The organism is uncultured Granulicatella sp. (assembly GCF_963515615.1).
In the GTDB taxonomy this organism is placed as follows: domain Bacteria; phylum Bacillota; class Bacilli; order Lactobacillales; family Aerococcaceae; genus Granulicatella.
This window is the reverse complement of the sequence record NZ_CAUPZT010000004.1, coordinates 1-57,671: the sequence shown is the minus strand read 5'-3', so window position 1 is coordinate 57,671 and position 57,671 is coordinate 1. Positions and strand designations below refer to the sequence as shown.

At 32.6% G+C, this 57,671-nt stretch carries 55 protein-coding genes and 1 tRNA gene (1 of these 56 running past the window's edge); 53 read left to right on the top strand and 3 right to left on the bottom strand.

The genetic code is table 11. The annotated features are described in order from the left end of the window. The 31 genes from alaS to RYL55_RS01570 all read left to right on the top strand — a co-directional run. On the top strand, window positions 1-1,584 hold the 3' portion of the coding sequence (gene alaS, locus RYL55_RS01720; RefSeq protein ID WP_315006735.1) for an alanine--tRNA ligase. Its footprint begins 1,062 nt before the window's first position; only the last 1,584 of its 2,646 coding nucleotides appear in the window; its start codon lies beyond the left edge, outside the window; it ends in the stop codon at window positions 1,582-1,584. Between the two features lie 134 nt (window positions 1,585-1,718). Then, complete coding sequence (locus tag RYL55_RS01715) at window positions 1,719-1,985, top strand: IreB family regulatory phosphoprotein (RefSeq protein ID WP_006702831.1); 267 nt, start codon at window positions 1,719-1,721, stop codon at window positions 1,983-1,985. Next, window positions 1,985-2,407: a Holliday junction resolvase RuvX gene (ruvX, locus tag RYL55_RS01710; RefSeq protein WP_227931530.1), complete on the top strand. Its 423-nt coding sequence runs from the start codon at window positions 1,985-1,987 to the stop codon at window positions 2,405-2,407. The genes RYL55_RS01715 and ruvX overlap by 1 nt, the downstream gene beginning before the upstream one ends. Before the next feature lie 15 nt (window positions 2,408-2,422). Further along, a complete protein-coding gene (locus RYL55_RS01705) occupies window positions 2,423-2,719 on the top strand; it encodes a DUF1292 domain-containing protein (protein WP_314076926.1) in 297 nt (98 codons plus the stop codon). 438 nt (window positions 2,720-3,157) lie between these two features. Beyond that, a complete protein-coding gene (mltG, locus tag RYL55_RS01700) occupies window positions 3,158-4,300 on the top strand; it encodes an endolytic transglycosylase MltG (RefSeq protein WP_315006732.1) in 1,143 nt (380 codons plus the stop codon). Window positions 4,301-4,303: 3 nt separating this feature from the next. Continuing rightward, the gene (udk, locus tag RYL55_RS01695; protein ID WP_314076924.1) at window positions 4,304-4,933 is read left to right on the top strand and encodes a uridine kinase; all 630 of its coding nucleotides are present in this window, start codon (window positions 4,304-4,306) and stop codon (window positions 4,931-4,933) included. A gap of 98 nt (window positions 4,934-5,031) precedes the next feature. Further along, window positions 5,032-5,511, top strand: a complete 480-nt coding sequence (gene greA / locus RYL55_RS01690) for a transcription elongation factor GreA (RefSeq protein ID WP_315006730.1) — start codon at window positions 5,032-5,034, stop codon at window positions 5,509-5,511. A 175-nt stretch (window positions 5,512-5,686) separates the two neighbouring features. Then, complete coding sequence (locus tag RYL55_RS01685; RefSeq protein WP_315006728.1) at window positions 5,687-6,982, top strand: serine hydrolase; 1,296 nt, start codon at window positions 5,687-5,689, stop codon at window positions 6,980-6,982. 66 nt (window positions 6,983-7,048) lie between these two features. Continuing rightward, window positions 7,049-7,122, top strand: a tRNA-Arg gene (locus RYL55_RS01680). A gap of 226 nt (window positions 7,123-7,348) precedes the next feature. Next, window positions 7,349-7,603: a hypothetical protein gene (locus tag RYL55_RS01675; protein WP_315006726.1), complete on the top strand. Its 255-nt coding sequence runs from the start codon at window positions 7,349-7,351 to the stop codon at window positions 7,601-7,603. Between the two features lie 175 nt (window positions 7,604-7,778). Then, complete coding sequence (locus RYL55_RS01670) at window positions 7,779-9,524, top strand: phosphotransferase (RefSeq protein ID WP_315006724.1); 1,746 nt, start codon at window positions 7,779-7,781, stop codon at window positions 9,522-9,524. Between the two features lie 13 nt (window positions 9,525-9,537). Beyond that, entirely contained in the window at window positions 9,538-10,272 is a 735-nt protein-coding gene (locus RYL55_RS01665; protein ID WP_315006722.1) for a phosphocholine cytidylyltransferase family protein, read from the top strand. A gap of 1 nt (window position 10,273) precedes the next feature. Continuing rightward, window positions 10,274-11,791 (top strand): BCCT family transporter, encoded by a 1,518-nt coding sequence (locus tag RYL55_RS01660; RefSeq protein WP_315006719.1) that lies wholly within the window; start codon window positions 10,274-10,276, stop codon window positions 11,789-11,791. A gap of 295 nt (window positions 11,792-12,086) precedes the next feature. Next, entirely contained in the window at window positions 12,087-12,950 is an 864-nt protein-coding gene (locus RYL55_RS01655) for a S1-like domain-containing RNA-binding protein (protein WP_315006717.1), read from the top strand. Between the two features lie 33 nt (window positions 12,951-12,983). Beyond that, window positions 12,984-13,427 (top strand): Fur family transcriptional regulator, encoded by a 444-nt coding sequence (locus RYL55_RS01650; RefSeq protein WP_315006749.1) that lies wholly within the window; start codon window positions 12,984-12,986, stop codon window positions 13,425-13,427. Beyond that, entirely contained in the window at window positions 13,417-14,310 is an 894-nt protein-coding gene (gene xerD, locus RYL55_RS01645) for a site-specific tyrosine recombinase XerD (RefSeq protein ID WP_315006715.1), read from the top strand. Before RYL55_RS01650 ends, xerD begins: the two co-directional genes overlap by 11 nt. Window positions 14,311-14,337: 27 nt before the next feature. After that, window positions 14,338-15,507 (top strand): phosphopentomutase, encoded by a 1,170-nt coding sequence (deoB, locus tag RYL55_RS01640; protein ID WP_315006713.1) that lies wholly within the window; start codon window positions 14,338-14,340, stop codon window positions 15,505-15,507. 84 nt (window positions 15,508-15,591) lie between these two features. Continuing rightward, on the top strand, window positions 15,592-16,407 hold the full coding sequence (locus RYL55_RS01635; protein WP_315006711.1) for a purine-nucleoside phosphorylase: 816 nt from the start codon (window positions 15,592-15,594) through the stop codon (window positions 16,405-16,407). Window positions 16,408-16,427: 20 nt separating this feature from the next. Beyond that, on the top strand, window positions 16,428-17,180 hold the full coding sequence (locus tag RYL55_RS01630; protein WP_315006709.1) for a segregation/condensation protein A: 753 nt from the start codon (window positions 16,428-16,430) through the stop codon (window positions 17,178-17,180). Further along, window positions 17,173-17,781, top strand: coding sequence for an SMC-Scp complex subunit ScpB (gene scpB / locus RYL55_RS01625; RefSeq protein ID WP_315006707.1), 609 nt, complete (start codon window positions 17,173-17,175; stop codon window positions 17,779-17,781). The genes RYL55_RS01630 and scpB overlap by 8 nt, the downstream gene beginning before the upstream one ends. 18 nt (window positions 17,782-17,799) lie before the next feature. Continuing rightward, a complete protein-coding gene (locus RYL55_RS01620) occupies window positions 17,800-18,525 on the top strand; it encodes a pseudouridine synthase (RefSeq protein WP_315006705.1) in 726 nt (241 codons plus the stop codon). Window positions 18,526-18,776: 251 nt separating this feature from the next. Continuing rightward, window positions 18,777-19,244, top strand: a complete 468-nt coding sequence (gene cptIN, locus RYL55_RS01615; RefSeq protein WP_315006703.1) for a type III toxin-antitoxin system CptIN family toxin — start codon at window positions 18,777-18,779, stop codon at window positions 19,242-19,244. 96 nt (window positions 19,245-19,340) lie between these two features. Continuing rightward, complete coding sequence (gene tsaE / locus RYL55_RS01610) at window positions 19,341-19,826, top strand: tRNA (adenosine(37)-N6)-threonylcarbamoyltransferase complex ATPase subunit type 1 TsaE (RefSeq protein ID WP_315006701.1); 486 nt, start codon at window positions 19,341-19,343, stop codon at window positions 19,824-19,826. After that, window positions 19,810-20,337 carry a GNAT family protein gene (locus tag RYL55_RS01605; RefSeq protein WP_315006698.1) on the top strand — a complete coding sequence of 176 codons (528 nt, stop codon included), beginning with the start codon at window positions 19,810-19,812 and terminating at the stop codon, window positions 20,335-20,337. Before tsaE ends, RYL55_RS01605 begins: the two co-directional genes overlap by 17 nt. 3 nt (window positions 20,338-20,340) lie before the next feature. Next, on the top strand, window positions 20,341-21,042 hold the full coding sequence (locus RYL55_RS01600) for a 5'-methylthioadenosine/adenosylhomocysteine nucleosidase (RefSeq protein WP_315006696.1): 702 nt from the start codon (window positions 20,341-20,343) through the stop codon (window positions 21,040-21,042). A gap of 18 nt (window positions 21,043-21,060) precedes the next feature. After that, entirely contained in the window at window positions 21,061-22,002 is a 942-nt protein-coding gene (locus tag RYL55_RS01595; RefSeq protein WP_315006694.1) for a Gfo/Idh/MocA family oxidoreductase, read from the top strand. A 38-nt stretch (window positions 22,003-22,040) separates the two neighbouring features. Further along, window positions 22,041-22,943, top strand: coding sequence for a UDP-N-acetylmuramate dehydrogenase (murB, locus tag RYL55_RS01590; protein ID WP_315006692.1), 903 nt, complete (start codon window positions 22,041-22,043; stop codon window positions 22,941-22,943). A 12-nt stretch (window positions 22,944-22,955) separates the two neighbouring features. After that, the gene (locus RYL55_RS01585) at window positions 22,956-23,498 is read left to right on the top strand and encodes an ECF transporter S component (protein WP_315006691.1); all 543 of its coding nucleotides are present in this window, start codon (window positions 22,956-22,958) and stop codon (window positions 23,496-23,498) included. Window positions 23,499-24,053: 555 nt separating this feature from the next. Further along, complete coding sequence (locus RYL55_RS01580; RefSeq protein WP_315006689.1) at window positions 24,054-24,230, top strand: hypothetical protein; 177 nt, start codon at window positions 24,054-24,056, stop codon at window positions 24,228-24,230. A gap of 347 nt (window positions 24,231-24,577) precedes the next feature. Next, window positions 24,578-27,502 carry an insulinase family protein gene (locus RYL55_RS01575; protein ID WP_315006687.1) on the top strand — a complete coding sequence of 975 codons (2,925 nt, stop codon included), beginning with the start codon at window positions 24,578-24,580 and terminating at the stop codon, window positions 27,500-27,502. A 179-nt stretch (window positions 27,503-27,681) separates the two neighbouring features. Continuing rightward, complete coding sequence (locus tag RYL55_RS01570; RefSeq protein WP_315006685.1) at window positions 27,682-29,193, top strand: GH25 family lysozyme; 1,512 nt, start codon at window positions 27,682-27,684, stop codon at window positions 29,191-29,193. A 39-nt stretch (window positions 29,194-29,232) separates the two neighbouring features. Here RYL55_RS01570 and RYL55_RS01565 read toward each other — a convergent pair whose 3' ends face one another. Continuing rightward, window positions 29,233-29,664, bottom strand: coding sequence for a BlaI/MecI/CopY family transcriptional regulator (locus RYL55_RS01565; RefSeq protein ID WP_315006683.1), 432 nt, complete (start codon window positions 29,662-29,664; stop codon window positions 29,233-29,235). 191 nt (window positions 29,665-29,855) lie between these two features. Here RYL55_RS01565 and nrdI point away from each other — a divergent pair, with 191 nt between their 5' ends. The 3 genes from nrdI to nrdF are packed head-to-tail and all read left to right on the top strand — an operon-like array spanning window position 29,856 to window position 33,422. Then, window positions 29,856-30,221, top strand: a complete 366-nt coding sequence (nrdI, locus tag RYL55_RS01560) for a class Ib ribonucleoside-diphosphate reductase assembly flavoprotein NrdI (RefSeq protein ID WP_314110887.1) — start codon at window positions 29,856-29,858, stop codon at window positions 30,219-30,221. Next, window positions 30,214-32,391, top strand: coding sequence for a class 1b ribonucleoside-diphosphate reductase subunit alpha (nrdE, locus tag RYL55_RS01555; RefSeq protein ID WP_315006681.1), 2,178 nt, complete (start codon window positions 30,214-30,216; stop codon window positions 32,389-32,391). The genes nrdI and nrdE overlap by 8 nt, the downstream gene beginning before the upstream one ends. Window positions 32,392-32,411: 20 nt before the next feature. Continuing rightward, window positions 32,412-33,422 (top strand): class 1b ribonucleoside-diphosphate reductase subunit beta, encoded by a 1,011-nt coding sequence (gene nrdF, locus RYL55_RS01550; protein WP_315006679.1) that lies wholly within the window; start codon window positions 32,412-32,414, stop codon window positions 33,420-33,422. Window positions 33,423-33,458: 36 nt separating this feature from the next. On the opposite strand, the gene RYL55_RS01545 is transcribed toward nrdF, so the two are convergent. Then, window positions 33,459-34,010 (bottom strand): DNA-3-methyladenine glycosylase I, encoded by a 552-nt coding sequence (locus RYL55_RS01545; protein ID WP_315006677.1) that lies wholly within the window; start codon window positions 34,008-34,010, stop codon window positions 33,459-33,461. A 401-nt stretch (window positions 34,011-34,411) separates the two neighbouring features. Here RYL55_RS01545 and glyQ point away from each other — a divergent pair, with 401 nt between their 5' ends. From glyQ to RYL55_RS01505, 8 genes are read left to right on the top strand one after another with little or no spacing between them, the layout of a single operon-like run. Further along, window positions 34,412-35,293, top strand: a complete 882-nt coding sequence (gene glyQ, locus RYL55_RS01540; protein WP_040507500.1) for a glycine--tRNA ligase subunit alpha — start codon at window positions 34,412-34,414, stop codon at window positions 35,291-35,293. 32 nt (window positions 35,294-35,325) lie between these two features. Continuing rightward, window positions 35,326-37,401 (top strand): glycine--tRNA ligase subunit beta, encoded by a 2,076-nt coding sequence (glyS, locus tag RYL55_RS01535; RefSeq protein WP_315006674.1) that lies wholly within the window; start codon window positions 35,326-35,328, stop codon window positions 37,399-37,401. Window positions 37,402-37,430: 29 nt separating this feature from the next. Further along, a complete protein-coding gene (obgE, locus tag RYL55_RS01530) occupies window positions 37,431-38,741 on the top strand; it encodes a GTPase ObgE (protein WP_006702797.1) in 1,311 nt (436 codons plus the stop codon). Window positions 38,742-38,749: 8 nt separating this feature from the next. Continuing rightward, window positions 38,750-40,570 (top strand): acyltransferase family protein, encoded by a 1,821-nt coding sequence (locus RYL55_RS01525; protein WP_315006672.1) that lies wholly within the window; start codon window positions 38,750-38,752, stop codon window positions 40,568-40,570. An 8-nt stretch (window positions 40,571-40,578) separates the two neighbouring features. After that, the gene (gene rnz / locus RYL55_RS01520; RefSeq protein ID WP_315006670.1) at window positions 40,579-41,505 is read left to right on the top strand and encodes a ribonuclease Z; all 927 of its coding nucleotides are present in this window, start codon (window positions 40,579-40,581) and stop codon (window positions 41,503-41,505) included. Window position 41,506: 1 nt separating this feature from the next. After that, window positions 41,507-42,307, top strand: a complete 801-nt coding sequence (locus tag RYL55_RS01515) for an SDR family oxidoreductase (RefSeq protein ID WP_315006668.1) — start codon at window positions 41,507-41,509, stop codon at window positions 42,305-42,307. Between the two features lie 17 nt (window positions 42,308-42,324). Continuing rightward, complete coding sequence (gene recJ / locus RYL55_RS01510) at window positions 42,325-44,646, top strand: single-stranded-DNA-specific exonuclease RecJ (protein WP_315006666.1); 2,322 nt, start codon at window positions 42,325-42,327, stop codon at window positions 44,644-44,646. Beyond that, window positions 44,643-45,170 carry an adenine phosphoribosyltransferase gene (locus RYL55_RS01505; RefSeq protein ID WP_006702792.1) on the top strand — a complete coding sequence of 176 codons (528 nt, stop codon included), beginning with the start codon at window positions 44,643-44,645 and terminating at the stop codon, window positions 45,168-45,170. The genes recJ and RYL55_RS01505 overlap by 4 nt, the downstream gene beginning before the upstream one ends. Before the next feature lie 254 nt (window positions 45,171-45,424). Here the strand turns inward: RYL55_RS01505 and RYL55_RS01500 are convergent, their stop codons facing one another. Continuing rightward, on the bottom strand, window positions 45,425-46,702 hold the full coding sequence (locus RYL55_RS01500; protein WP_315006664.1) for a hydroxymethylglutaryl-CoA reductase, degradative: 1,278 nt from the start codon (window positions 46,700-46,702) through the stop codon (window positions 45,425-45,427). A 107-nt stretch (window positions 46,703-46,809) separates the two neighbouring features. Here RYL55_RS01500 and RYL55_RS01495 point away from each other — a divergent pair, with 107 nt between their 5' ends. From RYL55_RS01495 to RYL55_RS01445, 11 genes are all read left to right on the top strand, one after another. Beyond that, window positions 46,810-47,403, top strand: coding sequence for a hypothetical protein (locus tag RYL55_RS01495; protein ID WP_315006662.1), 594 nt, complete (start codon window positions 46,810-46,812; stop codon window positions 47,401-47,403). A 9-nt stretch (window positions 47,404-47,412) separates the two neighbouring features. Further along, window positions 47,413-48,174, top strand: a complete 762-nt coding sequence (locus RYL55_RS01490; protein WP_315006660.1) for an acyl-ACP thioesterase domain-containing protein — start codon at window positions 47,413-47,415, stop codon at window positions 48,172-48,174. 208 nt (window positions 48,175-48,382) lie between these two features. Continuing rightward, window positions 48,383-48,994 (top strand): 30S ribosomal protein S4, encoded by a 612-nt coding sequence (gene rpsD, locus RYL55_RS01485; RefSeq protein WP_315006658.1) that lies wholly within the window; start codon window positions 48,383-48,385, stop codon window positions 48,992-48,994. A 258-nt stretch (window positions 48,995-49,252) separates the two neighbouring features. Then, window positions 49,253-51,082, top strand: a complete 1,830-nt coding sequence (gene dnaG / locus RYL55_RS01480; protein ID WP_315006656.1) for a DNA primase — start codon at window positions 49,253-49,255, stop codon at window positions 51,080-51,082. A 15-nt stretch (window positions 51,083-51,097) separates the two neighbouring features. After that, window positions 51,098-52,222 carry an RNA polymerase sigma factor RpoD gene (gene rpoD / locus RYL55_RS01475; RefSeq protein ID WP_314110910.1) on the top strand — a complete coding sequence of 375 codons (1,125 nt, stop codon included), beginning with the start codon at window positions 51,098-51,100 and terminating at the stop codon, window positions 52,220-52,222. A gap of 59 nt (window positions 52,223-52,281) precedes the next feature. Beyond that, on the top strand, window positions 52,282-53,154 hold the full coding sequence (locus tag RYL55_RS01470; RefSeq protein ID WP_315006655.1) for a DUF368 domain-containing protein: 873 nt from the start codon (window positions 52,282-52,284) through the stop codon (window positions 53,152-53,154). Beyond that, window positions 53,155-53,676: a phosphatase PAP2 family protein gene (locus RYL55_RS01465; RefSeq protein ID WP_315006654.1), complete on the top strand. Its 522-nt coding sequence runs from the start codon at window positions 53,155-53,157 to the stop codon at window positions 53,674-53,676. It abuts the gene before it with no gap. A 478-nt stretch (window positions 53,677-54,154) separates the two neighbouring features. Then, a complete protein-coding gene (locus tag RYL55_RS01460; protein WP_315006651.1) occupies window positions 54,155-54,916 on the top strand; it encodes an iron chelate uptake ABC transporter family permease subunit in 762 nt (253 codons plus the stop codon). After that, window positions 54,913-55,902 (top strand): iron chelate uptake ABC transporter family permease subunit, encoded by a 990-nt coding sequence (locus RYL55_RS01455; protein WP_315006650.1) that lies wholly within the window; start codon window positions 54,913-54,915, stop codon window positions 55,900-55,902. Before RYL55_RS01460 ends, RYL55_RS01455 begins: the two co-directional genes overlap by 4 nt. Beyond that, a complete protein-coding gene (locus RYL55_RS01450; protein WP_315006648.1) occupies window positions 55,880-56,629 on the top strand; it encodes an ATP-binding cassette domain-containing protein in 750 nt (249 codons plus the stop codon). The genes RYL55_RS01455 and RYL55_RS01450 overlap by 23 nt, the downstream gene beginning before the upstream one ends. A gap of 9 nt (window positions 56,630-56,638) precedes the next feature. Further along, complete coding sequence (locus RYL55_RS01445) at window positions 56,639-57,592, top strand: ABC transporter substrate-binding protein (RefSeq protein ID WP_315006646.1); 954 nt, start codon at window positions 56,639-56,641, stop codon at window positions 57,590-57,592. The last annotated feature ends 79 nt before the right edge of the window (window positions 57,593-57,671 follow it).

Below are 57,671 nucleotides of genomic sequence, written 5' to 3'. Positions count from 1 at the left end.
GTTATTGCAAATGAAGAAAATCGTTTCCAAGAAACAATTCATGATGGACTTGCAATTTTAGAAACAGTATTTGCTGAAATGAAAGAGCAAAATCAAACAGTTTTATCAGGTGAAAATGCATTTAAACTATATGATACTTATGGATTCCCTTATGAATTAACATTAGAATATGCTAGTGATAATGGTTATGAAGTGGATGAAGAAGGATTCCAAGCTGAAATGAAAGCACAAAAAGAACGTGCTCGTGCAGCTCGTAATACAGAAACATCTATGAATGTTCAATCAGCTGTTTTACGTGATATTACAGTGGAAAGTACATTTGTGGGATATGACCGTACAACTGAAAAAGGTTTATTAAGTGCGATTGTATTTGAAGATGAATTAGTAGAATCTGCTTTAGAAGATACAAGAGTACAAGTTGTCTTCAATCAAACTCCATTCTATGCTGAAATGGGTGGACAATTATCTGACCATGGTGTGATTAAAGATGAATCAGGTCAAGTAGTTGCAACTGTTGTTCAAGTGAAGAAAGCTCCAAATGGTCAACCATTACATACAATTGATGTCGTTGCTCCAATGCAATTAAACTCAACTTATGTATTAGAAGTGGATCAACAAGAGCGTGCTAAATTAATTAAAAACCACACTGCAACTCACTTATTACACCAAGCATTAAAAGAAGTATTAGGAACACATGCTAACCAAGCAGGTTCATTAGTAGCTCCAGGATACTTACGTTTTGACTTTAGCCACTTTGGACAAGTAACAGCTGAAGAATTAGCTGAAATGGAACGTATTGTAAATGAAAAGATTTGGGCAGCTTTAGATGTAGTGACGGTTGAAACTACATTAGAAGAAGCGAAAAAATTAGGCGCAATGGCTTTATTTGGTGAAAAATATGGTAATAAAGTTCGTATGGTAAACATTGCAAACTGGTCTATCGAATTATGTGGTGGGGTTCACGTTTCAAATACTCAAGAAATTGGTCTATTTAAGATTATTTCTGAATCTGGTATTGGTGCAGGAGTTCGCCGTATTGAAGCTGTAACTAGTCAAGAAGCATTTGAATTATTAGCAAAACATGAATTGTTATTAAAACAAATTGCAAGTGATGTTAAAGCTGTTCAATTAGATACTACTCCAGAACGAGTTTCTCACTTACAACAAGAGTTAAAAGAAGCTCAACATGAAATTTCAGCGTTGAAAGCTAAATTAATGAAATCTGAAGTAGCAGACTTATTCGAATCTGTTTCTACAGCAGGAAACTACTCATTCATTACTGTTCACTTACCAAACAAAGATATGAATGAATTACGTCAATTAGCAGATACTTGGAGACAAAAAGCAGCAAGTGATGTATTCGTCGTAGCAACTAATGAAGGCGAAAAAGCGAATTTATTAGCTGCAGTTTCTAAAGATGCAAATGAAAAAGGAATTAAAGCAGGAGATATTATCAAAGCAATTGCTTCACATATCCAAGGTGGCGGTGGTGGCCGTCCAGATATGGCTCAAGCAGGTGGTAAAAATCCAGCAGGTATTCCAGCTGCGTTAAAAGCGGTAGAAGAATTCTTAGCTCAAGCATAATGATTCAATTGAAATGGAGTAGAATGTGATCTATTCTACTTCATTTTTTTAAGGAAAGTTTAATCTCTATCGAATTGATTGTAGTTTTTACTAAAATTTAGTAGAATGAAGATACAAAGAAATGAGGTGTTAATATGAGTTCAATGGATGAAACAGTTCTATTTAACTTTCATGATAAAGATGAAAAAACAGTACAAGAGACACTAACAATTGTTTATGATGCATTAAACGAAAAAGGTTATAGTGCAGTCAATCAAATTGTTGGGTACTTATTATCTGGCGATCCAGCTTATATTCCTCGACATCGTGATGCTAGAAATTTAGTAAGACGTCACGAGCGTGATGAAATTATCGAAGAATTAATCCGCCATTATATTCGTTCGACAGGTAGAGATTGTTAATGAGAGTAATGGGATTAGATGTTGGCAGTAAAACAGTTGGAGTTGCGATTAGTGACCCATTAGGTTGGACTGCTCAAGGTGTTGAAACGATTGCGATTAATGAAGCTGCAAGTGAATTTGGCTTTAATCGTGTGGTGGAATTGGTTAAAGAATACGAAGTTGAGAAGATTGTTATCGGGATGCCGAAAAACATGAATAATACAGCTGGACCAAGAGCAGAAGCTTCACAAAAATATGGTAGAAGTTTAGAAAAGCGATTAGAAATTCCAATCGTTTTTCACGATGAACGGTTAACAACAATGCAAGCAGAAAGAATGCTTGTTGAGGAGGCGAATGTTTCTCGTAAAAAGAGAAAAGAAGTCATTGATAAGTTAGCAGCCGTCATCATTTTACAAAATTATTTAGATTTAAATATTAAATAGAAAAGAGGAAACGTAATGACAGAACATACACATGAACATGATGGACATGAACATATTACAATTATTGATGAAGAGGGAAATGAAGTCTTACATGAGGTTTTATTTACTTTCGATTCAGAAGATTTTGGTAAATCATATGTTTTAGTTTACCCAGCAGGAATTCCTGAGGGAGAAGAAGTTGAACTTCAAGCATTTTCTTATGTTGAAGCTGAAGATGGTACTGAAGGAGACTTACTTCCTATCGAAACTGAAGAAGAATGGGATATGATTGAGGAAGTTTTAAATACTTTCTTAGATGAAGAAGAAGAATAATGATGTGAGAAGACGCCTGATAGATGCTATTTGGTGTCTTCTTTCCTTTTAGGAGGCGAAATTGGACTTGACTGAAGTAACGAAGGACGCAAGCAGCCAGCTTTGCTGTCTCATTGCTAAATTTTGAGCCTAGGTCTCAAAATTTCCTGTACTAGAAGCCGATATGGCTTCTAGTACTAACGCTACAGCGTCAAGTCCATTTCATTGGACGTGTGTATATGAGAGGACGTTTAAATGATGGACTTAACTGAAGTAGTGAAGGACGGCAGCAGCTCTTCGGTCTTATGCCTAAATTTTAGCCTAGATCTCAAAATTTCCTGTCCATTTCACTTGTAGGAGTCTCATTGTTAGAATTTGTAACATAATTGTATAACTCCTAGACTTCAAATGTTATAGGAATTCATGTATAATGACAACGAAGTTAAAAGGAGGCGGATTATGTCAAAAAGAGATCGTTTTAGTAGGGGATTTCTTCATGAAAATGATGAATTAAGAGCAATTCGGAAAAAAGAATCGAAAGTTGTCCGAAATATTGTTAGATTTTTTGCAATTTTATTAACTATCATCGTTCTTGGTGGTGGAGCTTATGGATATTATTATGTGTCTAGCTCATTAAAACCTGTCGATACGAAACAAACTCAATCCATTGAAGTGGAAATTCCAACAGGCTCTTCTGTGAAGCAAATTGCTAAAATATTAGAAGAAAATAAACTCATTCGTAATGCAAAAATTTTTAATTTTTATATTAAATTTAAAAATGTAGCAGGTTTTAAAGCAGGATTTTACCAATTATCTCCATCAATGACATTGGATCAAATTCTAGGGCAATTAGCAGATGGGGGGAAAGATAAATCTTCAAATGTTGCAAAAGTTGTTGTACGTGAAGGTGAAACTTTAACTGGAATTGCTGAAGAAATTGAAAAATCAACGAAATATTCTAAAGATGATTTTATGAATAAAGTGCAAGAGCAAGCTTTTATTGATCAGTTAATACAAAAATTCCCTCGATTATTTAAAGATGCTCAAAAAGCGAAAAATGTTCGTTATTTCTTAGAAGGTTATTTATATCCTGCTACTTATGATGCAGATGAAACAAAGACTTTACAAATGATTATTGAAGAAATGGTTGCTAAAACAGATAGTATTTTATCTAAATATTATGCGAAAATCTCTCAAGGTGATTATAACGTTCATGAAATTTTAACAATGGCTTCTTTACTTGAAAAAGAAGGGTATAAATTAGAAGATCGCCAAAAAATTGCCAGTGTTTTCTATAATCGCCTGCAAAAAAATATGATGTTACAAACAGATATTTCAGTTCTTTATGCACTAGGGGAACATAAAGAAGTTGTCACATTAAAAGATTTAGAAGTAAATTCTCCATATAATTTATATAGAAATAGAGGGATGGGTCCTGGACCGTTTAATAGTCCAAGTGAAGAAGCAATTTTAGCAGCTATTGATCCAGCTCAAACAGATTATGAATATTTCGTAGCGGATATTCAAACAAAAGAAGTTTATTTTGCAAAAACATATGATGAACACTTAGTATTAAAAGCCAAATACGTTGATAAGGAGTAATTTATGAAAAAGAAGCCGATTGTTATTGGAGTGACTGGTGGTTCAGGTAGTGGTAAAACTACTGTTAGTAGAAAGATTTTGGATCATTTTCCAGAATTAAGCATTGTAAAAATTGACCAAGATTTCTATTATAAAGACCAAAGTGATATGCCCTTTGAAGAACGATTAAAAACGAATTATGACCATCCGTTTGCATTTGATACAGATTTATTAATTGAACATATGAATAAATTAATTAATTTTGAATCGATTGATGAACCCGTGTACGATTATGAAAATCATACGAGAAGTGATCGAACGATTCATCAAGAACCAAAAGATGTCATTCTAATTGAAGGAATTTTAATTTTAGAAGATGAACGTTTACGGAATTTAATGGATATTAAAGTGTATGTCGATACAGATGATGATATTCGTATTATTCGACGTATTAAACGAGATATGGTTGAACGTGGTAGAACATTGGATTCGATTATTCATCAATATATTACAGTCGTAAAACCAATGTATCATCAATTTATTGAACCGACCAAGAAATTTGCGGATATTATTATACCTGAAGGTGGATCAAATGCAGTTGCCATTGATTTAATGACAACAAAAATTGCCTCTATTTTAAGTGATTTAGCATAAAAAAAAGAAATTTAGAAATAATACTTGCAATCTTCTTCATAAAATGGTATGGTTTTACCACTGTCAAAACAGTAAAATGGAAAAGAGGGAGAAGCCAAATGACTGAGAAATTATATCCAATGACGCTTGAAGGAAAAGCAAAATTAGAAGCTGAATTGGAAGAATTAAAAGTAGTTAAACGTAAAGAAATCGTTGAGCGTATTAAAATTGCTCGTAGTTATGGCGACTTATCTGAAAATTCAGAGTACGAATCAGCTAAAGATGAACAAGCCTTTGTTGAAGGAAGAATTACAACTCTTGAAAAAATGATTCGTTTTGCTGAAATTATCGATGATAATAATATCGAAAAAGATGTCGTTTCATTAGGACGTAAAATTACTTTTATTGAATTACCAGATGGTGAAGAAGAGTCTTATACAATCGTTGGTAGTGCAGAAGCAAATCCAATCGAAGGAAAAATTTCAAATGATTCTCCAATTGCTAAAGGAATCATTGGTAAGAAATTAAATGACGAAGTTGTTATCCAAACTCCTGGTGGAGATATGAAGGTAAAAATTACTAAAATTGAATCTGTATAAGAAATCTTTTGTGGACTGTAAGAGAATAAACTCTTACAGTTTTTTGTTTGAGTAAAATGTGAACTGTTTATTGAAATGTGTTATAATTGTCTTAGAATATTAGAGAAAAGGTGAGAGATACTTGAGAAATTTTTCAAAATTTTTGGGAATTATATTTTTATTGTTTTTCATGGGAATGATGAAACCAATTGCTGCAGAAACTGTAGATATCGTTGAATTAACAAAAAACGCTGGTTATGAAGTGAACCCAGATGATAAACCAAAAGCATCTATTGTAGTAGATGCGTCTACCGGTAGAATTTTATGGCAAGATCATATTGATGAACAACGTGATCCTGCTAGTATCAGTAAAGTTATGACAGTGTATTTAGTGATGGAAGCAATTGCTAAAGGAGACTTATCTCTTACTCAGAAAGTAACCGCAACAAAAGAGGATCAAGCTATTTCAAATATTTATGCGATTAGTAATAATAAAATTGTAGAAGGGGTAGAATACCCAATTGAAGAATTAATCAAAATGACACTTGTACCTTCTTCAAATGCTGCAACACTCATGTTAGCGAATGCGATTACGAATGATTCTGCAAAATTTATTGAAATAATGAATGCAAAAGCCAAAGAATTAGGTATGAACCGCACAAAGTTTAATAATGCTTCAGGTGCTGTAGCGGAGTTATTCCAAGGTTATTATCAACCAGAAGGCTATGACGCTTCAAAGCCAAACCAAACAACTGCTCGAGATTTAGCGATATTAGCGATGGAATTAATGAATCGATATCCACAGGTTTTACAATATACCAATTCAGCTGTTGTTAAAACGATGGAAGGGACTCCATATGAAGAAAAATTTGATACATATAATTATTCACTTCCAGGTGCTAAATATGGAATGGAAGGAGTCAATGGACTAAAGACAGGATCAAGTGGTTATGGAGCATTTAACTATATTGCTACTTATGAAAAAGATAAGATGAAACTGGTGGAAGTAGTTCTTGGAGTCGGGAATTGGTCAAACCAAGATGGAGAATTTATTCGCCATACATTTGGAAATGCGATTTTGAACTATGTATTAGAACATTTTTCATATCAAACAATTTTACCAGCAGGAGAACATGATTTTGATGGTCATAAAATTACAACGAATCAATCTCTTGAGATGATTATTGAAAAAGGTAAAACGCCAGAATGGAAAGTAGAAAATAAAAAAATAAATCTCACTTTAAAAGGGGATTTCCTAAAAGAAAATCAAACATTGCCGAGTGTAGAGGTTGTCGCAGAAAGTGGTTTTGCTGATTTACCAAAAGAACCTGAGAAAAGACAGCAAACTCTTCAAGTGTATATAATTCAAAACGCTTTTGCTTTTGCGGTAATTATTGGTGGATCACTGTTATTATTATTAGTTTTAATCGGAGAACATCGAGCTAAAAAGAGAAGAAAAGAAAAAAGAATAAAACGGAAAAAATCTGATTAAAATATGATAAAAATATATCTGTACTACTAGACTTTGAATCTGTTTTATGACAGAATACATTCGAGGGGTGCTATAGCTCAGTAGGATAGAGCAAACGTTTCCTAAACGTTAGGTCGGGGGTTCAAATCCCTCTAGCATCGTTTTTATATGTTTTTATATATTTGTTTGTCTTTAAAAACATTGATTTAACAAAGTTTTTGTTTGTTCGAAAACAAGCGTGTTCCTAATTCACGGAACAATTGCAAAAGATATAGTGGAGGGATAATTTTAAAAAGGATTATTTGAATGGAATGATAAAACAGTCTGAATATGGAATGATGAAGTGACACTTTATGATTCACAAATCTAATGGTATAGGTGATAGCAATGTATGCAATGAATCGTCAATTAAAATCATTGAATTTGTTTATAGATATGTTAGAAAAAGGGCATCGAATTGAATTTGAAATTGGAGAACAAAAATATTTAAGTTATCGAAATGAAAATGCATTTCTGTTGAATAATATTAAGAAGAAAAAAGAATTTATTTTTGATTCCATTATTGAATTAATTGAATCAGAAGTAATCGGTATACCAATTTGCAAATGCTGGAAAAGAATTAAAGTGATTTCCATGTATTAAGTGCTATATATATTAAAAGTAAGTTTATAGATGACTTTTCAAAATAGCGAGGATTAGTAAGCTATTTTGAAAAGTTTTTTTGAATATTTAATAATTCTTAAAAAATTACTATTGATATTTAGAAATAGTAGGTGTAAACTGATTTTAGTTCATAAAAACATAAAGAGGTGATTACATGAACGTTCAAGAATTAGATATTCTGAACGCAATTCGAATGAATCCGATGATGAATCAACGAGAAATCGCACATCAATCAGGATATTCGTTAGGATTAGTCAATCGTGTAGTAAAAGAATTACAAGATAACAAATGGATAACAGCAAATGGAGAACTAAGTGAAATGGCTGTTAACTTTATTAAGGAGAATCAACCAAAGAGAGCAGTTATTTTGGCAGCAGGATTTGGAATGCGAATGGTTCCAATTAATACGGAAATTCCAAAAGGATTATTAGAAGTTAGAGGAGAAGTATTAATTGAGAGAATGATTCGTCATCTTCATGAAGTTGGGATTAGAGATATTCAAGTAGTAGTTGGCTTTATGAAGGAAAGATATGAATATTTAATTGATGAATTTAATGTTCAATTAGTTGTTAATTCTGAATATCAAGTGAAAAATAACTTACATTCATTAAGTAAGGTAAAAACTCCATTAGATAAAACGTATATTATTCCATGCGATATTTGGTCAGAAGAAAATCCATTTAGTGATTTTGAACCGTATTCGTGGTATATGGTTACTGACGAAATGTCTGTTGAAAGTACAGTTCGTGTGAATCGTAAACGAGAATTAGTCGTGGTAGATGAAGATGATGAAGGAAATCAAATGATTGGTCTTTGTTATTTAGCTGGAAATGAAGCGAAAATTGTTCAAGAAAAATTACAAGAAGTTTCTAAGAAGCCTTCCTATGACCATGAATTTTGGGAATGTATTTTACAAGAGAAAAATAAATGGATTATTCCTTCTAAAGTAGTAAATTCAAAACAACTGATTGAGATTAATACGTATGAACAATTGAGAGAAATTGATGGGAATTCTGCGAACTTACAAACAGATGCGATTTCAATTATTCAAGAATGTTTTACTGTTGATGTAGATGAAATTAAAAATATTACTGTTTTGAAAAAAGGAATGACGAATCGTTCATTCTTATTCGAGTGTCGAAATCAAAAATATATTATGCGAATTCCTGGTGAGGGAACAGATCATTTAATTAATCGAAAAGAAGAAGCCGCTGTTTATCAAGCTTTAGAGAATCGACAAATTTGTGATAATGTTTTATATATGAATCCGGATAATGGATATAAAATTACAGCTTATTTAGAAGATGCAACAAATTGTGATGCTGAAAATTGGAATGAAGTAGAAGCTTGTATAACAAAACTAAGAGAATTCCATGAATTAAACTTAACAGTAGGTCATCGTTTTGATATTTTTGGGCAAATTGATTTTTATGAAAGTTTATGGAATGGAGAAAAATCTTATTTTAAAGATTATGAAAAAACAAAAACAGCTATTTTTGAATTAAAGAAATGGATTGATACATTAGAGAAGAAAGAGACTCTTGTTCATATTGATGCCGTTCCAGATAACTTCTTGTTTACAAAAGATGGTATTCGAATTATTGACTGGGAATACGCGGGAATGCAAGATCCCCATGTTGATATTGCGATGTTTAGTATTTACTCTCTGTATTCAAAAGAACAAGTAGATCATTTAATTGATTTATACTTCAAAGGAGAAGTTTCTTCAATTATTCGTACGAAAATTTATGCGTATATTGCAAGTGCTGGATTATTATGGAGTAATTGGTGCGAATATAAACGAAGTTTAGGAATTGATTTTGGAGAATATTCATTATGTCAGTATCGTTATGCAAAAGAATATTCTAAATTAGTACTATCTTTATTAAAGGAACTGTGAAAAGAGGGAAAAGATGACAAATACAATTAAAAGGGCTATTTTAATGGCTGCCGGTCAAGGAACTAGAATGAGGCCTATTACAACTCATACGCCAAAACCTCTTGTAAAGGTCAATGGGATACGTATGATTGACACTGTGATTCAAGCGTTACATAAAAATGGGATTCATGAAATTTATGTAGTAGTTGGATATTTAAAAGAACAGTTTTATCCATTAGAACAAGAATATCCAGGATTAAAAATTATCGAGAATCCATATTATGACACGTGTAATAATATTTCGTCTCTGTATGTAGCAAGAGAATATTTAGAAGATGTCGTTATTTTAGATAGCGATCAATTAATTTATAATCCGGAAATTCTTCAGGCTGACTTTACTCACTCAGGTTATAACTGTGTGTGGACTGAAGGACATACCGATGAATGGTTAATGACAGTCAATGAACAGGGAAAAGTCATTCATTGTTCACGTACTGGTGGAGAAAAAGGATGGCAATTATATAGTATTTCTCGTTGGAATAAAGAAGATGGGCAACGTTTAGCACGTCATTTAGAACAAGAATTTGATGAGAAACAAAATCGTCAAATATATTGGGATGATGTAGCAATGTTTTGTTATCCAGAAGAATATGAATTAGGAATTTATCCAATGGAAAAAACAGATATTATTGAAATTGACAATTTAGAAGAATTATTAGAGCTAGATTCAAGTTATCAAGATAACTTGAAAGAAAGAGGGGAATTTTAAAATGCAAAAAAGATTACATCAAGAAATAGACTGGATATCGACCATTGTTCCATTATTAGGAGTATTATTATTAGGAGTATTATTTTTAGTAATTCCAGAACAATCTTCACTTATTTTAGGGGGGATTCGTACTTGGCTAGGAGATCAATTTAGTATTTATTATGCGCTTTTAGGAGTTGGTGTTTTTAGTTGTAGTATGTATGTCGCTTTTTCAAAATATGGTTCTATTGTTTTAGGTAAAGAAGAAAAACCTGAATATACATCTTTCCAATGGGGAGTGATGATTTTTACTTCTACAATGGCGGCAGATATTTTGTTCTATTCTCTATGTGAGTGGGCGTTATATGCCAATGAAGATTATGTCGCTCAATTAGGAGGCATTCAAAGATGGGCTCCTACATTCCCATTATTCCACTGGGGACCAATTGCTTGGGGATTTTATATTATGTTAGCTGCGGCATTTGGTTTTATGTTACATGTACGTAAAGTTGAAAAACAAAAATTCTCTGAAGCTTGTCGTCCTATTTTAAAAGATAAAGTAGACGGATGGATGGGGAAAGTTATTGACTTAATTGCCATTTTTGCCTTAATTGCGGGAACTGCAACAACATTCTCATTAGCAACTCCTTTATTATCAGCAGCAATGGGTCATGTTTTTGGATTTGAAAATTCAACTGGTGCAACGATTGTTATTTTATTAGTTATTGCTTTAGTTTACACTTCAACAGTATTATTAGGGATGGAAGCTGTCTCTAAATTAGCAACTTATTGTTCATATTTATTCTTTGCTTTACTAGCATATTTCTTATTTGCTGGTGGAGAAACGGTTTATATTTTAGAAACTGGTTTTAGCTCAATTGGGAACTTAGCTCAAAACTTTATTGGATTATCTACTTGGTTAGATCCATTACGTGAAACTTCATTCCCACAAAAATGGACAATTTATTATTGGGCTTATTGGATGGTTTGGTGTGTGGCAACTCCTTTCTTCATTGGAAGTATTAGTAAAGGACGTACGATTAAACAAACTATTTTAGGGGCTTATTCTTGGGGAATCGCTGGAACATTTACTTCATTTATCATTTTAGGAAACTATGGTTTAGCACAACAATTGAAACATGGTTTAGATGTTTCAAGTGGATTATTAGTGGATAATCCTGATTATGCTGGTATCATTTTGAAAATTTTTGATACGATGCCTTTAAGTCAATTAGGGTTGATTTTATTAGCTGTTACAATGGTTGCTTTTTATGCGACAACATTTGATGCATTGACTTTAGTCATTTCTGCTTATTCTTATAAGACATTAGAAGATACACATGATTCTGATAAACGTGTTCGTATGTTCTGGGCAGTAGTGTTTATTATTTTACCGATTGCATTAATTTTCTCAGAAAATTCAATGTATAATTTACAATCTGTTGCGATTATTGCAGCATTCCCAATTGGACTAATTATTGTTCTAATTGTGGCAAGTTTCTTGAAAGACTTGAAAGCTTATGAAAAAGAAGAGAAGTAATGATTTAGACTTTCTAGGGGAATAGTAGTATTAGGACGCCAGCAGCTTCGCTAAAGCGAATCTCATGGCTAAAATTCGAGCCTTTGGTCTCGAATTTGCCTGTAATATAAGCCGAAACCTCGGCTTATATTACCCATACTACTATTGGAAAGTCTATTCTTTTTTTTGCATTCTAAATTTGAAATCTTTAAGAAATTTTCTTTCCTATATTACTATGGGAATCTCTTTTTTTATTTTGGCTTTTATGAATTCTGTGTTAGAATAGGAATGCTAAATAAGTAAAGGAGGGAAAGCGATGACAAATGATTTATCCACTATTATTCAAGCTATTGTGACGGATGAAAATGATAAAGCGTATTTTGTTCAAAAACAAGGTGAAACGTATCGTGTTTCAAAAAATCCCGATGTAACATTATCCATTGGAGATGTCGTAACAGGCTTTGTATATGAAAATAGTGATCGTAAGAAAATCATGACCCTTGATATTCCAGAAGTAACCAATGAAACTTATGGATGGGCGACAGTTACACAAGTGAGAAAAGATTTAGGTGTATTTGTATCTATTGGATTACCGGATAAAGATATGGTCGTTTCATTAGATGAGTTACCAAATTTAAAAGAATTATGGCCGAAGAAAAATAATCGATTATATGTAACTTTAATTAAGGATAAGAAAAATCGTACATGGGCAACTATGGGCGATGGAACAGAATTAAAAGCAAAATCAATTCGAGCAAATCATACATCGAAAAATAAAGATGTATCTGCAACTGTAACGAATGTAAAATTAGTAGGGACATTCTTAATGACAGAAGAAGGATATCGATGCTTCTTACATCCAAGTGAACGATTATATGAACCAACCCTTGGTGAATTAGTTACTGTTCGTGTGATTGGAGTTCGTCCAGATGGTGTATTAAATGTATCTATGAGACCTAGAGCATATGAAGCAATTGGAGATGATGCAGAAATGATTTTAACAATGTTAAGAAATCGTCCAACACATACATTGCCATATTGGGATAAAACAGATCCAACGATTATTAAAGAAATTTTTGGAATTAGTAAGGGACAATTCAAACGTGCAATTGGTTCTTTATTAAAAGCGAAAAAAATTACACAATCAGAAGGATTTATTCAATTAATAGAAGAAAAATAAGCGTTAGAATGGGAGGATAGGACTGTGTTAACAATGGAAGGCATTAAAAAGAAATTGCAGGAAGAAGGGTTTAAATTAACGCCCCAAAGGCAAGCAACAGTTGCAATTTTATTAGAAAAAGAAGATGATCACCTTAGTGCTGAAGCTATTTACATGCTTGTTAAACGGAAATATCCTGATATTGGATTAGCAACGGTTTATCGTACTTTAGAAATTTTAACCGATTTAAATATTACTTATCGAGTTGTTTTCGATGATGGATTAGCTCGTTTTGACTTAAAACGAGATGGATCCAATCGTTTCCATCATCATCTACTATGTAATAAATGTGGGAATATCGAAGAAATTCATGAAAATTTATTAGGTGAAGTAGAGAAAGTAGTTGAAGAACGATTTCATTTCAAAGTAGAAGATCATCGTTTAACGTTCCATGGTATTTGTCAAAAATGTAGAGAAGGTGAAACTCATGCAACGTAATTTGGATTATTTTGTGGATTCATTGGCAATTCAAGGATTATCTCAAAATACGGTGATGAGTTATCAAAGAGATTTAATGAAATTTTACCAATTTTTGAAAGAACAGCAGATTCGAGATTGGAAAGAAGTAGATTATTCTCTAATTGTTTTATTTTTACAAGACTTAAAACAGGAAGGTTATGCGACAAGTTCTACCAGTAGGATGATTAGTTGTCTAAAAAAATTCTTTAAATTTTTACAACAGGAACAATTAGTGGAAACAAATCCAGTACAACCACTGAAAGTTCCTAAAAAGAGTAAGACGTTACCAAAAGCATTAACGGTTGATGAAGTGACACAAGTATTAAATTCCTGTGATACTTCCACAGTATTAGGATTAAGAGATAAGGCTATGTTAGAACTTCTTTATGCAACGGGAATGCGTGTCAGCGAGTTAATTACTTTAAAACTAAGTGACTTACATTTAGAATTGGGATTTCTTCAAACGATTGGTAAAGGAAATAAACAAAGAATTATTCCTATTGGACAAGCAGCCACTAATTGGGTTCAGCATTATTTAACTTATGCAAGAGTGGTGTTAGAGCAGGAATCAAATCCAGTAGAATATTTGTTTTTAAATCACCGTGGAAATGGATTTACTAGACAAGGATTTTGGAAAAATTTAAAGAAAATTGTTCAAGAAGCAGGCGTTCATAAAGAAGTAAGTCCCCATACATTGCGTCATTCCTTTGCAACGCATATTTTAGAAGCAGGAGCTGATTTGAGAATTGTACAAGAATTATTAGGACATAGCGATATTAGTACGACTCAAATTTATACGCACTTAACAAATGAACGTATGAAGGAAATTTATCAACAAGCGCACCCACGTGCGAAAAAATAAAATTTATACTAGAAAGAAGAATGTCAGATGAAATTTAAAAGAATTCACGTAATTGTAATGGACTCAGTAGGGATTGGAGAAGCACCGGATGCTGCTGCATTTAATGATGCAGGTTCTCATACATTAGGACATATTTCAGAACGAGTTGGTTTAAATGTTCCAAATATGCAAGCTTATGGATTAGGAAATATTGCTCCGTTAAAAACTGTACCTCCAGTTGAAAATCCAAAAGGAAGCTACACTAAATTAGAAGAAGTTTCTGTAGGGAAAGATACAATGACAGGACACTGGGAATTAATGGGATTAAATATTAAAACACCATTTAGAGTATTCCCTGATGGATTCCCTCAAGATTTATTAGACAAAATTACAGAGTTTTCAGGAAGAAACATCGTTTGTAATAAACCGTATAGTGGAACAGCTGTTATTGATGATTTTGGTAAACATCAAATGGAAACAGGCGATTTAATTGTTTATACAAGTGCTGACCCAGTATTACAAATTGCAGCTCATGAAGAAATTATTCCATTAGAAGAATTATATCGTATTTGTGAATATACAAGAGAAATTACAAAAGATGATCCATATATGATTGGTCGTATTATTGCTCGTCCATATGTAGGAACTCCTGGTAATTTCCAACGTACTTCAAACCGTCATGACTATGCATTAAGTCCATTTGGTCAAACAACATTAGATTTCTTAAAAGAAAAAGGATTTGATGTCATTGCGATTGGTAAAATTAATGATATTTTCAACGGTCAAGGAATTACTGAATTTGTTCGTACGAAAAACAATATGGATGGTGTTGATAAATTCGTAGATATCTTAAAAAAAGATTTCACTGGAATGAGCTTCTTAAACTTAGTAGACTTCGATGCTGCTTATGGACACCGTAGAGATACTGTTGGATATGGGAATGCATTAGAAGAATTCGATGCACGTATTCCAGAAATTTTAGAGCATATGCATGAGGATGACTTATTAATTATTACAGCTGACCATGGTAATGACCCAACATTCCCAGGAACTGACCATACTCGTGAGTATATTCCAGTGTTAGCAATTAGCAAATCTCTTCAACATCCAACACGTTTAACTCAAGGACATTTCTCAGATATTGCTGAAACAATTTCTGAAAACTTTGGCGTATCTTCAACTGGAAACGGACAAAGCTTCTTAAGTGAATTACAATAATATAATTGTGGAAATTCAATGAGTTCCAATGTTGGATTTCCACTTCTTTTTTAAATCATCTAACAAAAGAAAGGAAAGAGTAGCATGGCTTTATATGATCAATTATTAGAAACAAAACAATTTTTACAAAGTAATGGAGTTCAAAATATTGATTTTGGATTAATTTTAGGGTCTGGATTAGGAGAATTAGCAACAGAAGTTGAAAATCCAGTTATCTTCGATTATAAAGATATTCCAAACTTCCCAGTATCTACAGTAGTAGGTCACGCTGGTCGTTTAGTATACGGCGAATTATCAGGTAAAAAAGTTTTAATTATGGATGGACGTTTCCATTTTTATGAAGGATATCCAATGGAAACAGTTACGTTCCCAATTCGTTTAATGAAATTATTAGAAGTAGAAACAATGATTGTGACAAACTCTGCAGGAGGAAGTAATCCAACTTTTAAACCTGGTGACTTAATGTTAATTACAGATCATATTAATATTACGGGTACAAATCCATTAATTGGAGCAAATGATGACCGCTTTGGACCTCGTTTCCCTGATATGTCACATGCTTATCATATCTATGGACAAGAAGTTGTTCGTAAAGCAGCTAAAGAAGTAGGAGTGCAATTACAAGAAGGAGTTTATACAGGTTTATCTGGCCCAACTTATGAAACACCTGCTGAAGTTCGTATGGTACAAGTATTAGGTGGAGATGCAGTTGGTATGTCAACGGTTCCGGAAGTCATTATTGCAAACCATTCAGGAATTAAAGTGATTGGTATTTCTTGTATTACAAACTTAGCAGCAGGATTACAAGCAAACTTAAACCATGAGGAAGTTGTAGAAACAACTCAACGTGTAAAAGAATCATTCAAAGGTTTAGTTCGTAAAGTTATTGAAATTTATTAATTAGAATAGGAGTAGAGAATGTGGATGCGTTAACGCTACGAATTGGGGAATTTGAAGGCCCAATGGATTTGTTATTACATTTAATTAAAGAGATGAAAATTGATATTTATAACATTCCAATGGTGGAATTAACGCATCAATATTTATCCTATATTCATTCCATGCAAGAAATGGAATTAGAAGTAGCTAGCGAGTATTTATTAATGGCAGCAACTTTATTAGAAATTAAAGCAAGAATGCTTTTACCTAAACCAAAAGTGGAAATCGATGAAGTTGAGGTAGAAGAAGATCCTAGGGATGAGTTAGTTGAAAAATTAATGGAATATAAGCAATTCCAAGAAGGTGCTAAAAAATTGGAAGAACTTTCTTTTCAAAGAGGCATGCATTATGGAAAAGAAGCGAGTGATTTATCCGCTCTTCAAGAAATTATTCCATTACAAGAAGGTCAAGTAACGACACAAGATTTATGGAATGCGTTAAAGAAAATCGCAAGAAGAAATCTTGATAAAATGCCTCTACAAGCAAATATTCAACATGAAACACATACGGTAGAGGAAATGATGGATTCAATTTTAACAAAAATTCAAGAAAATCCTCAAAAAAGTATTCGATTTGATAAATGTTTTCCTTCGTTTCATCGTCATGCCATTGTAACAACATTTTTGGCGATGTTACAATTAGTAAGGGAGCATAAAATTCGTTTGGTACAACATGTTCCTTATGAAGATATTGTTTTAGAAACTTGCGATAAAGGTGGTGCATATAGTGAATAATTATTTAGCAGCAACTCAAGCTTTATTATTTGTAGCAGGAGATGATGGCTTAACACTAGAAGAAATTAGTTATGTCGTTGGTATTGATAAAACGGCAGTTCGTCAATTATTGGAAGAATTAATGGAACAATTAAAAGATGAAACAAGTGGTTTAGAATTGATTTTAACGGCTCAACGTTATAAATTTGTGACGAAAGCATCGTTAAAACCATATCTTGAAAAATATGCTGTTTCCCCGTTTTCTTCACAATTATCTAGTGCAGCTTTGGAAACATTGGCTATTATTGCTTATAAACAGCCTATTACAAGATTAGAAGTAGAAAGTATTCGTGGAGTTCAATGTAGTGGAGCCATTCAAAAATTATTGTTAAGAGATTTAATTGAAGAAGCAGGTCGAATGGATAGTCCAGGTCGTCCAAAATTATATCGTACAACGACTTATTTTATGGATTATTTTGGATTAGAAACATTGGATCAATTGCCAGATGTTGAATCATTACTAGAATTAAATCAAGAAGAAAGTAAGCAATTATTTAAAAATAATGAAGACTTGTTTGCAGAATTAGAACAAATGCATCAAGAGGAAGACAACATTTCGTAAGGGAAGAAGGGGTATCTATTGGAAAGATTACAAAAAGTTATGGCGCATGCTGGAATTGCATCTCGTAGAAAATGTGAAGCCTTTATTGAAGAAGGTCGTGTCAAAGTAAATGGTACAGTTGTGAGAGAATTAGGATATAAAGTATCTCAATCAGATAAAATTGAAGTAGATGGCATTCCGATTTATAAAGAAGAGCCTGTTTACTTTATGTTTTATAAACCAAAATCTGTATTATCAAGTGTAACAGATGATAGAGGACGTACGGTTATTAGTGATTATTTTAAAGATGTCCCTCAGCGTGTCTATCCAGTAGGAAGATTAGACTATGATACAACAGGATTAATTTTATTAACGAATGATGGAGAATTTGCGAATTTAATGACGCATCCAAAACATCATGTTGAAAAGAAATATATTGCTAAAGTAAAAGGTGTTCCAACACCACGCCATATGAGACAATTAGAAAGAGGTATTTGGATTGATGGCAAAAAGACTTCTAAAGCAGTAGCCAAAATTTTATCCGTTGATACTGAAAAAAATACAGGGATTGTTTCTTTAACGATTCACGAAGGTTGGAATCACCAAGTAAAGAAAATGTTTGAAGCGGTAGAATTACCCGTTCAAAAATTAAAACGTGAAGAATTCGGATTTTTAACATTAGAAAATTTAAGACCGGGAGATTATCGTGAACTCCGTGCATTTGAAGTTCAAAAATTAGTTCGTTTAGCAAAAAATGAGATTTAATTTTTAAAATCAATAGGTATTTTTATAGTAAAACTAGAAATGTTATGTTATAATCATTGCAAGAAATGTTAGCCGTTTCTCATTAGACGGGATATAAAATGATGAGATTAAATATAGCCACTTACCGATGGTGTGGGGTATAAATAATTCGGTTCGTTAATTTAGCCACTTACTATATTGGTGGGGTATAAGTAGTATAGTTTGTAAATCCCTCTGATCGTTTAGATAGAGGGATTTTTTTGGAGGTTTGTATGGAGATTAAACAAGGTTATTCTTATCATATAAAAGAGATATTCTTTACTGAAATGCAAAATTCTTCATTTATGAGTAATAAAGAGAATGGTCATTATAGACCACATTATTATGCGATTGAAGACCAAAATAATTGTGGTATTTTTTGGATGATTCCGATTAGTTCGAAAGCTGAAAAATATAAACAGATTATTAATGCAAAAATAGAAAAATATGGTAAGTGTAGTACTATTGTAATTGGAAAATTTGCAGGAAATGATAATGTTTTTTTAATACAAAATGCATTTCCGATTAAATCTATCTATTTAGACCATATTCATACAATTAAGGGATTACCAATTACAATACACAAAAAATTAGAAAAAGAACTTAGAAATAAATTAAGGGAAGTTCTTGCTTTAAAGAAAAGAGGAATAAATCTATTCTATACAGATGTGGATAAAATTTTAGAGGCTATCACAAAATAAAATTAATTTTAAAATAAAACATATTATTATGGTATAATGACAAGAGTAAACCTCTTGTCTTTTTTTGAGGAATTTTTCACTGAAGTGAGGAACAATATGACGATTACAATTCAAACGACATCACAAGAAGAAACAATGAAAATCGGGGAATTATTAGCAAAAGGTGCCTTTGCTAACAGTACAATCATTTTGTCTGGAGATTTAGGAGCTGGTAAAACGACTTTTACAAAAGGATTTGCTTTGGGATTAGACATTACACGTGTCATTAAAAGTCCAACTTATACTTTAATACGTGAGTATACAAAAGGTCGCTTGCCTTTATTTCATATGGATATGTATCGTATTGAAGAAAGTGGAGGCGCGAGTGAAATTGGTTTAGAGGAATATTTTCATCGTGAAGGTGTTGTAATGGTTGAATGGGCAAATTTTATCGAAGAAGAATTACCTATGAATCGATTAATTATTTCGATCGAACAAACTTCTCTCACTACTCGATCCATTACACTTGATGCTATAGGAGAAGAATATGAAAAATGGTTAAATCAATTCGAGAGTTGGTGGACAAATGAAAGAGAAAGTTGAATTAGAAATTGAAGTTGTATCAGTAGAAGATGCAGAAGCCTTAATTGAATATACAAAAAAAGTTGGAAAAGAAACGAATTTTTTAAGTTTTGGTGAAGAAGGATTAGAGTTAAGTATTCAACAAGAAGAGTTATATATTCAATCTGTTTTAGAAAGTGATAATCAAATGATGCTACTTGCTAAATTAGGACAAGAAATTATTGCAGTTGCCTCAATTGGTGGAAATTCTAAAGAAAAATTCCAACATGTGGGTGAATTAGGTATTAGTATTTTAAAGGAATATTGGGGTCAAGGGTTAGGAAGTGCCTTAATGGAAGAATTATTATCATGGGCAAAAGACTATTCACCTCTTGAAAAAATTAAATTAGCAGTTGTTCAAGAAAATGTTGCAGCGATTGCTTTATATAAAAAATTTGGATTTGAAGTAGTAGCGATTGAAGAAAAAGAAATGAAAGTAAATGGTCAATATTATGATGTTGTTCAAATGGCCTATTTTTTAGAGAAGGAGTAATATATGAAAGTCGGAATTATTGCAGCGATGGAAGAGGAAAAACGTCTTCTATCTGAAGAAATGACAATTGAACAGGAAGTAAAAATTGCAGGATGGACATTTTTAGAAGGAAGTTTAAATGGTGTATCAATTGTATTAGTGCAATCTGGTATTGGTAAAGTAATGTCGAGTGTGACAGCTGCTTTATTAATTCATCATTTTAAAGTGACACTTGTCATTAATACAGGTTCGGCGGGTGGCTTTGGAACAAAAATGAATATTGGAGATATTGTTGTTGCTACAGAATTAGCATACAGTGATGCAGATGTAACAGCTTTTCAATATGAATATGGACAAATGCCAGGGATGCCTGCACGTTTCCAAGCTCAAGTGATTGAAGATAACGTTATAAAAGCAATTCAATCTGAATTGAATTTATCGGTGTATAAAGGATTAGTCGTTTCAGCAGATAGTTTTATTCATCGTGAAGATCAACGATTATTAATTTTAAAACATTTCCCAGATGTTTTAGCAACTGAAATGGAAGGAGCTTCTATTGCACAAGCGTGTTATGCATTACAAACTCCAGTCATTGTTGTCAGAGCAATCTCAGATATGCCACAAAAAGGGACATCAGCAGTTGATTTTGATACATTTATTGTTGAAGCAGGTCGTAAATCAGCATTGATTGTTCATCAATTATTACATCATTTAAAAGAAGATTAAGGATTAGGGGGAGTTCTCGTGTTAAATATTGGAGTAGTTGGGATTGGTGCGATTGCACAAAAAGCCTATTTACCAGTAATGCGTTCAATTGGTAATGTGAAATGGTATATGTGTACTAGAAATGTAGAAGTTTTACAACGAGAATCAAAATTATTAGGGCGTTGTATTCCATGTAGTAGTGTAGAGGAGTTATTACAGTTTGATTTAGATGGGGTCATGATTCATGTTTCAACGGAGGCTCATGTTGAAGTTGCCAAGCAATTTTTAGAAAAAGGAATTCCAGTATATTTAGATAAACCGATTGCTCCTAGTTATGAAGAAACGCTTGAATTATATCGATTAGCCAAAGAAAATCAAACTTTTTTAACAGCAGGATTTAATCGGCGTTTTGCTCCCAAAGTAGTGGAATTAAAAAATGTCCTTCATAAGAAGAGAATTATTACTGAAAAGAATTGTACGATTCCAAGTTTTGATAATCGTACACGTATTTTTGATGTTTTTATTCATCCTTTAGATACAGCATTATTTTTAATGGATGCAAAACCAAACCGTGGATCATTCTATTATAAGAAAAATAACGGTGTTATTGAACAATGTACAATTTATTTAGAAAATGAAGAACAATCAGCCATTGTCATGATGAATACAGAATCTGGAGCGAATCTTGAAAGAATTGAAGTTCAAGCTGAAACGGGTACTTTTTCATTACAAAATTTAACAGACTTAACCATTTATCAAGGTGGAGAAGAAATTAAAGACCATTTTTCATCCTGGGATTCTACTTTATATAAGAGAGGATTTGAAAGTATTGTTCATTCCTTTATTATTACTGTTCAAACACAGGGTGATAATCCAGTTACTCCTATTTCTAGTTTATTAAGCCATTTTATTTGCGAGAGATTAGCACATGCAAAAGCATCTGAAGGCTTTTTATCATTTGACGTAGAAACTGATGAATAGTATCATTAAAAAGATATTGCATAATAGGAGAGAAAAAGATGAAAGATTGGTGGAAAGAGCAATTTCCAGAAGTAAAAGTATACTTCCATGAACCTTTAAAAAAATATACTTTTACGAAAACAGGTGGAGAAGCAGAATGTTTAATTTTTCCAAGAGATAAACATGAAACAGCAAAAATTATTACAGCACTGCAAGAAAAACAAATTCCTATTACAGTACTAGGAAATGCGAGTAATGTTATCGTTAGAGATGGTGGCATTAAAGGAGCGGTTATTTTATTAAATGAAATGACTGCTATGAAAGTAATGGGGAATAAAATTTTAGCAGAAGCTGGTGTATCTTTAATTGAAGTGACAAAATGCGCATTAGAACACTCGTTAACAGGATTAGAATTTGCATGTGGTATCCCAGGAAGTGTTGGTGGAGCCATGTATATGAATGCAGGTGCTTATGGCGGAGAAGTTTGCGAAGTTGTCGAATATGTCGATGTTGTGACTCGTACTGGTGAAATCAAACGTTTAACGAATGAAGAATTAAAGTTTTCATATCGCCATAGTGCTTTACAAGAAAGTGGAGATTTAGTGATTGATGTCTGCTTTAATCTAAGTTTAGGGCAAAAAGAAACGATTCAAGTTAAAATGGAAGAATTAACTCATTTACGTGAAAGTAAACAGCCATTAGAATTTCCTTCTTGTGGAAGTGTGTTTAAACGTCCAGAAGGTCATTTCACTGGGAAATTAATCCAAGATGCAGGACTTCAAGGATTCCAAATTGGTGGAGCTCAAGTGTCTAAAAAACATGCAGGCTTTATTGTAAACATTGACCATGCAACGGCTACGGATTATTTAGCAGTTATTCAACATGTTCAAGATGTGGTGTTTGAACAATTCCAAGTGGCGCTTGAACCAGAAGTAAAAATTATTGGTGAAGAGTCAAAATAGAGGAGAAAAATGATGAAAGAGAATAAATTCATAAAAACGGGTCTTCTTCATATCGTTTCATTAATTGTTTTAGTTCTTAGTTATCACTATGTAGGAATTGCATTGCCTTTTTTTGAAGGAGTGGAGATTAACTTCTTTTATATTTTACTAGCGATTGTGGCTGGTTTGGCAGGTTCGTTATTTGCTGCAGTTGTTGGTGTTTCAACGATTATCATTGATTTATTATTAGGAACGACAGAGCAGTGGATTGCAATTGCGATTTCTGTGGGATTACTTGGATATGTTTTTGGTTTGGGTATTCGTCGTAAGTCGTTTTTAGCGGGTACTTTTTCTCGTCATGATGCTTTGCGTTTTAATGTGATTCAAGTAGTTGCGAATGTGATTATTTTTGGTTTGATTTTACCGACGTTAGAGGTCTTTTTCTATCAAGCTTCTACGGCAGTTGTTTTTATTAATGGTTGGATTTTTAGTATGATTAATTCGATTCTGATTGCTATTTTTGCAACAGCTTTGTTTAAATTAATTGCGAACCGTGTGAAAGAAAATAACAAATAAAGAATACAAAAAATATTTCCTGATTTAGCTAGGACGCCAGCAGCTTCGCTTTGCGAATCTCATGGCTAAAATTTGAGCCTTGGTCTCAAATTTTCTACTGTAATAGAAATGCTGAAAAGCATTTCTATTACTAAAGCTAAAAAGGAAACTTTTTTGTATTCTTTATTTTTGACGTTTTTGAAATAAAGTTATACATATATTTGAATTTTATCTATGAGGTTACAAACGTCCATTTATGTTTTAATTACGAAAAATATATTATTAATTAACGTAAGAAAACGAAACAACATCAATAAAGAATTAAAAAATAATTTTTTTATAGCTGAGGTGATAGAATCGTTGAATAGCGATTCTATCACAAAGGAAAATTTGAGACCAAGGCTCAAATTTTAGCCATGAGACCGCAAGGGCTGCTGGCGTCCTAGCTATATGAAAAATTATTTTATATTTCTTTATTCTACGCTAAGAACTTTTCCTTCAACATCTTGTTAAAAACTTATCATGGTAGTAAAATAAGCGTATATATAGATAGATAAATAAAAGGGGGAAACTATCATGAGTCGTATGCAAAAAATTTGTTTAGCTGTTATTTGGAATCTTGGAACTTTTGCCGGTTGTGTGCTAAGTTCATTTGATTATCGTTTTATAATCTTTTTCCTAATTACATTAATCACTACACCTCTTGTTATTAAGTTGTTAGAAAAATTTATTCAAAAAAATTTTGTAAAATAACTTCAAAATAATTTAATTGTCTTACCACATCAACAATTGATTTCTATTTTTGTAAGATGCATAAGAACAAACGTCAGAAAACTAAATAACTAAAATAAAGAAATAAAAATAATTTTTTATAGCTGAAGTGATAGAATTGCTGGATAGCGATTCTATCACAAAGGAAAATTTGAGACCGAGGCTCAAATTTTAGCCATGAGACCGCAAGGGCTGCTGGCGTCCTAGCTATATCAAAAATTATTTTTTATTTCTTTATGTTACGTTTTAAGGATTTCCTCTTGCTTATTGATACAAATCGTGATTGAATAAAAGACAAGTAGATTTAATTTAGAAATGGAGGTCATTTCATGACAAAAGAATTTAATAGTTTTACACTCGTAGAACAAAAACCATTACCAGATATCCGTTGCGATTACTATTTATACAAACATGACAAAACAGGCGCTCAAGTCATGTACTTAAAAACAGACGATGATAACAAAGCATTCTCCATCGCATTCCGCACACCACCATATGATGACAACGGAATTGCGCACATTATCGAACACTCTGTATTAAACGGATCAAAAAAATACCCAACAAAAGAACCATTCGTAGAATTATTAAAAGGATCCCTACAAACATTTTTAAACGCATGGACATTCTCTGATAAAACTATGTATCCAGTAGCTTCAAGAAATCAAAAAGATTTCGAAAATTTAATGGACGTATATTTAGATGCAGTATTTTATCCAAATCTTTTATCAAACCCACAAATTTTAATGCAAGAAGGATGGCATTATCATTTAGAAAGTAAAGAAGATGAATTAACGTATAAAGGTGTTGTTTATAACGAAATGAAGGGAGCATTTTCTCAACCAGAATCAGAATTAAATCGTCTAGTTGAACCAACATTATTCCCTGATACATTTTATAAACATATTTCTGGAGGAATGCCAGCTTCAATTCCAACACTAACACAAGAAAAATTCATTGATTTCCATCAAACGTATTATCACCCAAGTAATGCTCGAGTAACTTTATATGGGAATTTAGATTTATCAAAAGCAATGGAACAATTATCAGAATACTTTGATGCTTTTGAAGCAAAGGAAGTTCCATTTGTAGGATACCAACAAGAACCATTTACAAGTGTTAAAGAACTAACAAGTACGTATTCTGTTTCTAAAGGAGACTCAACTGAGAATAAAACATTGTTAGAATATGCTTGGGCTACAGGAACGAGTACTAATGGAGAAGAAGGAATTGCTTTAAGTATTTTAGATGAATTGCTATTAGGTAGTAATACCGCACCATTGAAGAAAGCTTTATTAAAAGCGAATATTGGTAGTGATGTTATGGGTGGATATTCTGCTTATACGTATTCTCCAACATTTGAAGTTATTTTAAAAGATACAGATGCTGATAAAAAAGAACAATTTGTTCAAATTATTCAACAGGAATTACAACGTTTAGTGAAAGAAGGAATTTCTAGAAAAGCGATTCAAGCTGCTTTAAATAAAACAGCATTCCGTTATAAAGAATTAACAGCTTTGGAAGGTAGTACACCAAAAGGTGTTATGTATGGAATGAATGCTTTAACAAGTTGGTTATATGATGGAAGTCCATATGTATCATTTGAATACCAACAACATTTAGATGCTATTCAAGCTAAAGTTGAAGAAGGCTATTTTGAAAACATTATTCAAAAATACTTATTAGACAATACTCATGCTGCTATCATTACTTTAAAACCAGAACCAGGTTTATTAGAAGAAAAAGAAGCAGAATTAGCTAAAAAATTAGCAGAGTATAAAGCAAGTCTAAGTGAAGAAGAGTTAGATCAATTAGTGGAAACAACTCAAAAATTAATCGAAAGACAAGAATCTCCTGATAGACCAGAAGATTTAGCAAAAATTCCAACACTATCCATTGATGATATTCAAAAGAAAGCAACTCAATATCCATTAACAGTTGAAGAAGGAAAAGAGACACCGACTTTCTTACATTATGAAGACTTCACAGCAGGGATTTCATATGCGAAATATTTCTTCGATATGAAAGGGATTAAAACAGAAGAAATTCCAGTAGCTGCTTTTGTCACTGAATTATTAGGTGAAATTAGTACAAAACATTTTGCTGATGAAGATTTAAATACAGAGATGGATTTCTATACAGGTGGAATTTCAACAAATGCTTTTGTCATGACAGAAGATGTTGCGAAAAATGTGTATTATCCATTCTTTACAGTATCAGGAAAAGCTTTATCTCAATATTTACCAAAATTAATTGAATTAGTGGAAGAAATTGTCTTCCATTCAAACTTGGAAGATTATGATAAGATTAAAGAACTGTTATTAAATACAAAAGCAAATTTAGAAATGCATATGAATTATGCTTCGCATACCATTGCAGTACGTCGATTAGAATCTTACTATTCAGAAGGAGCAAAATATGCTCAGGCATTAGAAGGTATTGATTACTATGATTATATTTCTGATTTAGTGAAACATTATGATGAGAGAAAAGAAAGCTTTAGTCAACAATTGATTGCTGTACTTCGTCAAATCTTAAATATTCATGGAGTGACTGCTACATTTGTCGGAAGTAAAGAAGATTTTGAACAATTTAAAACTTTATCTCAATCATTCTTCCAACAGTTATCACACGAGGAAGTGACATCACAAAAATTCACAACTCCTGTTGAAGTATTGAATGAAGGATTTAAAACTGCTCAAGAAATTCAATATGTAGCAAAAGGTTACAATCAAACATTATTAGGAGTTCCATTTGAAGGGTCAAATGCATTCTTACAAACTGTTTTAGGGTTAGATTATTTATGGAATACTGTTCGTGTCAAAGGTGGAGCTTACGGTGGAATGAGTGTGATTGGTGGAAAAGGTGAAGTAGCTGCTGTGTCATACCGTGATCCAAACTTAGTAGAAACGCTAAAAACTTATGATGGACAAGTACAATATTTAGAAAATTACAATCCATCAAAAGAAGAATTTGAGAAAAATCTCATTGGAACATTTAGCAGTATTGATCGTCCATTATCGGCAAATCAAAAAGGAAATATTGCCTTCACTCGTTACTTTACTCATGTGACAAATGAACTTGTTCAAAAAACTCGTGATGAAGTTTTAAATGTAACACCTGAAAAAGTTCGTTCATTTGCTCCAACAATGAAAAAAGTTTTAGATCAAAATGCCTTTGTAGTAGTGGGTAATGATGTGAAAATTGAACAAAATAAAGAAATTTTCAAAACAATTCGTTCGTTATTCAATGACTAATTGTTTTAGTTAAACTCATTTATCGTTAAAAGAGGAATTTTCTATTTAGTAGAAGTTCCTCTTTTATGTTGCATTTTTTATAACGTTATAGTGTAGAATTTAGGATTTTGTTTGAGTTTTTATACGTTTAATTATACAATGGCAAAGTGAGAGTTTAAGAAAAAGGAGATTTACAGTAAATGAAATTAAGAAATATCGCATTATCATTATCTGCGTTAGTATTATTCACTTTACCAACGGTAGGTGCTCAAGAAGAAAAGTCTGCGCAAGGTAAAGGATGGCAAACGATTAATGGACAACAATATTTTATAAAAGAAGATGGATCAAAAGCAACTTCTTCATGGATTGATCGTTCTTATGTAGATAAAGACGGTAAAAAAGTTGTTGGTTCTTTCATTTATGATGAAACTTATAAGTCTTATTTTTATTTGAAAGCAGATGGAAATTATGCTGAAAATCAATGGTTAGAAATTGGTGGCAAATGGTACTATTTTAAAGAATGGGGCTATATGGCTAAGAGCGAATGGAAAGGCAATTACTATTTAAATCCAAGTGGTGCTATGGCTAAAAAAGAATGGATTTTCGATAATAAATATAATTCTTATTTCTATTTGAAAGCAGATGGCAAATATGCTGATAAAGAATGGATTCAAGATGGAAATAAATGGTATTACCTACTATCAGGCGGTTATTTAGCAACTCGTCAATGGGTCAGTGATTATTTTGTCAACGGTGAAGGAGCTATGATGACAAAAGAATGGTTATTTGATCCACAATATAATGCGATGTTCTATTTAAATGCAGATGGAAAATATGCTCGCAGTCAATGGGCTCAAATTGATGGAAAATGGTATTACTTCAAAGCGAATGGTGCTAGAGCAGAAAAAGAATGGGCAGGTAATTATTATTTAGGTGAATCCGGAGTAATGGCAACAGGAGTTGTAACAGTGGGAGATACGAAATATACTTTCTCAGATACTGGTGAAATTCAAAAGCAAGAGCGATTAGAATGGGGTTGGGTACAAAAAAATGGCCAACGTTATTTCTTAAATCGCCGTCAAGAACAAGTGGGCGGAAGTGATGCGAAGAAAGTTATCGATGTCAGTGAACATAATGGAAAAATCCAAAACTGGAGTAGTGTTATTCGTGAAAATGGCATTGATGGAGTAATTGTTCGCCTAGGTTATTATGCATATGATGAAGATAAACAATTAGCATATAATATTAAAGAATTAAACCGTCTAGGAATTCCTTATGGAGTATATTTATATACGTATGCAGAAAATGAAACAGACGCAGAATTAGAAGCAAAACATACGATTAAATTAATGGAAAAATACCATATTCAACCAAGTTATCCAATTTATTATGATGTTGAAAATTGGGAATATGTTAATAAAGCAAAAGCAGCTCCAAAAGATACAGCAACTTGGGTGAAAATTGTGAATAAATACATGGATACAATGCATAAAGCGGGATATTCTAATGTAAGAATTTATAGTTATAGACATTTATTACAAACACGTTTAAATCATCCAGATATTTTAAAATATGTGGACTGGGTTGCTGCATATACAGATGCATTAGATTGGAATAATCCATATTATTCAGGTTCTAAAGGTTGGCAATATACTTCAAGCGAATACTTAAAAGGGATTAGTGGTCGAGTAGACGTCAGTGTTTGGTATTAAAAAGGAAAGCCTAACTACCGTAAATGGTGGTTAGGCTTTTTAGTGATGACAACAACGACATTGACCTGGTATACAATTACAAGCTAGACGCTCAGGAGCATTTAATTCTTTTTCTTGTAATAATTTCTGTAATTGATGAGTGTCCTGTTTTGTTAATTGAGCTTTTTGAATGAGCAATAATAATAATTCTCCTTGTTTTTTTTGACAAACATGACTTAATAACTCACTGCATTCTAAATCTAATAATTCTTCTTCTGTTAAAGTTGCGACATATTGATAAGGTCGTTTTGAAGTTGGTATAATAAATTCCTTTTTCAACAGTCGATTGATAAGAGTTTTAATCGTAGCAGCTTGCCAGTTGAAATTTGTAGATAATGCTTCAATGATAAAAGTACTCGTGCATTTTGGGTTTGCCCAAATTACTCGAAGAACTTGTCTTTCTGATGCGCTAATTGTATGAGAAAGTGTCATTTTTCTTCTCCTTTCTTTGATATTAATAAGTGTAAATCTGAAAAATCTCTTTGTCAATATATTGATAGAAACTAAACTATATTACTATATTTTGTGTTGTTCTTCATGTGAAATACTAAATATAGAATCTTTTGGTTGATATAAGACTGGAAAGTAGATATAATAAAGAGGTATGAAATAGAGGAGTAAGTATGAAAGTAGTTTTTTTATCATTAACTGGACAGACGAGAAGATTTGTTCAAAAATTAGAGTTACCAACTGTAGAAATTACACCACAAAATGTATTTCTAACTATGGATGAATCGTATATTATTATAAGTCCTACTTATGATATGGAAGTATTTGAATATTTTCAAGATTTTATTGAAACAGGTAATAACCAAGCTTTATTAAAAGGAGTAGCTGGTTCTGGAAATCGCAATTTTAATACTTCCTTTTGTCAAACAGCAAAAATCATTTCTACTACTTATGACGTTCCACTATTGCATTGTTTTGAGTTTCATGGAACTCAAAAAGACGTAACTATAATAAAGGAAAAGGTGAGCGAACTTGGATAGTCCAAAATTAATTAGTAAATCTCAAGAAGTAACATATTTTTCATTAAATAATGAATTGAACCGTCCGGTTGATGGGAAAATTCCTTTACATAAGGATAAAGAAGCAGTACGTGCATTCTTCTTAGAACATGTTAATCCAAACACGGTGTTCTTCTATACATTAGATGAAAAATTAGATTATTTAATTGAACATGATTATATAGAAGAAGAGTTTTTAAATAAATATGATCGTGAATTTGTTAAAAGCTTAATGCAAGAAATTTATAAGAAAAAATTCCGTTTTCGTTCATTTATGTCAGCATTTAAGTTTTATAAGCAATATGCTTTAAAAACAAATGATGGCGAACGTTATTTAGAACGCTTTGAAGATCGTATTGTCTTTAATGCTTTATTTTTAGCAGATGGAGATGAACAATTAGCTAGAGACTTAGCTGAAGAGATGATTCATCAACGTTATCAACCAGCTACACCAACATTTTTAAATGCTGGAAGAAAACGTCGTGGAGAATTAGTGTCTTGTTTCTTAATTCAAACAACGGATGATATGAATAGTATTGGTCGTACAATTAACTCTGCTTTACAACTTTCAAGAATTGGTGGGGGAGTTGGAGTAAGTTTATCAAACGTTCGTGCAGCTGGAGACCCAATTAAGAAAATTGAAAATGCTTCTAGTGGGGTTGTTCCAATTATGAAATTATTAGAAGATAGTTTCAGTTATTCAAATCAATTAGGACAACGTAATGGTGCAGGAGCCGTTTATTTAAATGTTTTCCACCCAGATATCGTATCATTCTTGTCGACTAAAAAAGAAAATGCGGATGAAAAAATTCGTGTTAAAACATTATCATTAGGGCTAGTAGTTCCAGATAAGTTTTACGAGTTAATTAAGAATGATGATATGATGTATTTATTTAGTCCATATGATGTGGAACGTATTTATGGGGTTCCTTTCTCTTATGTCGATATTACAAAAGAGTATGATAATATGGTGAATAATCCAGAAATTCGTAAATCAAAATTACGTGCACGTGATTTAGAACAAGAAATTAGTAAATTACAACAAGAATCTGGTTATCCATATATCGTAAATATTGATACAGTGAACAAAGCAAATCCAATTGATGGAAAAATCATTATGAGTAACTTATGTTCAGAAATTTTACAAGTACAAAATCCTTCAGTGATTAATAATGCGCAAGAGTATGAAGTGCTTGGAACGGATATTAGTTGTAATTTAGGTTCTACAAATATTGTTAATTTAATGCAATCACCTGATTTTGAACGTTCAATTGAAGTGGCAGTTCGTGCATTAACATTTGTCACAGATCATTCAAGTATTGATGCAGTTCCAACTGTTAAAAATGGAAACCAAAAGGCTCATACAATTGGTTTAGGAGCAATGGGCTTACATACATTCTTTGCGTTAAATCAAATGGAATATGGTTCGCCTGAATCGATTGAAGTAACAGATTTATACTTCCGTCTATTGAATTTTTATACATTAAAAGCAAGTCATAAAATTGCTAAAGAACGTGGTGTAACATTTGATGGCTTTGAAAAATCTACCTATGCATCAGGAACTTATTTCGATTCTTATACAGAGTCAGATGTAGAAATTAAATCTGAAAAAGTAAAAGAAATTTTTGCGAACTTACCAATTCCAACGGCAGAAGATTGGAAACAATTAAAAGCAGATGTAATGGCAGACGGTTTATATCACCAAAATCGTCTAGCAATTGCTCCAACTGGCTCAATTAGCTATGTAAATGAAACAAGTGCAAGCTTACATCCAATTACTCGATTAATTGAAGAACGTCAAGAGAAGAAAACGGGTAAAACTTACTATCCAGCACCATTCTTATCAAATGAAACATTACCATATTATAAATCAGCTTATGATATTGATATGCGTAAAGTGATTGATGTATATGCAGCAGCTCAAAAACATATTGACCAAGGAATGAGTTTAACATTATTTATGCGTTCTGAATTACCAGAAGGATTATATGAATGGAAAAATGGACGTACAAGAAAAATGACAACAAGAGATTTAAATATCTTGAGAAACTATGCTTGGAATAAAGGAATCAAATCAATTTATTATGTTCGTACATTTACAGAAAATAATGATGAAATTGGAAGTAATGGTTGCGAAAGTTGTAGTATTTAATTCAAAAAAGGAGACTTATCATGAGTGAGAAACGTTATTTTAATGAGATTTTGTCACAAAATGCTTCTGCACCAGTAGCTTATTATAAAGCAATCGACTGGAACCAAGTAGAAGATATGATTGACAAAATGACATGGGAAAAGTTAACCGAGCAATTTTGGTTAGATACTCGTATTCCTGTTTCAAATGACTTAGATGACTGGAGAACATTATCCCCAGCTGAAAAAGATGTTGTAGGGAAAGTATTTGGAGGATTGACTTTATTAGATACATTGCAATCTGAAGAAGGTGCGAGTCTGATGAAAGACTATGTTCGTACACAACATGAAGAAGCAGTATGGAATAATATTCAATTTATGGAATCTGTTCATGCAAAAAGTTATTCAACGATTTTCAGTACTTTACATACAAAAGCTGAAATCGAAGAAATTTTTGAGTGGACAAATAATAATGAGTTTTTACAATACAAAGCTCAAAAAATTAATGAAATTTATCAAAGTAGAGATGCACTAAAAATGAAAGTAGCTTCAACGATGTTAGAAACATTTTTATTCTATAGTGGTTTCTTTACACCATTGTATTATTTAGGAAACAATAAATTAGCCAATGTAGCGGAAATTATTAAATTAATTATTCGTGATGAATCTGTTCACGGAACTTATACAGGCTATAAATTCCAACAAGGATACAATGAATTACCTATAGAAGAACAAGAAACTCTTAAAATGTGGGTTTATCAATTATGTTTAGAATTGTATCAAAATGAAGTGAAGTATACACAATCAATTTATGATCAAGTTGGTTGGACTGAAAAAGTAAAAGTATTCATTCGATATAATGCGAATAAGGCTTTACAAAATTTAGGGTTTGATCCATTATTCCCAGATACAGCTGAAGATGTGGATCCAATTGTGATGAATGGTATTTCAACAGGTACAAGTAATCATGACTTCTTCTCTCAAGTGGGGAATGGTTATTTACTTGGAACAGTAGAAGCTATGGAAGATGATGATTATTCTAAATGGATGTAATCTAAATAAAGACTTTTATGCAACGCATAAAAGTCTTTATTTGTGTTTAAATGGACAAGAATCAAGGTGATCATTGATGATGCCAGATGCTTGTAAAAATGAATAGAGGGTAGTCGGTCCGATAAACTTGAATCCAAGTTTTTTGAATTCTTTACATAATTGATCGGTAAGTGGAGTAGAAGATGGAACTTCTTCCATCGTTTCCCAGTGATTGATAATAGGAGTGTGGTCGAACTTACTCCATAAAAATTCATGAAAACTTCCGTATTGATTTTGTAGTTGCAAAATAATTTTCGCATTTTGAATAGTGGCTTCAATCTTTTGACGATGACGAATGATTTTAGGATTTTGAAGTAAGTGTTCTATATTATTTTTTGTAAATTGACTAACTTTATGGATTTCAAATTGGTTAAAGGCTTCTCTGAAACCTTCACGTTTTTTCAAAATAGTCGACCAACTGAGTCCAGCTTGCATCACTTCTAAAGTCAAAATCTCAAATAGTTTCTGATCATCAAAACAAGGAACTCCCCATTCTTCATCATGATATTTTTGATCGAGTTCAGAAATAGTTGCCCAAGTACAACGCATAAAATTCGCCTCCTTTAATAATGGAAAAATTATATCACGATGAAGTGATAAAAGCTAACAAATGATTGATATAACTTGACTTTTGAAGGAAAAATCAGTAATATTAATGCAGTAAATATGACGTGGAAAATGAAACAATTATTCTAAATATGAATAGAGAGAACGGGATAGGTGGAAGCCGTTTGATAGAGAATGAATTGTGGCGCATTGGAGTCAATAGCAAATGAAGCTTAGAGTTTTCTAAGAAATTAGGGTGGAACCGCGATGAATCGTCCCTATGTATGCTTTTTTAGTGTACATAGGGATTTTTTTATAGGGAAAAGGAGGAAAGCTTCGTTTTGCAATAAGAGACTCTAGATGAATTTTATCCTGTCATAAAAATTATAGAAAGTAGGAATACTATGTCAAAAAAATTAACAGTACAAGAAATTATTTTAACATTACAAAATTATTGGTCAAATCAAGGCTGTTTATTATTACAAGCTTATGATACTGAAAAAGGTGCTGGAACAATGAGTCCATATACTTTTTTACGTGCCATTGGACCAGAGCCATGGAATGCTGCTTATGTAGAACCATCTCGTCGTCCAGCTGATGGTCGTTATGGTGAAAATCCAAACCGTTTATTCCAACATCACCAATTCCAAGTTGTGATGAAACCATCTCCTGAAAATATTCAAGAGTTATATATTGGAAGTTTAATTGCATTAGGAATTGACCCATTAGAACATGATATTCGTTTTGTTGAAGATAACTGGGAAAATCCATCATTAGGCTGTGCTGGTCTTGGATGGGAAGTATGGTTAGATGGAATGGAAGTCACTCAATTTACATACTTCCAACAAGTAGGGGGATTAGAATGTCATCCAGTAACAAGTGAAATTACTTATGGTTTAGAACGTTTAGCTTCTTATATCCAAGAAGTAGAAAGTGTATATGATTTAGTCTGGACTGGCGATGTAAAATACGGAGATATTTTCAAACAACCAGAATTTGAACATTCTAAATATGCATTTGAAGAAAGTAATCCAGAATTATTAATGCAATTATTTACTGAATATGAAAAAGAAGCAACAATCCTAATGGAAAAAGGTCTTGTTCACCCAGCTTATGACTGTGTATTAAAATGCTCTCATGCCTTTAACTTAATGGATGCACGTGGCATTATTTCTGCGACAGACCGTGCAGGATTTTTAGGTCGTATTCGTAAAATGGCACGTACCATTGCTAAAACATTCGTAGCTGAAAGAGAATCTTTAGGATTCCCATTATTGAAAGACTAATAGGATAGGCTAGTAACATTAGGAGGACAATTATGACAAAATCATTATTATTAGAAATTGGTTTAGAAGAATTACCAGCGCAATATGTTCGTACAAGTTCAGAACAATTAGCGACTCGTGTGGAAGACTTTTTCAAACAAGAAAACTTAGCATTTGAATCTGTAGAAGCTTTTGCAACACCAAGAAGATTAGCTGTTCGTGTAAATGGATTAGAAGAAGAACAAGAAGATCGTGTTGAAATTTTTAAAGGTCCATCTTTAGCAATCGCACAAAAAGATGGCGCATGGACAAAAGCTGCTGAAGGATTTGTTCGTGGAAAAGGTTTAACAACAGACGATATTTACGTAGAAACAATTAAAGATGTAGAATATATCCACGTGAAACAATTATTACAAGGTAAATCAACAAAAGAAGTTGTTAAGAAATTATCTTCAGTTATTACCGATATGAAATTCCCAGTTACAATGCGTTGGGCTGCTCATACGTTTGAATATTTACGTCCAATTCACTGGATTGTTGCTTTATATGGAGAAGAAGTCATTGAAGAAATTCAAGTATTAGATGTAAAAGCTGGACGTGTTTCAAGAGGACATCGTTTCTTAGGAAAAGATACTGAGATTGCAAAACCAGAACAATATGAAAAAGCTTTAGCTGAACAATTTGTTATTGTGAATCAAGATGAAAGAAAAGCATTAGTTCGTAAACAAATTGAAGAGTTAGCCGCTAAAAATGCTTGGACAGTTCCAATTGATGAAGAATTATTAGAAGAAGTAAGCTCTATTTTAGAATATCCAACAGCTTTTGCTGGAACATTTGATGAAAAATATTTAGTAGTTCCAGAACCAGTATTAGTAACTTCTATGAAAGAACATCAACGTTATTTTGTAGTATACAATGCAAAAGGTGAATTACAACCTTATTTCATTTCTGCACGTAACGGAAATGACTACATGATTGAAAATGTGGCAAAAGGAAATCAAAAAGTATTAACAGCTCGTCTAGAAGATGCTTTATTCTTCTATGAAGAAGATAAAAAAGTTCCAATGACAGCATTCTTGAAGAAATTAGAAACATTAAACTTCCATGCGAAAATTGGTTCAATGACTGAAAAAATGAATCGTGTTCAATTATTAGTAGGGCGTATTGCAAGTGAATTAAATGTGGATGCCAAAGATATTCAAACTGCACAACGTGCAGCTGCCATTTACAAATTTGACCTAGTAACAAATATGGTTGGTGAATTCCCTGAATTACAAGGAATTATGGGGGAAATTTACGCGAAAAATTATGGAGAAACTCCAGAAGTAGCTAGAGCAATTCGTGAACATTATATGCCAATTAGTGCTGATGGTGAACTACCTTCATCAGTACCAGGAGCATTATTAGCGATTGCAGATAAATTAGATACATTCTTAAGCTTTACAGCTGCTGGTATGTTACCAACAGGTTCAAATGACCCTTATGCATTACGTCGTCAAGTAATGGGCTTAGTGCAAATTGTCGAAGCTTTTGATTGGCATTTAGAAATTGAAGAATTTGCAAAATTATTATTAGGCTTAGATTATGCAGAATTTTTAGAAGATAAAAAAGAAGATGTACAAGCATTCGTTTTAGGATTTATTCGTGAAAGACTTGCTCAAAGAATGACTACAGTAACAAAACGTCATGATATTATTGAAGCGGTATTGAATTCTAACTCTAAGAGTGTACCAGAACAAATGAAAGCTGTAGCTGTGTTAGAAAAAGAAGTATCTAATACAGCAATCAAAGATATTACTGAAGCATTAAACCGAGTGATTAATATTAGTGCAAAAGGATTTTCAGAAGCTCGTCATTCTTCAGAATACTCAATAGATAAAGTTGAGACAGAAAGTGAACGTCAATTAGTAGAATCAATTGCTACTTTAAGAAAAGACTTTGAGAACTATTCAGCTCAAGAAAAATTTGCAGCATTTGCATCGATTACTCCAAAAATTCATGAATTTTTTAATGAAAATATGGTCATGGTTGATAATGAAGAAATTCGTACAAATCGTTTACGTTTCTTACGTGAATTAGCACTAATGATTTTAGAGTTTGCTGACTTCACAGAGTTAATTGTTAAATAGTCAATAAAATAAGAAAGGAGTAAATCCTAATGGCAGTTTTTTATGATCGTGCGACGATATGGGTGAAAGCCGGAGACGGTGGTAACGGTATGGTAGCATTTAGAAGAGAAAAATACGTCCCAGATGGAGGTCCTGCTGGTGGAGATGGTGGACGAGGCGGTAGTGTCATTTTTAAAGTCGATTCAGGACTTAGAACGTTATTAGATTTCCGTCACAAACGTCATTTCAAAGCAAAACCTGGTGAAAATGGGATGAGTAAAAGTATGTATGGTCGTGGAGCAGATGACTTAATTGTTAAAGTACCTGCTGGAACGATTGTTCGTAATGCTCAAACAAAAGAATTGATTGCAGACTTAGTAGAAGTAGATCAAGAAGTAGTCGTAGCAAAGGGTGGTCGTGGAGGCCGTGGAAATATTCGCTTTGCTACTCATAAAAATCCGGCTCCAGATATTGCTGAAAATGGAGAACCAGGAGAAGAATTTGAAATTGAATTAGAATTAAAAGTATTAGCAGATGTCGGTTTAGTTGGATTCCCATCTGTAGGAAAATCAACTTTATTATCGGTAATTTCTAGCGCAAAACCAAAAATTGCGGATTATCATTTTACAACTTTAAATCCACAATTAGGGATGACACAAGCTCCAAATGGTGAGCAATTTGTTGTAGCCGACCTTCCTGGGTTAATCGAAGGAGCTCATATGGGTGTTGGTTTAGGAATCCACTTCTTAAAACATATTGAACGTACAAAAGTATTACTACATGTCATTGATATGGCTTCAATGGAAGGAAGAAATCCTTACGAAGATTATCAAGTGATTATGCAAGAACTAGGCTCTTATCATTTAAGGTTATTAGAACGTCCAATGATTATTGTGGCAAATAAAATGGATCAACCACAGTCTGAAGAATTATTAGAACAATTTAAAAAAGATTTACAAGAAAACTTACCAGATGGTCAAGAAATGCCTGAAATTTTCCCGATTTCTGCTTATCGTAAAGATGGCTTACAAGCACTACTAGCAAGAACAGCAGAAATATTAGAAGAAACAGAATTCTTCCCATTAGATGAAGTACAAGAAGCTCAAACTCATATGGTTTATGGGTTGGAAGAAGAAGAACGTCCATTTGATATTACAAGAGATCCTGATGGTACATGGGTATTATATGGAGAAAAACTAGAAAAATTATTCTTAATGACGAATATGGAACATGATGAATCTGTGATGCGTTTTTCACGTCAATTACGTGGAATGGGTGTCGATGCTGCCTTACGTAGTCAAGGTGCTGAAAACGGTGATATGGTTAGAATTCGTAAATTTGTCTTTGAGTTTGTCGATTAGGTGATGTCATGATTGATAGAACTGAAATTGAAAAACGAGAGTATATCGCAGCTTTTGATGGATTAAGAGCCATTGCGATTATGAGTATCGTAGGCCATCAAATGATGGCTTACCGTATTCCAGGTGGATTTCTAGGTTTAAATATCTTTTTATTATTGTCAGGTTATTTTATGACCGCTAGTCTAATGGATTCATTAATGAAAAATGGAAAAGTACCGTTAAAGTCATTTTTAACACGAAGATTAAAACGAATTATTGTCCCGACTTTTGCGATGATTATAGCAGTAATTTTCTATTTACTACTATTTCAAAGGGAACTCTTAGTGAATTTAAGAAGTACAATGGTTTCCAATTTATTCTTTATGAATAACTGGTGGCAAATTATTCAGGAAAATGATCATGCGATAACGGTATTAACGCAATCGCCATTTTCTCATTTATGGTACATGTCATTAGCGGTTCAATATTATTTATTATGGCCAATTTTATTTGTATTTTTAAGTGTGATGATTAAAAAACATCAAGTGTTACAAAAGGTTGTCATTGTACTGTTAGTGGCCTCTGTATTATTAATGATGGCAAAAGATGTTTCAAATGCTAATTTCTTAAGAATATTGTTTGGAACGGATACACGTGCTTTTTCTGTTTTAATGGGAGCAGTTGTAGCCTTATTATTTCCGATTCAAAAATTTTATGGAGAGTATACACAAAAATATCGCTATGAATCAGCGATTCGTTTTGTACCAATTGGATTATTAATTTTATTCTTATTTACAATGAAAGAACATAGCTCTATCACATTCAGAGGCGGCATGTTTATTTTTGATGTCATTGTAGCAGTTTTAATGATGATTTCCCTACATCCTAAATCAGTGACCTCTTTATTCTTTCGTTTAAAACCTTTAACGGTAATCGGTAGAAGAAGTCTTTCTTATTATTTATGGTACTTACCATTATCGGTTTTATACCAAGCTAAGATTGGGGATACTAGTTCTACCCCAGTTTTACATAGATTGGTAGAAATTGTGTTATTAGTTATTTTAGGAGAACTTTGGTATCAATTATTTGAAAGAGGAAAATTCACTAAAGTTATGCAACGATTAACATCACAGTGGAGTCATTCAACACGAAGAACAGTAAAAGTAGTGTATTATATTTCGATTGTCATGATTTTAGTAATTGGATTTATTCAAGCAAGTCCAAGATTATCTGCTCAAGAATCAGCTTTACAAGAAGTATTATTAGCTAGTGAATCTTTATCAAAAAATACTCGAAATACTGATAAAAAAACCGTTAAAACGATTAATAATATTCAAGGACTAAGTCGAGAAGAAACGGTATTTAGTTCGAATAGTTCTATTACTTTTATTGGTGATACGATGTTATTAGCGATGGCTCAAGAAATTCCAACATTATATCCCAATGCCGTGATTAGTGCCAATCGAGATCTTCAAGTGTTTGAACTCGGTGGAATGATTGATCAATTGAAACAACAAAAACAATTGGGAGATATCATTGTATTAATGGTTGGAAGTAATGGAGCTTATACGAAGGGACAATTAGATGCTGTTTTAAAAAATATTGGAATGGATAAACAAATATTTTTAGTGTCAAATACGATTAATCGTACATGGCAACGTGAAATTAATCAAATTGCGAATCAATTAGCCGATAAATATTCAAATGTTTATTATATTGATTGGAAAACTGAAGCAAGTACACATCCAGATTGGTTCTATGAAAAAGCATCAATTGTTAATACTACTGGAGCCCATCAACAAGGATTATGGATTGCTAAAATGATTTATCAAACATTAAGAGGTAGTTAGGAGCAAGTATGGAATTACAATTTTTAGGTACAGGTGCTGGAGTTCCAGCCAAAATGAGAAATGTTTCGTCAATCGCTTTGAAACTATTAGATGAAAGAAATGAAATCTGGTTATTTGATTGTGGAGAAGCAACGCAACAACAAATTTTAAACACAACCATTCGACCAGGAAAAATTAAAAAAATATTTATTACGCATCTTCATGGAGATCATATTTTTGGATTACCAGGTTTGTTAACGAGTCGCTCATTCCAAGGTGGAGAAGATGAATTAATCGTTTATGGGCCAAAAGGTATTAAACGTTTTATTGATGCAAGTATTTCAGTTTCATATTCTAAACTTAGCTATCCATTGAAAGTGATTGAATTTGAAGAGGATGGAGTATTGTTTTCGGATCAACAATTTAAAGTAGAAGCGATGAAGTTAGAACATGGTATTCCTTCTTATGGATTTCGAATCACAGAAGCTGACCAAATTGGTGAATTAAAAGCAGATGAATTAAAAGCGCTAGGAGTGCCATTTGGTCCTGTTTTTGGTCGATTAAAACGTGGGGAAGTGGTCACATTAGAAGATGGTCGTGTAATTGATGGAAAAGACTATGTCAGTGAAGATATTAAAGGACGTATCGTAGTCATTTGTGGAGATACAAGATTTACTCCGAAAAGTATTACTTTAGCGCAAAATGCTAATGTTCTCGTTCATGAAGCTACTTATGAAGCAGATAAAGAAAAAACTGCTCGTCAACATTTCCATTCAACCAGTAAACAAGCGGCAACGATTGCTTTAGAAGCGAATGTTCAACAATTATATTTAACTCATATTAGTGCGCGTTATTTAGGGCATCAAGTGAGTCAATTAGAACAGGAAGCTCGTAAAGTTTTCCCACAAACAAAAGTAGTCAAAGATTTTGATACATTTACGATTGGAAGAAATTAATATGGTAAAACGTGAACAGTTTTCAATAAATGGGAAAATGGTATTGATTACAGGAGCTAGTGGAGGCTTAGGCGAACAATTAGCTTATGAATGTGCCAAACAACAAGCCGGTTTAATATTAGTGGCAAGACGTGAAGAAGTCTTAAAACAAGTAGCCAATACATGCCAACAATGGACGAATCAACCAGTTTATTACTATCCCTGTGATTTATCAAAAGCAACTGAAGTAGAATTGTTATTAGAAAAAATAAAGTCTATTGATGTAGACATAGTCATTAATAATGCAGGAAGAGGCTATTTAAAACAAGCCGTTGATTTATCAAAAGAAGAAATTGAAGAGATGTTACAATTGAATTTATATACTTTAATTCAAACGACGCAACATTATCTTCCAAAATTTATCAAGAAAAAATCAGGAATGTTTGTACAAATTGCTTCTCAAGCAGGGAAAACAGCAACTCCAAAAACTTCGGTTTATTCAGCTTCAAAATTTGGAGTGTTAGGTTATTCTAACGCTTTGCGTTTAGAATTAAAAGAACAAGGCATTCATGTAATGACGGTCAATCCTGGACCAATTGCTACTCAATTTTTTGAAAAAGCAGAACCAACAGGAAAATATTTAGCAAGTGTATCTCTATATGTTTTAACAAGTGAGGAAGTTGCAAGAAAAATAGTTCGAGGAATGAAACTTCAAAAAAGAGAAGTGAATGTACCGTATAGTATGAATCTTGCAGCAAAATTAAACTTCTGTTTCCCAAAAATTGGAGACTTTAGTATTTTAAAATTATTTAATAAAAAATAAGTTCTGGAGGTGATAGGATGTCTTTTGCAAATGCTAAATGGGATTTGGTCAATAAAGAAATAGAAGAAAGTTCAAAAGAAATTGCGAAAACATTAGGACTTTCTCCTTTATTGGTTCAAATTTGTAGGAGAAGAGGATATCAAACTGAGGAACAAATTCAAGAATTTCTATCATCTTCACCGACATTATGGCATGATCCATATTTAATGTATGATATGGAAAAAGCGATTCAACGGATTCAACAAGCGATTGAAACGGATGAAAGTATTTTAATATTCGGGGACTATGATGCTGACGGTATTACTAGTACTGCAGTATTATACGAAACATTAGAAATGATGGGTGCACAAGTAGAATATTATTTGCCAAATCGTTTTATAGATGGATATGGTCCGAATATCCGTGTTTTTGAAGAGTATCTTGAAAAAGGAGTATCTTTAATTATAACGGTTGACTGTGGAATTGCGGCTCATGAAAGTGTTGAATGGGCAATGAGTCAACAATGTGATGTTATTGTAACAGATCACCATGAGATTCCTCCTGTTCTCCCTAAAGCTTATGCAGTGATTCATCCTCGCCATCCAGATGGTGAGTATCCCTTTGGAGATTTATCTGGAGCAGGAGTTGCTTTTAAATTGGCACATGCATTATTAGGAGAACTCCCTGTTGAACTAGCAGAAATTGCTTGTATTGGAACAATTGCAGACCTAGTTAGTTTAACGGATGAAAATCGTAGTTTAGTAAAATTAGGTTTACAACAATTAAATCAAACAGAGAGAATTGGGTTAAGTTACTTATTTCAAGAATTACAATTAACTCCTGGTACCATAGATGAGAAAACAATAGGGTTTCAAATTGGTCCTTGTTTAAATGCTCTTGGAAGATTAGGAGATGCGACTCCAGGTGTGGCGCTCTTTACGACTTTTGATGATGAAGTCGCCCAAGAAGTTGTGACTTTAATGCAACAAGAAAATGCTAAGAGAAAACAAATTGTAGATGATATTACAAAAGAAGCTTTAGAATTAGCTAAAGCACAAATGAATCAAAAAGTTTTAGTATTAGCTCAATCTAATTGGCATGAAGGAGTGCTAGGAATTGTTGCAAGTCGAATCGTTGAACAATTACAAAAGCCAACGATTGTTTTAGGGATTCAATCAGATGGATTAATGGCAAAAGGTTCTGCAAGATCTTGCGCACAGTTTAATCTCTATGATGCCCTAACGGAATGTCAAGACACTTTAGCTAAATTTGGTGGACATCATATGGCTGCCGGACTCAGTGTCGAAACAGTGATGTTACCAGCTTTTATGGAAGCTATTGAGACCTATGCGAAACAACATCCTGAATTATTGGAAGAGGAAAAAGTGATTAATATAGAAGAAGCATTATCACTTTCTCAAGTAAATGTAGAATTTATCGATTCTCTTCAAGCATTAAAACCATATGGAACGAATAATACTGAACCAATTTTTAAAATTAGTTCCGTAACAGTCGGGCAGAAACAAAAAATTGGAGCTCAACAACAGCATTTAAAATTAACGTTGAACTCTGAACAGCAACAGTTACAAGCTTTAATCTTTAATAAAGGAGAATGGGCAGATAGCTTAAATCTTCAAGTAGAAGTTGAAGTCATTGGAACTTTAGAAATTAATGAATGGCAACAAAATCGCTTGCCTCAATTAATGTTAAAAGACATTGCTGTAAAAGATGCGTTAATTTTTGATTGGCGTACGAATAAAATTCGTCCGGATCATTTATCCGTGAAGAAGGCAGCTTATTTAGTTGAAAGAGAAGCACTTAAACCATTAGTGAGTGAAAGAATTGATCCAACTTCTAAAGTATTCTCAATAGAAGAATGGATGAGAGAAGAACAGCAAGATAATTTTGAATCGATTGTATTATTTGATTGTCCAAAATCTAAAGAAGTCATTCAAGAATTTCGTAAACATTCCTATACGCAAAAAATATATATTATTGCATATACGCCAAAATCTATTATGACAATGGGAATTCCGACAAGGGAAAGATTTGTGGCTGTTTATCAATATTTAAAAACACATTCAAATGTTCCCTATAATGAAAAAACAGGAGAACTAGCAAATTATTTAAAAATTCCACTAGATCAATTTAAAGTGATATTAAAAGTGTTTTTTGAATTAAAATTTGTTATAATAGAAAACGGCTGTTTAAGATTAAATCCAGAATCCACATCAATGGATTTAATGCAGTCTAACTTAATGAAACAATTGCAAGAAGAACTTTGGCTCGAAAGAGTATTTATCTATAGTCAATTTTCAGAATTAACAAATTGGCTGACAAATATGGAGGAAGAAAAATGAATTTAAAAAATTACATTGCAAGTGTACCAAACTATCCTAAAGAAGGAATTATTTTTAGAGATATTTCACCTTTAATGGCAGATGGAAAAGCATATCAATATGCGACACAACAAATCGTAGATTATGCGAAAAGCAGAGGAGCTGACATGATTGTTGGTCCTGAAGCTCGTGGATTTATTGTTGGATGTCCTGTTGCATATGAATTAGGAATTGGTTTTGCACCTGCACGTAAAAAAGGAAAATTACCTCGTGAAACAGTTTCTGTAGAATATGATTTAGAATATGGTACTGCAGAATTACATTTACATAAAGATGCTGTAAAACCAGGACAAAAAGTATTAATTTGTGACGACTTATTAGCAACAGGTGGAACAATGGATGCTTGTGCGAAATTAGTTGAAAAATTAGGTGGAGAAGTTGTTGGTTTAGCATTCTTAGTGGAATTAACAGACTTAAAAGGTCGTGAAAAAATCGAAGGATATGACATCTTTACATTGATGGAATATACAGAAGATGAGAGATAAATAAATAGATTTTTCTGAGGTAGCAATGGACGCCAGCAGCTTCGCAAAAGCGAATCTCATGGCTAAAAATCGAGCCTAAGGTCTCGATTTTTCCAGTACTAGAAGCTGAAAAACAGCTTCTAGTACCAATGCTACGCTGAAAAATCTTTTCTTTTTTATATGAATAAATGAGAGAACGTCTAAAACAATAGATTTTTCTGAGGTAGTAACAAAAGCCATGATATTCGCAAGTGAGAATATCATGGCTTTTATACTTATCTAATACTTTCTAAAATTTTTTGCACAGTTTCTAAATTAAAATGTTTTTGTTCTTTTAATAATTGTACAATTTGTGGAATTTCTTCTTCCGTGGCTCCAGCTGTTAAAGCAAGAGATTTTACTTGTAAGTTCATATGTCCTTTTTGAATGCCATCCGTTACTAATGCTTTTAATGCAGCAAAATTTTGTACTAAACCAATAGAAGCGATAATAGAAGCTAATTCTTTAGCAGATGGATTCATCAATAATTCATGAGCAAATTGAGCAGCGGGATGAATGGCAATAGAGCCACCGACCGTTCCAATTGGCATTGGAATACTCAATGTTCCTACTAATTCTTTATTATCATCGATGAACCATTTACTAAAAGGTTGATAGGTTTCTGATAGGGTAGCATAAGCATGTGCTCCAGCTTCAATCGCTCGCCAATCATTTCCAGTTGCAATAACGACAGCATCAATTCCATTCATAATTCCTTTATTATGAGTAGCAGCTCGATAAGTATCTACTTGGGATAGTTCACTTGCAATTTCAATTCTTTTGGCAATTTCTTCTCCAGAAATCGTCTTTGTTCCTAATTGTTCAAATGGAATACGGCATGTAGTCGTGACAACAGAATGAGTTGCTAAATTCGATAAAATTGCCATAATACAAGTTCCGTTTGCAAAAGTTTCGATAGGAGCAACCAAGGCTTCTAAAATCGTATTTAAAATATTTGCCCCCATTGCTTCTTTAGTATCAACAGAAACATAAAATACATAAAATGTATGATGAGGATGTTGTTTTTCTTCTACCCAAATCTTTTGAATTCCTCCACCACGTTTGACAATAGAAGGGTGAGCTTCATGAGCGATAGAAAATAAGTGTTCCATTTGTTTTGAAAGTTTTTCCTCAATTTCTTCTATAGAATAGGGAGAATCATAGATCGCAATTTCCCCAATCATTTCTCTCTTTTCTTGAGTAGTAGTAAATCCCCCAGAACGATGAATAATTTTACAACCATTACTTGCTGCAGCAATTACGGAAGGTTCTTCTGTTACCATTGGGACGGTATAAGTTTTACCATTTACCGTTACTTCTGGCACTATTCCAAGTGGTAAGTCATATAGTCCGATTTGATTTTCAATCATTTGATTAGCTACTGACTCTGGTAAGTTGAATCCATTGAATAAGTTTGATTTTTTTTCATCTGATAAATGAGATAAGTTTGATAAAATGTTTTTTCTTTCTAGTGGTGTTTTTTGATAAAATTTATAAAATAATTGGTCGTTCATATTAAGCCCCCTTAATTGACTCTAGTATAACAAATTTATTAGTATGAGGGGAAGATACAAGAAAAAATGTTTTAAATACTGTATACTAGAAAACAAGGAGTGATGAAATGAAATTTACAAGAACCATTCAAGAACGATTATTTATATTAGAAACCAAAGAGGCTTATCAAAAAGAAGCAGAAGATTTATTAACGATTGTAGAAGATTATTTTGAAGAAAATTTAGAAGAATTAAATCAATTAATTCCAATTCATTATGGAAATATTAAAGTTGTTTCCATTGAAAATGAGTATCATGTTTGCGTTCCAAATTATGAACAAAAACAATTAGAGGAATGGATTACAGATTGTAGTTATTTCTTAGAAATTGTTCAAAAAACATTTAAAGCCGGAAAACATACGAAAACATTAGGAAAGTTAGTTCCATTCCGTTTTGATAGTCCGGTTATTATTGCAAATCATACATTTGATGTGGAAGATTTTTATGCGCATCGTTTTGATGATGAAACATGGTATGTAGCACCTGTTGATCAAGAAATTGAATCTCAACCATTATCAGGAGCAAAAGCTTATGAAATTTTCCCTAATTATCCAAACTTTTATGATATGATGCATTTACCAACAGATACGATTGTTATTTTCCATAAAGGAGAAATCGTATCAGTATTAAATGAAGATAGTCAAGATATTTGGAATTTATAGGAGGAAGCTATGACGGTTGATGTAATTTGCCAAGTAGAGCGTACCATTCTTCCATATGAATGTGATTGGAAAGGGAATTTATTATTAAGTCAAGCTTTAGGAATGATGATGTTAGCTTCTAGAAAGCAACAACAACAATTACAAAATCCAAACTTAGTTTATGAAAAGGGCTATACATGGATTGTGATTCAACACGAAATAGAGATTCATCGCATGCCAAAAGTAGATGAAGAAGTTATCATTGAAACACAAGCGATTAGCTATAATAAATTTTTTACTTACCGTGAATATCGCATTCTTACAAAAGAAAGAGAAGAGTTGTTTGAATGTATTACGACATTTGCTATGCTGGATATGAAGGCACGCAAAATTGTTTCAATAGATGAAGAAGTTGTGTTGGAATATCCAATGTCTATTGGAAAAGAAATGAGAAAAGCAACTCGAATTCCTAAAAAAGATTTTTCAGATGCCACAACGGGAGAATATAAAATACGAATCAATGATATTGATGCTAATCTCCACGTCAATAATGCTCGTTACTTTGATTTTGCTTTTAGTGAATTAGGAATGGATTTTTTAAAGGGGCATCAGTTAAAACAAGTTGTGATTAAATATGAAAAAGAAGTATTACCAGAATCAACGATTGCATGTTCGACTTTATGGGAAGAAAATACATTAGAGAGTCAAGAGAGAAGACAAACGTATCATTTAATTTCGCAAGATGGAAATCGATGTGCAAATATTCAAATGGAATGGGAAGAAATTGGATAAAATAGTTTGCATTTTATTCAAACATCTGATACAATAATTTTTGTGTAAAATATGCAGCAGAAATAAGAGAAGCTCGTCAACAGTCCTATCCATTAAGAGGAAGGTAGTAACCACGGCTGCAAAGGTGAACCCTAGTAGAGACTGCACGAATCTACTGTTTCGCAATTATTTTACTCCAAAAAAATTTTTATTATTGGAGGAATGTTCAATGTCACGTTACACTGGACCAAGCTGGAAGTTATCTCGTCGTTTAGGCATTTCACTTTCAGGAACAGGAAAAGAAATCGCTCGTCGTCCATACGCACCAGGTCAACACGGACCAAATAACCGTAGTAAATTATCTGAGTATGGTCAACAATTACAAGAAAAACAAAAATTACGTCATATGTATGGTATGAACGAACGTCAATTTGCTACTTTATTCAAAAAAGCTGGCAAAATTAAAGAAGGTAAACATGGTGAAAACTTCATGATCCTTCTAGAACAACGTTTAGATAACGTAGTTTACCGTTTAGGATTAGCTTCAACTCGTCGCCAATCTCGTCAATTAGTAAACCACGGACATATCACTGTAAATGGCAAACGTGTAGATATCCCTTCATTCCAAGTACAAGTTGGAGATGTTATTGGTGTTCGTGAAAAATCACGTAACTTAACAATCATTAAAGAGTCTTTAGAATCTTTATATGGACGTCCAGAATTTGTTACATTTGATGAAGAAAAATTAGAAGGTTCATTAAACCGTCTACCATTACGTGATGAGTTAACATCTGATGTTGACGAATCATTAATCGTTGAATATTATAACAAATTAGGCTAGTCATTTTCTATACTAGCTGTAACCCAAGAATCGCGGTATTATCGCATTCTTGGGTTTTTATTTTTTGCCAAAACTAGCTCAAAGTGGCAAAAACGACAAAAGTTTGCCCCTTTTTTGCCCCCTTATTTTTATTTTTAAAAGAAAAGTAAAATTAGTTGAAACAATTTTCATTTGATGATATTATATATCCTGTATCATTAGGGATATTAGGCGAAACCGGAGAAGTTCCTTAATATTTCAGGAAAAGGAGGCAGTTTTATGAGTCAAGTTATTCCTGAAGAAACACTGAATCAGATTCAATCACAAGCAAATATTGTGGATATTATTAGTCAGTATGTTTCTTTGAAAAAACGAGGAAAGAATTATTTTGGCCATTGTCCTTTTCATGATGAGCGCACACCTTCTTTTTCAGTAACAGAGGAAAAGCAACTCTATCATTGTTTTAGTTGTGGCAGAGGAGGATCTGTTTTTTCTTTTATATCAGAAATCGAAGGGCTTTCTTTTGTTGAATCTGTAGCAAAAGTTGCAGAATTAGCACAAATTCCATTTGAAAATAAATATTCGGTTTCTAAACCATCTGTTCAAGATACGCATCAACCGCTCATAACAGCGCATGAAAAAGCGGCTGAATTTTATCAACATGTGTTATTACAAACACGTGGCGGTGAAAAAGCATTAGATTATCTACAAAATAGAGGATATACATTAGAAACCATTCAAACCTTTAAAATAGGACTTGCATTAAAAGATCGCACTTATGTGACGAATTTGATGAAACAAATTCCATTAACACCTCAACAGATGGAAGAATCGGGATTATTCATTGCAAGAAATGATGATTTTATCGATCGTTTTTATCATCGAATCATGATTCCTCTTCGAAATGAGCAAGGAAAAGTGATTGCTTTTTCTGGCCGCATATTACCCAATGATGAGGAAATAGTTGATGAACAAGAAGCAAAGTACTTAAATAGTTCAGAAACTCCTATTTTTAATAAGCGACAATTCTTATTTAATTATGATTTAGCAAAATCATCGATTCGTAAAACAGGACAAGTCGTTTTATATGAAGGATATATGGATGTCATTGCTTCGTGGCAAGCTGGTGCAAAAAATGGGGTAGCATCGATGGGTACCTCATTAACAAAAGATCAAATTCAAATCTTATCAAGAGTGGCAAATGAAATTATTATTGCCTATGATAGTGATAGAGCGGGATTGGATGCAACAAATCGGGCAATTGAATTATTACAAGAAAACTCTGCTCTAACGATTTCAATCTTGTCTTTAGATGCTGGAAAAGATCCAGATGAGTTCATTCAACAACGAGGAGCCAAAGCTTATCTAGAACAATTGTCTCATCATACAGAATCTGTTTTTCAGTTTAAAAAACGATATTTTTCAAAACAATATCGCTTAGATATTGAACGAGAAAAAGTGCAATTTTTAGAACAAATGACGATGGAATTAGCCAAAATTTCTAAACCCATTGAACGTGAATTTGCGATAAAATCATTATCAGATGAGTTTGGAATTTCAGTTGATTTACTTTCTAGTCAAGTTCATTTTGCCCAGAGAAAATTTAAACAACAATCTTCTCAAACAACACGAGAGTGGACATCAACTCCTGTAAAAATTTCTCAGGAAAGTCCAATGGAAATTTCTCAGAAACAACTTCTCTATCGTTTGTTACATTCTCCAGAAGCATGGAGTTATTTATTAAGGGAAGATGAAGAGTTTGAATTTCCTTTTGTGGACTATCAACAATTTTATATTTTGTTGAAAAGTTTTCGTGAGCAACATCTTGAAGAGTTACTAGTTCAAGAATTTATGAATTTTTTAGATGAATCGGATACAGTAAATCGGAATTTATTGTCGATGATTGAGTGGTTAGAAATGCCGCAAGAATGTACGGAAAAAGAGATTCATGATTTAATGTATTTTTTATCTAAAAAAGAAGATTTAAAACAACAGTATCAAAGATGTTTGCAAGAACTAAAAGAAGCTCAATTATTAAATGATAAAACGAAAGCGAATCAGTTAATGATGGAGTTAATTAATATACAGAAACAATTAAAAAAATCATGAATGGAGGAATAGTGGATGACAGTTGAAAACAATAAAAATGGTCAAACGCTAAAAGAAGCTACAAGTAAATTATTAGCAGAACGAAAATTGTTTGGACAAATTTTATATGATGATTTATCAGCGCAAATTGCGATTCCATATGAATTAGATGCAGAGGGAATGGATAAATTAATTCAACAATTTGAAGATGCTGGTGTTAGTGTAGTGGATACAGATGGTGGACCAACTAGTCGTCAATTATCTGCAGAATCTTCAAAAGAAGCAGAAGTAGAAATCTCAGAAGATGAAACAGCTATATCTTCAAATGTAAAAATTAATGACTCTGTTCGTATGTATTTAAAAGAAATTGGTCGAGTACCATTATTAAGTGCGGATGAAGAAGTGAATCTTGCTTTAAGAATTCAACAAGGAGATCAAGAAGCAAAACAAGATTTAGCAGAAGCAAACTTACGTTTAGTAGTATCGATTGCGAAACGTTATGTAGGACGTGGAATGCAGTTTTTAGATTTAATTCAAGAAGGAAATATGGGATTAATGAAAGCTGTTGAAAAATTTGACCATACAAAAGGGTTTAAGTTTTCAACATATGCTACATGGTGGATTCGTCAGGCAATTACTCGTGCCATTGCTGACCAAGCACGTACAATTCGTATTCCAGTTCATATGGTAGAAACCATCAATAAATTAGTTCGTATCCAAAGACAACTATTACAAGATTTAGGACGCGAACCTACTCCTGAAGAAATTGGAGCAGAAATGGATTTACCAACTGAAAAAGTGAGAGAAATTCTAAAAATTGCTCAAGAACCAGTGTCATTAGAAACTCCAATTGGGGAAGAAGATGATTCACATTTAGGAGACTTTATTGAAGATGATAATGCAACAAGTCCAGCTGAACATACAGCTTATGCATTATTAAAAGAACAATTAGATGAAGTATTAGAACAATTAACGGATCGTGAAGAAAATGTATTACGTTTACGTTTTGGTCTAGACAAAAATGGAGAAATCCGTACATTAGAACAAGTAGGCCAAGTATTTGGAGTTACTCGTGAAAGAATCCGTCAAATTGAAGCGAAGGCACTTCGTAAATTACGCCATCCAAGTCGTTCAAAACAATTGAAAGATTTCTTAGACTAGTATTGATGGAGACTGGGCAGTAGCCTAGTCTCTTTATTTATAAATGAAAGGAGAAACTTATGTTTCGTCAAATTTTAAATGGATTTTGTATGGCATTAGCCGATAGTGTTCCTGGAGTTTCTGGAGGAACAGTAGCTTTTATTATGGGATTTTATGACCAATTTATTGGTTCGATTCATGATATTGCTTTTGGAAGTACAAAGGAGAAGAAAGAAGCTTTTACTTATTTAATAAAATTAGGTATTGGTTGGGTAATTGGGATGGTCAGTGCCATTTTAGTATTATCTTCCTTATTTGAATCACATATATATGGTGTCAGTTCATTATTTATTGGATTTATTGCAGGAGCGATTCCATTAATGATGGTGGAAGAAAAAGAATCTTTGAAAAAACCATTAGTGGGGATTTTTTATCTTTTACTCGGAGTAGCTATTGTTGCAGGAATTACATGGCTAAATTCTAGTAGTGGTAAAGGAAGTTTTGATTTAAGCCAGTTTTCTATTCTAGATTCCATTAAATTGTTCTTTATTGGAATGATTGCAATTTCTGCAATGTTTTTACCAGGAATTTCTGGTTCAACATTATTATTAATATTTGGAGCTTATATTCCAGTTGTTTTTGCAGTAAAAGAAGTATTAACTTTTCACTTAGCTTATGTTCCAAGTTTAGCTATTTTTAGTTTAGGGGTATTAGCAGGAGCCTTATTTGTTGTTAAAGCCATTAAATATTGTTTAGAACATTATCGTAGTCAAATGATTTATGGCATTATTGGAATGATGATTGGTTCATTTTATGCGATTGTAATGGGACCAACAACATTAAAAATTCCTCAAGAAGCAATGAATTTTTCAACATTTTCACCAATCTCAGCTTTAGTAGGTCTATTATTAGTATTAGGATTACAAAAATTAAAAGAAAAGGATTCCAAATAGATGACAGAATTACAAATTCTTGATGGATTTCAAAAATTACATCATCCAATAGTAGATTCTATCATGATTTTTATCACTTCATTAGGAAATGTTGGATTCATTTGGCTAGCGATAATTGCAGTTTTGTTAATGAATAAGAAAACAAGATCACTAGGGATTCTATTAGCTATTGCGGTAGTAATCAATACAATTTTGTGTAATGGTCTCATTAAACCAATTGTAGCAAGAACTCGTCCATATGAGGTTAATTCAGCGATTTCTTTATTAATTTCAAAACCATTAGATTATTCATTTCCATCAGGGCATACAGCTATTTCATTTACAGTAGTTAGTGTATTGTATTTCCTTCGTTTGAAAAAGTACTGGATTATGGCTTTCGTTTTAGCAAGCCTCATTGCTTTTTCAAGAATGTACTTATATGTTCATTACCCAACAGATGTACTAGCAGGAGCAATCGTAGGAACATTTAGTGGCTGGATCACCGTAAAATGGAGCCAATCAAAACATAGAAGATTTGTATAAGAAAAGGTATAAAAGCAGAGCAATAGCAAAGCTTTTATACCTTTTTACTTTGAAGCTAAATATTAAATATTTTTTATCCATCTAACTATCTTTTTGAAATTCATAATCAATCCAATAAAAATTAACGCAAATACAGCTCCAACAATTAAAACACCGTTCATATAAATTCCTCCTTTATAGAAAAAGCTTTCCATAATGATTTTAAACACTTTATCCAATAGAGTTTTAGATTAAAGTTTATAAAAAGTATCTCCATTTTTATACCTTTGAGGATTTATAACCATCATAACAAAACCTCCAATTAATTAAATTAAGATTTGATAACGTTTTCTTGTGAATATTATACCTTATTTAGTAAGCTAAATAAAGTAGAAATAAAAAAATTTGAATAGGGAAAAAGAGTAAAAGATAAGCTTTATCATAGACTTCGTTTAGCCAGAGTTCGTTGCTAACGAATCAAATATAAGAATTTCAGACAATGACGCAAAATGAATTTGCAGCACCTAGTACAATTGGTACCACTGAAGCAGCAAAATTAGGACTACTATTAAGTTTATTCTTTTTTAATGGACCTAGCTTATTTCAGAAAATGCTATGTGCCTTTATATGTTCATTTGCACTGACGATTGTTTTTATTATGATTCAGCAATCCTTACAATTGAAAGAGAAGTGGATGATTCCTTTAGTAGGATTAATTTTTAGTGGAATGATTTCAGCCTTTACCAATATGATATCGTATCAATTTCATCTCGTACAAAGTTTAACGTCATGGACACAAGGATCCTTCTCCATGATTCAAACTCACCAATACGAATGGTTATTCTTTGGTTTGATCATTATTGTTATTTCTACGAAATTAGCACATGTTTATACGATTGCTAATTTAGGAGAATCGATTAGTTTGAATTTAGGAATTTCTTATAAGAGATTAGAATGGTTAACACTATTACTCGTTTCACTTACAACGAGTGTTACGATGATAACAGTAGGTTCACTTCCTTTTATAGGAATAATTATTCCAAACTTAGTACGATATTTATCGGGAGATGATTTAAAAAAGACGATTCCACAAACAGCTCTATTAGGTGCAGTACTAGTTCTAGCATGCGATATTGTTGCTCGATTAGTCATTCCACCTTATGAAGTATCAGTTAGTCTGATTTTAGGGATTGTTGGAGCTGGACTATTAATTAGTCAAATCTTAAGAATTAGCTTGCAAAGAAGGGGGAGCATTCGATGAAGAAAAGAACCCTTCTATTAACAATTACATTAGTAAGCTTATTACTCATTATCAGTGCTATTTTCTTATTTTTTCCAATCGGAAATATGGGAAAATTCTCTGTCCTCTTATTTAAAAAGAGAGTTATAAAATGGCTAGTCATTTTATTAGTTAGTTTATGTGTTTCGATATCGACCATTAGTTTCCAAACAATTGTACAAAACCGATTTTTAACACCGGGTGTTCTTGGAATTGAGAGTGTCTTTGTATTGTTTCAAACATTGGTTTATTGGGGACAATTAAGTTTAGGAATGGAAACAGCGCCAAATCTGTGGATTTCAATTCTTACAATTGTCTTGCAGATGATTTTTTTCTTCTTGATTTATCGAGCATTTAATGATCTACTGTCGATTCCATTTTCAATGCTATTATTTATTTGTTTAGCGTTTGGAACATTGTTTAGAAGTTTAAGTACATTTGTTCAAGTATTAATGGATCCAAATGAATTTGATAAATTGCAAGGAAAATTATTTCCCTCCTTCCAAAGAATGCATCATCAAAGTGAATTAGTCATTGTGGTAGTTATTTTAACAATAATCTCAGTCATTTATTTAATGAGAAAATACATGGTGTTAAATGTATTTCATTTGGGGAAAGTTCAAGCTCAAATACTAGGTGTAAATGTCGCAAGAGAAGAGAAGTGGATTTTATTAGTCATTGTATTACTAACTAGTCTGTCTACAACATTGGTGGGTCCAATGCAATTTTTAGGATTTATGATTGCAAATGTAACGTATCAATGGATTAAAGATTATCGACACTTACATATGTGGACGATTGCATTTTTGTTAGGAAGTATTTTATTACTTGGAGGACAACTTGTTATTGAGAAGCTCTTCCATTTAAACATTCCAATTAGTGTCGTCATCGAATGGTTTGGAGGATTATTATATTTTGTATTGTTATTGAAAGGAAGGTACCGTAGTGGAATTAAAAAATATTCATAAAGCATATGATACGGTAGTTGTCGATTCCGTTTCATTAACGATTCCAAAAAATCAGTTAACAGCTTTTATCGGGCCAAATGGAGCAGGAAAATCTACATTAGTTTCGATTATGAGTCGACTATTACAAAAAGATTCTGGTCAATTATGGATTAAGGGTAAAGAAATTGAAGCTTGGAATTCCAAAGAACTGGCAAAAGAATTATCCGTTTTAAAACAGAATCAATCTTTTCAAGTATCTTTAACAGTAGAAGAGTTAGTTAGCTTTGGACGTTATCCTTATTCAAAAGGAAAGTTATCGACACTTGATTATCAAATGATTGATCAAGCATTAAAACATACGAATTTATTAGAGTTAAGGGACCGTTCGATACAAACGTTATCAGGCGGGCAAATGCAAAGAGTCTTTATCGCAATGGTATTAGCTCAAGATACAGACATTGTTTTACTAGATGAACCCTTAAATCATTTAGATTTAAAACAAGCAGTAGAAATAATGAAATTACTCCGTTATATGGTAGAAAATCTAGATAAAACAGTGGTCATTGTGATGCACGATTTAAATATGGCGATTAACTTTTCTGATTATTTAGTAGCCTTTAAAGAAGGAAAATGTAAGTTTCATGGCAATACCATGGATGTAGTTACGAATCAAACCTTATCAGAATTATATGAAATTGACATCGAAGTGATAGAAGTTTCAGGAAAAAAATATATTACAGTAAAGTAGGAGAAACATATGAAAAAATTATTAACAACCGTAGTTATGGGAGCAACATTTTTATTAGCTTCTTGTGGTACAAAAACAACAAATGTGACATCAACAACTCAAGAAAACTCAGTGAAACAAGTGCAATTAACAGATGGATCAGAAACAGTTGAAGTGAAAACAAATCCAAAGAAAATTGTGACATTTGACTTAGGGTCAGCAGATACATTACGTGCAATTGGACAAGGTGAAACAATCGTTGGAATGCCAACAAAACCATTACCAACGTATATTAAAGATTTAGGAGAAAAAGTACAAAATGTAGGAAGTATGAAAGAACCAGATATCGAAGCCATTGCAGCAATGCAACCTGACTTAATTATTGCTTCTACTCGTACAAAAGATTTTATCCCTCAATTAAAAGAAATTGCTCCAACTGTAATCTTTAGTGTAGACAGCAAAGATTATTGGGGTTCTGTCCAAAAAAATGTAAAAAACTTAGCGAGCTTATTTAACGAAGAAGCTCAACAAAAAGCAAGTGCTCAAGTAAAAGAATTACAAACAGTGATTGATACAATTGCAGCTCAAAATGAAAAACATAGCGAAAAAAGTTTAGCGATTATGTTAAACGAAGGTAAAATGTCTGCATTTGGCGTACAATCACGTTTTGGATTCTTATATCAAGATTTAAAATTCCGTCCAACAGATGCTAAAATTGAAGAAAGTAGACACGGACAAGAAATTAGTTTTGAAGGTGTTAGCGAATTAAATCCTGATGTCTTATTTGTATTAAATCGTACATTAGCAATTGGTGGAGATAATTCTAAAGCAGATGCCTTAATGAAAAACGAATTAATTCAAGCTACAAATGCTGTAAAAAATAATAAAGTGGTAAACTTAACTTCTGACTTATGGTATTTAAGTGGTGGAGGATTAGAATCTACTAAATTAATGCTACAAGACTTACAACATGTATTTCAATAATGATTAAGACGACTTCGGTCGTCTTTTTTTGTTTGTGACTTTCAGTCCGTCACGCTCCGTAGGTGCGTGACAAATAAAC

What these genes read in the sequence shown, in the direction of transcription:
- RYL55_RS01580 (WP_315006689.1), top strand. Translation starts at nt 24,054, where the DNA reads ATGAGTCGTATGCAAAAAATTTGTTTAGCTGTTATTTGGAATCTTGGA.
- RYL55_RS01570 (WP_315006685.1), top strand. Translation starts at nt 27,682, where the DNA reads ATGAAATTAAGAAATATCGCATTATCATTATCTGCGTTAGTATTATTC.
- rpsD (WP_315006658.1), top strand. Translation starts at nt 48,383, where the DNA reads ATGTCACGTTACACTGGACCAAGCTGGAAGTTATCTCGTCGTTTAGGC.
- RYL55_RS01600 (WP_315006696.1), top strand. Translation starts at nt 20,341, where the DNA reads ATGAAAGTCGGAATTATTGCAGCGATGGAAGAGGAAAAACGTCTTCTA.
- obgE (WP_006702797.1), top strand. Translation starts at nt 37,431, where the DNA reads ATGGCAGTTTTTTATGATCGTGCGACGATATGGGTGAAAGCCGGAGAC.
- RYL55_RS01665 (WP_315006722.1), top strand. Translation starts at nt 9,538, where the DNA reads ATGACAAATACAATTAAAAGGGCTATTTTAATGGCTGCCGGTCAAGGA.
- RYL55_RS01605 (WP_315006698.1), top strand. Translation starts at nt 19,810, where the DNA reads ATGAAAGAGAAAGTTGAATTAGAAATTGAAGTTGTATCAGTAGAAGAT.
- greA (WP_315006730.1), top strand. Translation starts at nt 5,032, where the DNA reads ATGACTGAGAAATTATATCCAATGACGCTTGAAGGAAAAGCAAAATTA.
- RYL55_RS01470 (WP_315006655.1), top strand. Translation starts at nt 52,282, where the DNA reads ATGTTTCGTCAAATTTTAAATGGATTTTGTATGGCATTAGCCGATAGT.
- RYL55_RS01660 (WP_315006719.1), top strand. Translation starts at nt 10,274, where the DNA reads ATGCAAAAAAGATTACATCAAGAAATAGACTGGATATCGACCATTGTT.
- RYL55_RS01655 (WP_315006717.1), top strand. Translation starts at nt 12,087, where the DNA reads ATGACAAATGATTTATCCACTATTATTCAAGCTATTGTGACGGATGAA.
- RYL55_RS01525 (WP_315006672.1), top strand. Translation starts at nt 38,750, where the DNA reads ATGATTGATAGAACTGAAATTGAAAAACGAGAGTATATCGCAGCTTTT.
- deoB (WP_315006713.1), top strand. Translation starts at nt 14,338, where the DNA reads ATGAAATTTAAAAGAATTCACGTAATTGTAATGGACTCAGTAGGGATT.
- RYL55_RS01585 (WP_315006691.1), top strand. Translation starts at nt 22,956, where the DNA reads ATGAAAGAGAATAAATTCATAAAAACGGGTCTTCTTCATATCGTTTCA.
- RYL55_RS01545 (WP_315006677.1), bottom strand. Translation starts at nt 34,010, where the DNA reads ATGCGTTGTACTTGGGCAACTATTTCTGAACTCGATCAAAAATATCAT.
- udk (WP_314076924.1), top strand. Translation starts at nt 4,304, where the DNA reads ATGAAAAAGAAGCCGATTGTTATTGGAGTGACTGGTGGTTCAGGTAGT.
- rnz (WP_315006670.1), top strand. Translation starts at nt 40,579, where the DNA reads ATGGAATTACAATTTTTAGGTACAGGTGCTGGAGTTCCAGCCAAAATG.
- RYL55_RS01495 (WP_315006662.1), top strand. Translation starts at nt 46,810, where the DNA reads ATGAAATTTACAAGAACCATTCAAGAACGATTATTTATATTAGAAACC.
- RYL55_RS01515 (WP_315006668.1), top strand. Translation starts at nt 41,507, where the DNA reads ATGGTAAAACGTGAACAGTTTTCAATAAATGGGAAAATGGTATTGATT.
- mltG (WP_315006732.1), top strand. Translation starts at nt 3,158, where the DNA reads ATGTCAAAAAGAGATCGTTTTAGTAGGGGATTTCTTCATGAAAATGAT.
- RYL55_RS01685 (WP_315006728.1), top strand. Translation starts at nt 5,687, where the DNA reads ATGATGAAACCAATTGCTGCAGAAACTGTAGATATCGTTGAATTAACA.
- RYL55_RS01455 (WP_315006650.1), top strand. Translation starts at nt 54,913, where the DNA reads ATGAAGAAAAGAACCCTTCTATTAACAATTACATTAGTAAGCTTATTA.
- RYL55_RS01575 (WP_315006687.1), top strand. Translation starts at nt 24,578, where the DNA reads ATGACAAAAGAATTTAATAGTTTTACACTCGTAGAACAAAAACCATTA.
- RYL55_RS01715 (WP_006702831.1), top strand. Translation starts at nt 1,719, where the DNA reads ATGAGTTCAATGGATGAAACAGTTCTATTTAACTTTCATGATAAAGAT.
- RYL55_RS01565 (WP_315006683.1), bottom strand. Translation starts at nt 29,664, where the DNA reads ATGACACTTTCTCATACAATTAGCGCATCAGAAAGACAAGTTCTTCGA.
- RYL55_RS01635 (WP_315006711.1), top strand. Translation starts at nt 15,592, where the DNA reads ATGGCTTTATATGATCAATTATTAGAAACAAAACAATTTTTACAAAGT.
- xerD (WP_315006715.1), top strand. Translation starts at nt 13,417, where the DNA reads ATGCAACGTAATTTGGATTATTTTGTGGATTCATTGGCAATTCAAGGA.
- dnaG (WP_315006656.1), top strand. Translation starts at nt 49,253, where the DNA reads ATGAGTCAAGTTATTCCTGAAGAAACACTGAATCAGATTCAATCACAA.
- RYL55_RS01500 (WP_315006664.1), bottom strand. Translation starts at nt 46,702, where the DNA reads ATGAACGACCAATTATTTTATAAATTTTATCAAAAAACACCACTAGAA.
- rpoD (WP_314110910.1), top strand. Translation starts at nt 51,098, where the DNA reads ATGACAGTTGAAAACAATAAAAATGGTCAAACGCTAAAAGAAGCTACA.
- glyS (WP_315006674.1), top strand. Translation starts at nt 35,326, where the DNA reads ATGACAAAATCATTATTATTAGAAATTGGTTTAGAAGAATTACCAGCG.
- glyQ (WP_040507500.1), top strand. Translation starts at nt 34,412, where the DNA reads ATGTCAAAAAAATTAACAGTACAAGAAATTATTTTAACATTACAAAAT.
- RYL55_RS01675 (WP_315006726.1), top strand. Translation starts at nt 7,349, where the DNA reads ATGTATGCAATGAATCGTCAATTAAAATCATTGAATTTGTTTATAGAT.
- tsaE (WP_315006701.1), top strand. Translation starts at nt 19,341, where the DNA reads ATGACGATTACAATTCAAACGACATCACAAGAAGAAACAATGAAAATC.
- RYL55_RS01505 (WP_006702792.1), top strand. Translation starts at nt 44,643, where the DNA reads ATGAATTTAAAAAATTACATTGCAAGTGTACCAAACTATCCTAAAGAA.
- RYL55_RS01705 (WP_314076926.1), top strand. Translation starts at nt 2,423, where the DNA reads ATGACAGAACATACACATGAACATGATGGACATGAACATATTACAATT.
- cptIN (WP_315006703.1), top strand. Translation starts at nt 18,777, where the DNA reads ATGGAGATTAAACAAGGTTATTCTTATCATATAAAAGAGATATTCTTT.
- nrdI (WP_314110887.1), top strand. Translation starts at nt 29,856, where the DNA reads ATGAAAGTAGTTTTTTTATCATTAACTGGACAGACGAGAAGATTTGTT.
- RYL55_RS01445 (WP_315006646.1), top strand. Translation starts at nt 56,639, where the DNA reads ATGAAAAAATTATTAACAACCGTAGTTATGGGAGCAACATTTTTATTA.
- recJ (WP_315006666.1), top strand. Translation starts at nt 42,325, where the DNA reads ATGTCTTTTGCAAATGCTAAATGGGATTTGGTCAATAAAGAAATAGAA.
- RYL55_RS01670 (WP_315006724.1), top strand. Translation starts at nt 7,779, where the DNA reads ATGAACGTTCAAGAATTAGATATTCTGAACGCAATTCGAATGAATCCG.
- RYL55_RS01460 (WP_315006651.1), top strand. Translation starts at nt 54,155, where the DNA reads ATGACGCAAAATGAATTTGCAGCACCTAGTACAATTGGTACCACTGAA.
- RYL55_RS01490 (WP_315006660.1), top strand. Translation starts at nt 47,413, where the DNA reads ATGACGGTTGATGTAATTTGCCAAGTAGAGCGTACCATTCTTCCATAT.
- RYL55_RS01650 (WP_315006749.1), top strand. Translation starts at nt 12,984, where the DNA reads ATGGAAGGCATTAAAAAGAAATTGCAGGAAGAAGGGTTTAAATTAACG.
- nrdF (WP_315006679.1), top strand. Translation starts at nt 32,412, where the DNA reads ATGAGTGAGAAACGTTATTTTAATGAGATTTTGTCACAAAATGCTTCT.
- murB (WP_315006692.1), top strand. Translation starts at nt 22,041, where the DNA reads ATGAAAGATTGGTGGAAAGAGCAATTTCCAGAAGTAAAAGTATACTTC.
- RYL55_RS01465 (WP_315006654.1), top strand. Translation starts at nt 53,155, where the DNA reads ATGACAGAATTACAAATTCTTGATGGATTTCAAAAATTACATCATCCA.
- ruvX (WP_227931530.1), top strand. Translation starts at nt 1,985, where the DNA reads ATGAGAGTAATGGGATTAGATGTTGGCAGTAAAACAGTTGGAGTTGCG.